The organism is Monoglobus pectinilyticus (genome assembly GCF_002874775.1).
Taxonomy (GTDB): domain Bacteria; phylum Bacillota; class Clostridia; order Monoglobales; family Monoglobaceae; genus Monoglobus; species Monoglobus pectinilyticus.
This window is the reverse complement of the sequence record NZ_CP020991.1, coordinates 2,668,849-2,726,519: the sequence shown is the minus strand read 5'-3', so window position 1 is coordinate 2,726,519 and position 57,671 is coordinate 2,668,849. Positions and strand designations below refer to the sequence as shown.

Sequence of the window (57,671 nt, the reverse complement as noted above, 5' to 3'; positions counted from 1 at the left end):
ACAAAAATAATATTAAATTGGGTCAAATAACCTCAAAACAAAAAATGCTCATCGACATGGAACGCGATTTAGAAGGATACAGCCGAGGCGTTAAGAATATTATAAAATCTTACCAACAGAAGAAATTATCAGGAATAACAATACACGGTCCGCTATCACAGCTTATAAAGGTTGATAAAAAATATATTACCGCAGTTGAAACGGCTCTCGGAAACACTGCTCAAAACATTGTTACCGATACCCCTGAAGATGCTAAAACTGCAATAAAATATTTAAAGCAGAATAATTTGGGCAGAGCGACTTTTCTTCCTATATCCACAATAAAAGCAAAAAATATAAACAACTCATCAGCCCAAAGTTATGATGGATACATTGGCACTGCTGACTCTCTTTGCAGCTGCTCCGATATATATAAGCCAATAATAAGCAGCGTACTTTCTTCCACAGTTGTAGTCGACACAATTGACAACGCAGTGAAAATGGGGAAGGGCTGTTCACACCGTTTCAGAATAGTAACTCTCGGCGGTGATATTATACAGGCAGGCGGTGCAATGACAGGCGGCAGCATAGCTAAGTCAATCGGTTCGCTCTCAAGAGCAAATGAAATTGAAAATTTAGCCGCCGAAATTTTAAAGGTAGAAAAAATAATAGAAACAAGCAGCTCAAAAATTAAAACGCTTTCTGTTGAAACAAATGATTTGATGGATGATATAAAAAACAACAATGAAAAGTTAATGGCATATAATGAAACATTGATAAAACTTGTATCAGATAAACATCATTTAAATGATGTATTAAATACTATGAGCAGTGATAAAAGTAAACTTTCAGAAGAATTAAGTGATTTGACCAATAAAATTAATAACATATCAAACGAAATATCTGAAAATAAAACTAAAATTCTTTCTATTAATAAAATTGTTGATGAATTAAAAATAAAGGCTGATAAAGAAGAAAAAACGTTTGCGGAACTGTCGGGCAAAAACGAAAAGCTCACTCGTACAATGCTCGACCTAAGCATTAAGAAAAACACAATTTTAAAAGACATTGAACAAACAAATGAAAAGATCCAGAGAGTTATCTCGGAGAAGGAACAAATATTGTCATCAATTTCAAACAGACAATCTGAAATTGAGAAGCTAAAAAATACAATTGAGGATTTGCGTAAAAATAAACTTGATTTTGAAAAAAATATTGAGAAAAATAAAAAACTTTTGCTTGATACCAGAACATCACTGGAATCTTATATTAAAAAGAGACAGGAAATCGACGACAAAATAAAAAGCCGGCAGGCTTCTGTCAACAACATAAGAGAAACCTTGTTTAATCTATCCGGGCGTCTTGCAAAAGCACAAACGAAATACGAAAACTCTGAAACTGAGCTTGAATCAATAATTAATCATTTATGGGAAGAATATGAGTTAACCTACAGCGACGCGTCAAACAGAGATTTGACCGGGTTCGATTTAAACAGCTCAATAAAAAGGATAACAGAACTTAAAAAGGAAATAAAATCTCTCGGGAATATAAATATTGATTCTATAGAAGAGTATAAGACTGTTAGCGAAAGGGTAGATTTTCTGACTGAACAGACAAACGATTTAGAAAAATCTAAAAAAGAATTGGTTCGTATAATAGACGAAATGCTTTTAATTATGAAAGAAAGATTTTCAGAACAATTTAAAATTATTAACGAAAACTTCAGCCGGGTATTCTCTGAGCTGTTTGGCGGAGGACAAGCTAATCTAAGTCTGTCAGACCCGGATAACGTTTTAGAAAGCGGAATTGAAATTGAGGCTCAGCCCCCCGGGAAAAAACTTCAAAACCTAACGCTGCTGTCAGGAGGAGAAAGAGCATTCACTGCAATAGCTCTTCTGTTTTCTATTTTAAACGTACGTCCTACTCCATTTTGTATATTAGATGAAATAGAAGCGGCGCTGGATGATGTAAACGTTTACCGATTTGCCGAATACCTAAAACAATACAGCCAAAACACTCAATTTATTGTAGTTACACACAGAAGAGGCACAATGGAATCCGCCAATATTTTATACGGCGTAACCATGCAGGAAAAAGGCGTTTCAAAATTATTAACATTAAATATTGACGAGGTGAGTAAATAATGGGATTATTTGATAAATTAAAGAAAAGTCTTGCAAAAACAAAGGAAAGTATAAATGAAAAATTTAATACAGTCTTAAAAACATTTAAGAAGATTGACGACGACTTATTTGACGAGCTTGAAGAGGTTCTTATTACATCCGATTTGGGCGTAAACACATCGATGGATATAATTGAAAAACTGCGCCAAGCTGCAAAAGAGAAAAAACTTAGAGACAGTTATGAATTAAAAAGTGAACTAAATAAAATAATGAGTGATATTTTAACAGAAGGCAGCGGTTCAAAAATTGAACTTCAAGGCACGCCGGCTGTTATAATGGTGATTGGCGTTAACGGAGTTGGCAAAACAACATCCATAGGCAAAATTGCAAATATGTATAGAAATCAAGGGAAATCAGTTTTGATAGCCGCCGCAGACACTTTCCGCGCCGCAGCAATAGAACAGCTTGAAGTTTGGTCAGAACGCGCCGGGGTTGATATAATTAAACAGCAGGAAGGTTCAGACCCAGCTGCTGTTATATATGACGCTGTAAACGCAGCTAAATCAAGAAATATTGATATTCTCTTATGTGATACCGCAGGACGGCTGCACAATAAGAAAAACCTGATGGAAGAATTGAAAAAGATTTATAAGATTCTTAACCGTGAACTGCCAAACTCCAGCAAGGAAGTTCTTCTTGTGCTCGACGCAACAACAGGTCAGAACGCTGTTCAGCAAGCCATACAGTTTAAAGAGGCCGCAGATATAACAGGAATTATTTTAACAAAACTGGACGGAACAGCAAAGGGCGGTATTGTATTGGCAATCAAGAATGATTATGACATACCCGTTAAATTTATTGGCGTTGGAGAAAAAATTGACGATATAGAACCTTTTGACCCTGTTGAATTTGTAAACGCAATTATAGACCCTGAAAATGAAGAACCGGTTGATGAAATAGTTGAATAGATTTTATTTAAACATAATTTACTATCATTACTAACTATTAAAATAAATTATAAGATTTTTTTGGCGAATTTTCTCAAAAAATATAAATGTTTAAAAATTACTTGCAAATATGATATTTTTATGCTATTCTTATAAAGTTAATAATAGGTAGTCCTCTGCCTGATGTGTGGCAAGAATATCTTAAAAGGAAAGGATGTAAAAATGGATATTTTACAACAAATTACACAAGAACAAATCAGAAAAGATTTACCTGAAATTGCTATTGGTGACACTTTGAGAGTGTATGTCAAGGTAAAAGAAGGAAGCAGAGAAAGAGTTCAGATGTTTGAGGGAACTGTTATCAAGAAGAATCATGGCGGTATTCAGGAAACATTTACTGTAAGACGTCTTTCTTATGGAGTTGGCGTGGAAAGAACTTTCCCTGTTAATTCTCCTAAAATCGACCGCATTGAGGTTGTTAGACATGGTAAGGTAAGACGCGCTAAGCTTTATTATCTACGTGATAGAGTTGGTAAAGCAGCAAAGGTTAAAGAGAAACTTTAATAGTTAAAAAATGCAGTGGTGGTTAATCTTTAATCACCACTCTTTAGCATTTTGTAGTTATTTTAGGAGTGTTTATTATGAATAATAAAAATCAAAAGCCGAACAATCAGAACAATGGAAATATTGATGAAACTGTTGAAAAAGCTAAATCTGAAATAAATGCTCAAACTGACTCTATGCTTCGTGAAATCGAAGAAAGACGCCAGCGGCGTTTAGCAAGACAAAGAGAAATGGAACAGCAAATACAAGCTGAAGAAGAGGCTAAGGCAAGACGGTTAGCAAGACTAAAAGCCCAGGAAGCTGCCAACGCTGATTTAAAAATGGCTTCATCCCGCAGAAATACTGCCGATGTTCAAAAGCCTGTACCGACTGTATCTTCATCAGACAGTGTTTTCAGCAACGCCCACAGACAGCAGCCTGACGCGATAGAGAATTTTTCATCAGCTCCGTCTGCTTCTAAAAATACACAGTCTCGTCCCCAGCGCAATGAAAGCGTTTTAAACGCCTCTTCCTCTTCTGCAAATACACGCAGACGAACAATAATGTCTTCAGGAGAAACGCAGGTTATGCCTAAAATTTCTGAAGCTGTACCTCCGTCTCAGAAGAGACAAAATACTGCTCCATCAAGTCAAAAAAGAGCTTCAGAGCAGAATTCTTCTAAACCAAGTGATTCTGCACATGTATCCAGAACTTCTAAGAGTAATGAACAAGCATTTAAAAGAAGACAAGTTCAGAATACCGTGTCTGCAAACTCACAGGCGGTCGGACGCGCACCTGTAAAAAGCGGAAATATCTCAGCGGCAAAACCAAAAAATTCACATAAGGAAGTAAACATGATGAAAGAAATCAGAGATTGGGTTATTGCGATAGTTATTGCTGTTGCCGTTGCCCTGCTTATAAGAAATTTTGTATTCACTTTGGTTAAAGTTCAAGGTGAGTCTATGCAGCCAACACTGCAGGAAAATGATAGATTATATGTTAACAGATTATTCTATACACCAAAAAAGGGCGATGTTGTTATCTTTAAACCATCATCTGACCCTAAAAGACCATATGTTAAGAGAGTTATTGCAACCGAGGGCGACACTGTTTATATTGATTTCGAGACAGGCGATGTATATGTTAATGACCAGGTTATTGACGAGCCTTATATCAAAGCTAAAACAACACGCTCCGGCAGTTATATAGCTGAACAAATTGCATCAGGAAATTATAGCAAAGATAATCCAATTGTTATAGAAAAGGGTAAAATCTTTGTAATGGGGGATAATAGGAATAACAGCAGAGACAGCCGTGAAATTGGTCAGGTTCCGAAAAGTGAATTAATAGGCGGAGCAGTATTTAGATTTTGGCCATTAAATAAATTTGGTTCTGTCTCTTATAAAGCTACTACCTCTTATTTAATCGAAGATGAAAACATGAATTTCAAATTTGTTGCATAATAAGTGTGAATATATCGGTATTGCCATCGGCAATACCGTTTACTTTATAGAGATTTAAAAAGGAGATATATATGAACAATAAATATCAGCTTCAATGGTTCCCCGGTCATATGGCAAAAACCCGCCGTATGATACAAGATAACCTTAAACTAGTAGATGTAGTAATCGAACTCGTAGACGCACGCCTTCCTCTTTCTTCACGCAATCCTGACGTTGATAAAATTATTGGTTCAAAACCGCGTATTGTTGTTTTAAATAAAGCCGATATAGCCGATAACTCATTGACTATGAAATGGTTGAATTATTTTAAAGATAAAAATATAGAAGCGATTTCAGCAAACAGCCAAACCGGCAAAGGATTGAAAAAAGAGCTTGATAACGCTATAGAAATTGTTCTGGCTGACAAATTTAAAAGAGATGAGACAAAAGGTATACAAAGGCACGCTGTTAAAATGATGGTAATAGGCATTCCAAATGTCGGAAAATCTTCATTTATAAACCGTCTGTCAGGGCGTGCAGCGGCAAAGACCGGTGATAGACCTGGAATAACACAAACCAAACAGTGGATAAGAATAGCAGGGAAATATGAACTCTTAGATACACCCGGAATCCTTTGGCCAAAATTTGAGAATGAGGACGACGCTAAAAAAATTGCCTTTACAGGCGGAATTAAAGATGAAATTTTGGATGTTGAGGATTTAGCATATGAACTTTTAGGATATTTAAAACAATCTTATATGGACAGCCTTTTAAAAACATATAACTTAAATGATTCAGACAGCGAACTTAATAAGTATGAACTCTTAGAAAGTATCGGCCGCAAAAGGGGCTGTGTTATATCCGGCGGAGAAGTGGATACATTTAGAACAGCAAACATTATTATATCTGATTTTCGCTCTGCCAAACTAGGCAGGATAACTCTTGAAGAACCCAAAAGAAATGAGGAAAACTGATATGGAAATTGATTTATTGCAATATGAAAAAGATTTAATATCCCGCGGATACGAATATATATGCGGAATAGATGAAGCCGGCAGAGGTCCTCTTGCCGGACCGGTATGCGCCGCCGCAGTAATACTGCCCAACAGACTTGTTATTGACGGCGTTAATGACTCAAAAAAATTATCTGAGAAAAAACGTGAAAAGTTATATAATGAAATAATAGAATCAGCTTTAGCATATTCTGTTCAATTTGTCTTTCAAGATGTCATTGATGAAATAAATATTCGTCAAGCTACCCATGCTGCAATGCAAAATGCAGTTAATGGTTTAAAAATACATCCCGATATTTTAATCGTTGACGGAAATGATAATATTGATTTTAATAACATTGAAACTCTATATATTAAAAAAGGCGATTCCTTATCCCAAAGTATTGCCGCCGCGTCTATTCTGGCAAAAGTCACAAGGGACAGATATATCGTTGAGCTATCAAAGGATTATCCTGAATACGGTCTTGAAAAGCATAAAGGTTATGCTACTAAAGCTCATATGGAGGCAATAAGAAAATATGGCGTTCAGCCTATACATAGAAAAACTTTTATGACTGATAAAGTTCTTGGAATAAATAAAACAAATTAAAACGGTGATACTTTTATGTCTAATACTAAAGAAACCGGTAATTATGGAGAAATACAGGCATCTAATTACCTAGTTAAAAAAGGATATACAATTATTGCTAGAAACTACTATGGCAAGCATGGAGAGATAGACATCATAGCTGTGACACCGGATAACACTACTTTGGTGTTTGTTGAAGTCAAAACAAGAAAATCAAAGTTATTTGGTTATGCTGCTGAATCTATAGATAAAAAGAAAATTCAAAGTATTATAAGAACTGCAGAAAATTTTATGTTTGAAAACCCATCTGAACACCAAATTAGATTTGATGTTATTGAAGTTTATTATAAAATAATAAATAACGATGAACTCATATTGGATGAAATTAATCATATTAAAAACGCATTTTATGATATAAGCAATTATATATAGCGATATTAATTTTTACTCAATACCAATTAAGTATACTTATATGAACTGACTTGCAATAATGCTCTATTTGTCTGCAAATATTATTATATTGTTTGTGCATAACAAATTAACGTCACTATAATATATAACATATCTGCTCTAGCATATTAATTTTATAATTTTTCAAACAGCATAAATCATAAAAATAAAATTATTAAAGTGATAAAACACAACGATTATACATTGCGTGATGCGGAATTTATATTATATAAAAATACATTAAAACTATAACATTAGTTAACTGGTCCAAAATTTGCTAAGTTTAATGAAATTAAGAAAGCACTTTATACGAAAGTATATTTTGCGGTTCCTCACTCTCCCTGTAAGAAATAATCTAATTAAAATACAAATGGATTTTAGGATTATTTTTAAAACAGATTTTATTTTAGAATTCTAAAAGATAGAGAGTCAAACAAAATCGTTAAACTATTTGCATACACACCTATGTTTAAACCTGATTTTACCTGATGAGATTTTTGCTACACTTGTCAATCTACCGGAATCCGCAAATTTATATTAAATTATTAAAACAAATGATTATTTTACAGACTTTATAAAATTAATATTTAATTTTTATATATGAATATCTATGATAGTGACTTAAAAATTTGTCAAATTCAATATTGCAATTTGTTCTGTCTTATATTACAATATTATACAATAGTTCTAATCCATAAATATCTTATTGTAGATTATATAGCTGAAATTTATTATTTATTTTTCAAACAAATTAAATTATTGTTTATACAAATAATTTATAAGATTTTGGAAATTTATCTATATTATTTAAGATAATAAAAATTTTAGTCAAATAGAAATTTTAAATAAATCTGAAAGGAACAATACTATGAATAAAGATGTATATGAAAGCCCGCTAAACTCCCGTTATGCGAGTAAAGAAATGAAATATATTTTCTCTCCCGATAAAAAATTTAAAACTTGGAGAAAATTATGGGTCGCACTGGCTGAATCCGAAATGGAGCTTGGTCTTAATGTAACAAAGGAACAAGTTGAAGAATTACGTGCAAACGTGGACAACATAAACTATGACGTTGCCGAAGCCCGTGAAAAAGAGGTACGTCACGACGTTATGTCTCATGTATACGCATATGGGCAGCAATGTCCGAATGCTAAAGGAATTATTCATCTCGGCGCCACTTCATGTTATGTTGGCGATAACACTGACCTAATAATTATGAATGAAGCTTTGGAACTTATAAAAACAAAGCTTCTCAAAGTAATTGCTTTATTAAAAGATTTTGCTCTTAAATACAAAGACTTGCCGACATTAGGATTTACCCATTTTCAGGCAGCTCAGCTAACTACTGTCGGAAAGAGAGCAACGCTTTGGATATGGGAACTGTTGATGGACCTTGAAAACATAGACTTCCAGCTAAGCCGCGCGGCTCTGCTTGGGTGCAAAGGCACAACAGGAACGCAGGCAAGCTTTATGGAACTTTTTGATAATGATATTGAAAAAGTTAAAGCTCTTGATAAAAAAATCTGTGAAAAGATGGGATATTCAAAATTTTATCCTGTTTCCGGACAAACATATTCAAGAAAAATTGATTATCAAATGCTGTCAGTATTGAGTGATGTTGCTCAAAGTGCGTATAAGTTTGCAAATGACATACGCTTGCTTCAGCATCTTAAAGAAATAGAAGAACCGTTTGAAAAATCTCAGATTGGTTCCTCTGCTATGGCTTACAAACGTAATCCTATGAGAAGCGAACGTATTTGTTCATTGGCAAGATATGTTATTGTCGACGCAGTCAATCCAGCCATAACCTCTTCTACTCAATGGTTTGAAAGAACACTTGACGACTCGGCAAACAAAAGAATCAGCGTAGCTGAAGCATTTTTAACCGTTGACGCTATACTGAATATTTATATGAATGTTGCTTCCGGATTGGTTGTATACCCGAAAGTTATTAATAAACGTATTATGTCTGAGCTTCCATTTATGGCCACTGAAAATATCATGATGGACGCTGTTAAAAACGGCGGCGACCGCCAGGAACTTCACGAGCGTATACGCAAGCATTCTATGGACGCCGGAAAAGTAGTTAAAGAGCAAGGCGGAGAGAATGACTTAATTGAAAGAATAGTTGCTGATGATTCGTTTAATTTGAGTCACGAAGAAATAGACAAAATATTAAAACCTGAAAACTTTATAGGAAGAAGCGTAAGTCAAGTTGAAGAATTCATAGACGAATACGTAAATCCTGTTTTAGATAATAATGATTTAGCTGAAGAAGTGGAACTTACTGTTTAATTAACCAAAAGATTGGAGCGCAGAATTATGACTATAGGATTTATTGGCGGAGGAAATATGGCCACTGCATTGATTTCCGGACTTATTTCATCCCAAAAATTTAAACCGGCGGAAATAACTGTTTATGATATTGACGCAGTAAAATTAAAAGAACTTTCAAACAAATTAGGAATTGTTCCGTCAAATTCAATAACTGAGCTTGAGGAGCGGGTTGATATAATCGTTTTATCTGTCAAGCCAAATATAATGCCGCAAATTTTAAATAACTTAAACGGCTATAATGAAAAAATTTATATTTCTATCGCCGCCGGAATAACACTTGACGCCCTGGCAAACGGTCTTGGCTCAGATAAAAAGATTATAAGAACCATGCCAAATACTCCTGCTCTCGTTAAATGCGGTATGACCGTTATAACCCCTAATGAAAATGTCGATGAAGGCGAAATCAGGTTAGTCGAGGATTTATTGTCCGGAGTTGGAGAAACCGTAAGACTTGAAGAAAAATATATGAACGCAGCTATCGCGCTGCATAGCAGCAGCCCTGCATATATATATATGCTTATAGACGCAATGGCAGACAGCGGTGTTAAGTATGGAATCCCCAAAGCGCTATCACAAAAATTAGCCGCTAAGGCTGTCGAAGGAAGTGCTAAAATGGTATTGGAAAGCAGCGAACATCCGATGAGGTTAAAAGATAATGTTTGTTCCCCCGGAGGAACAACTATTGCAGCCGTATGTGATTTAGAAAAAACCGGATTCAGAAGTTCAATCCAGAGTGCTATTGATTCATGCGTGAATAAAGCGGAAGAAATGTCTAAATAGATAAAAAATTAACGCCTGATAATCAATATCAGGCGTTAATTTTATTTTATAACGGCTGTTATTTCATCTTCCTTCATATCAATTAGAACAGTTTTGCCATGTATTAGTTCACCTTTTATCAGCATCTGCGCTAACTTATCTTCAATATTCTTTTCAATAAATCTCCGCATTGGTCTTGCGCCATATTGTCTGTTATAGGATTTATCCAGAATAAATTCTTTTGCTTTCTTTGAAACTTCAAGAGTTATATCCTTTTCTTTCAATCCGTCAGACAAATCATGCAGCATCAAATCTATTATTTTAATTAACTCTTCTTTTTCAAGTTCCTTAAATATAATAATCTCATCAACGCGATTAAGAAATTCAGGTCTGAATAACTCTTTAAGCGCTCTGTCAATTTTAATATGAGTGGCTTCTTCGTCTTCATTAAAACCTACAACGTTTGATTTTTTATCACTTCCGGCATTTGAAGTCATAATTATAATAGTATTTTCAAATGACACTACTTTACCGTGACTGTCAGTTATTCTTCCGTCATCTAAAATTTGAAGCAGCATATTAAATACATCAGCATGTGCTTTCTCAATCTCATCAAGAAGAATTACGCTGTATGGTTTTCTTCTTATTTTTTCGGTCAGTTGACCGGCTTCATCATATCCAACATAACCCGGAGGCGAACCAATCAATTTTGAAACCGAATGTTTTTCCATATATTCAGACATATCAAGCCTAATCAATGCGTCTTCACCGTCAAAAACTTCTCTGGCAATTTGCTTTGCAAGTTCCGTTTTACCAACTCCTGTTGGACCCACAAAAATAAATGACACCGGTCTTCTTTTTAAGCTAATACCTGCTCTTTTTCTCCTTATAGCACTCGCTACGCCATTTACAGCCTCATTTTGACCGATTACTCCCTTATGGAGTCTGTCTTCTAACCCTACTAAACGTTCAGACTCGTATTCACTAATATGTTTAACAGGTATTTTAGTCCAATTTTCAATTACTGAAGCTACATCCTCTGCTTCCAAATATTTTATCGACGCTTTCTCAACTTCAGAAATTTTTGATTGCAGCTGTATTTCCTGAACTTTTAAATCAGCTGCTTTTTTATAGTCATCTTCCGCAGCGGCTTTATCTTTTGCATCCTGGGTTTCTTTAAGTTCTTGCTGTAGTTTAACCAGTTCAATTAATTCGTTATTATTTAAATTAACTTTTGAAGCAGCTTCATCAATAACATCTATCGCTTTGTCAGGCAGAAATCTATCCTGAATATATCTTTCAGCAAGAACTGTTGCTGTTCTTATAATATCATCAGTAATTTTTACATTATGATAATCTTCATAATAGCCTTTGATACCTTTTAAAATCTCTATTGTTTCCTCAACCGTTGGCTCTTCAACCATAACCATCTGAAAACGGCGCTCCAAAGCAGAATCCTTCTCAATATATTTTCTGTATTCATCAATGGTAGTCGCCCCAATAACCTGAATCTCACCCTTAGAAAGAGCCGGTTTCAAAATATTGCCGGCATTCATCCCTCCCTCAGCATCTCCGGCTGAAGCAATGGTGTGAATTTCATCAATAACAAGAATGATATTGCCCGCTTTTTTAACCTCTTCTATTATATTACGAAGTCTGGATTCAAACTGTCCTCTAAACTGAGTTCCAGCTATAACCGACGTCATATCTAAAAGATAAATCTCATAATTAAGCAATTTCTGAGGTACTTCCCCCTCAACAATTTTAAGAGCTAAACCTTCAGCAATTGCAGTTTTACCAACACCGGGCTCACCAATCAAACAAGGGTTATTCTTTGTGCGCCTATTAAGTATCTGTATTGTCCTCTCTATTTCACGCTCTCTGCCAATTACAGCGTCAATTTCACCTTTTTTCGCTTTTTCAGTCAAATTAACCCCATAAGTATCAAGCATTTTCTTTTTTGAATTCTTTTTTTCTTTAGTTCTTCTAGGTCCAGCTTTTCCTGGTTCACCGCTCTGACTCTCACTGTTTGAATTCATAAATCTGCTCATAAACTCAAACGGATTACGCTGAATACTGCGGCTCATTTTTTCCTCGCTGTCAGGAGTATTATTTTCTTCCTTAGTGTTATCGGAATCATCAGAAACTTCCTGATCATCTTCCTGAGCTTCCTCACTATCATCTGCTTCAGTTAGTGAAATTATATCTGCGTCGCCACCAAGTTCTTGTCTAAGCAAATCTATACTCTCGCCAAGGTCAAAATCATCACCCATTTCATCAAACATACTCTTCATTTCTGTATTTAAGCGGTCCATTTCTTCAGGGTCAACCCCCATTTTGTCTAAGATGGACTCAACAGGGCCTAAATTCAATTCCTTAGCGCAAGATAGACAATAACCTTCATTATTCTGCGTACCGTCCGGATTCAATTTTGAAATATATACAACTGCTAAGTTTTTTTTACATCTGCAACATAGCATATTATCCCCTCCTAGTTCGGAACATGTCTTAATATTATACCACATAAATATTAATTTAGCAACACTTTGACACAAAAATGAACCAACAAATTGAAAGACCGTCCGATATCGGACGGTCTCTCATTGGGAAGAAATCTATAAATTAATTTTACTACCTAAATAAATTTTGAATACAGATTATTCAAATTCTGTATATTCAACTGTTATATCCTTAATTATGAACTTATTTGGATCAGCTGAACCAGGATAAACAGCAAGGCAAAGATTATCTCTGTCTATATTAGAGGCTTCCGGGAATCCAGTAAACATATTATACTCATTCCAGCTATCCGCTCCAGCAACCTTAGCCTTAGCAGTCAAAACTCCTGTTTTGAAGTTAGCAGTTATACTAACAATTTGATCTGCATAATTTGTAGCCGGGAATTTTCCTCCCGCACAGTTAAGCCACTGATGTTCAGTATTTGAAGAACCGCTTCGTCTTCCAACCCCAACGTCAAGCATATTCATTTGATCCCAACGTCCATAACTTGTTCTAGCGATACGTATTTTATTTTCATCGCTATTATATGTTCCAGGAATTCCGCTTAAGAGATCTACCGTAGCACAATCATCAGATGTACTATAGCCCTTTTCCATTGTTACTGTAAATGTTACAGTAACTGCGTCTGTAGATTTTATTCCATCAGATAATGATGATAAATTCCAATATGCACCGTCTGAGGTTTTTGAGCTGCTAGAAACTGTATATTCACCATTGTTATTTGCAACTGTTGCACCGCTTCCCAAATTCGTTGGGATACCGGTTACCGAGTAAGTCTTATTAACAAGTTTAGCAACTGATGCATCCGATGTTACAGATTCACCTTTAGCTCCAGTAATAGTAGTTTTTCCATTTTCAGGATTAAGAATCTTATATCCGTCTGTTAAAGTATCAAAAACCACATCGTACTCACCTACCGGAATACCCTCGGCAGTATATACAGCGCTGGTGGTTCCCTTAGCAATCTGTGCAGATGTTTGCTTGATTACAGCATTTCCTTTATAGAAATTAACCGTGAAGTCAACATCAACATCAGGAGCTGCACCGTTTAGTGAAATGGTTCCTGTAGCTGTAAACACATTTTCAGTATCCGTTGTCGGATTAATTGTTACAGGAATAACCGCCTTTGTACCTATAGCTTTATCTGATGATTCCCTAATATAGAGTACAAGTGTTGTTTCAATTGGCGTCTCGCCATTAGCCGGTCTTATTACAGTTACCTTTGTGCCATCATTGTTTACTATGGCATATTCTGATGCTGATTCCCACTTAAATTCGTAACCGGCAGGAGCCTGAGGCAGATCAACTTCTGTACTTGTTCCTTCCGGAATAACAAATGTTGTCTCACTTGCAACTTTATTAACTCCAGCATATTTTTCTGTCATGTTCATAGGATCCCAATTATCTGTCCACTTATATCTAGCTTTAAAATAATTTATAGGATTAAACTCTAAAATCTGCCAATCATCAAGAACAGAACCAAAACCATTGGTGCATTTTACTCTCTTAGAAAAATCTACTGCTTCTCCACTCTTATTTCTGGTCCCGTATTCATAGAAACGAGCGTCTTCCTTCATATTGCCTGACATATCTCTCCAGCCTTCTGCTGTTATTCCTGCCGGGCTTGCTCCTGTAGTTGCATTGTCGTCTATAACTGTATTATAGAATGTAATCTGCGCGTCCTGTCTCCATGGTCTTCCATACATTGAATTTGTTATATTATTTCGGGTATTATAGAGTTCGCAGTTATAGAACAGATATCCATAATCATTATTACCATCAGTATTTGCCGCAGTTATTGTTGCGCCGTAATCCTTATCAGTCATTCCAGCTGCTCCAAGCTTACAGTTATCAAACACTGCTGTTGCATTACCATAGATATAGTCTGTTCCGCCTATTAAATCACAATTTTTAAAATATATTCTTCCTTCACTAATATATACTGAATCCTGATTACCTCTTGCGCGAATGTTTTCAAGTATACATCTGTCGCCATTTATTGAAACTGCATGACCTCTTTCATTGAATCCTGATGAACGAGCTAAATACGCGCTTTCTTCAGGGGTAAATGTATAGTTTCCATCTTTTGTTTTTTCTATATATTTTGCTTTACTTACGGTTTTATCAGAATTCAACACTGATTCAGGTGCAACTTCGGCTGTGTCTTCATAACAAATGCTCAAACTATCACGCTCCGGAAGCATATCTTTTAACTCATTATCCGTTTTGCCGGGAATAAGTTTTCTATCTGCCTGAGGCTTTACTCCTGCTTCCTTTTCACCTTTTGTTACCATAACAGGTATACTATTTATTATATTAAAATCTTTAACTGTTATGTCGCTTGCAGACTTTCTTACTACAAGCGGAGCCATATCACTAAAGTTTCCTAAATGAGAAACTCTAACTGATACATCCTTATGAGCAACTCCGTCTAAATCATAATATGAAATAGTTGAAACACCATTTAACACCTGACCTACTTCATATTTGGTAAACTTTTCATCAGTATCTTTATAACCGTTCCAGGTTTCTTCTTTTGACCAGTTAATTTTAGGATCATAGTTTCCGTTTAAATCTGCTGTGCCTGCGCAATAACCAGTACAATAATACCATGAAAGATTTACTTTACCATTAGTACCAGGAGTCTGCTGAAGAGTTATATACTTTACATTATCAAATAATACCTGCTCTTCATAGAATCCTGGATCTACATTAATTACAACACGCTCAGCCTCAGACTGTGGATTTAATTCAGTCGCTTTAGCTACAGCGTCTCTTATTGTAGAAAACTCAAAGTTAGCTCCGCTGCTTTCCTGCGTCAGTGTTGCTTTATTAACGGTCGGTTCACTTGTTGGTCCAGGCGTTGCTGACGGTAATTCAGTAGGTCTTAAAACGTCTTTAACCTCAAAAGTTTTTGACAAAGGATTTAAGGTATCAACACCGTTCCAAATATAAAGTTTAACAATTCCTTTATCAGGCTTGCTGTAATCAAGTCCTTCAACCGTTGTTCCCTTTATGTCATAGCTCTTTGCATCCAGCATTATCTCGCTGTCTGCTTCGTCATATGCTGCTGCAAGAAGTTTTCCTGTTGGGTTTTCTTCTGTTCCGTTGTACTTTAACTCAACGTTCAGCTTTCCATCATCACCATAATATGCTTCTGTTATTTCATAAGCATATCCTAACGGCTCGGTCGTTGGTACAACTTCAGGTGTTGGTACAACATCGGGTGTTGCTGACGGTTCAGTTTCTCCTCCGCTTGTAAAACTTACATCTATCGTTACATTTTCCTCCGGCATCACAAAAGTTCCTTGATTTGCTCCGGCCATCGTTACATCTACCGCGCTTCCTGCTGCTCCTGTTACGCTCATTCCCTTTGTTGTCATTCCTGCTTCCGGAACTGCGTCTATCTGCACGGTCTCTCCCGGTCTTGCTTTTACAGATACCACCGGCGCTCCCGACATATACGATATTCCGACAAATCTCCCCTTAGATCCCAGTACTCCCATATAATAGGTCTTTCCTGCTTCTACCGGTATGCTTGCGCATACATTCTCTTTTGCCGTTGCTATATGGTAATACGCAGAGTCTGTCTTCGTTGCCGTTCCTTCTTCTGTAATTGCTACTTCCTTACCGCTTCCTACATCTACTACGTATAACGAAAGCACTCCTGAGGCCGGTGCTACGAATTTCATTGCCGCACCAGTTATCATTCCGTTTTCAAATTTTCCGTTTATTTTACCATGTGAAACATATTTCGTAAACGACTCTCCTTCTATTGTCGCTTTTGTGCTCCCTGTTACGTCCAAGGTTATTATCGGCGTCAAGCTTCCGCCTACAGCTGTAAGTTCAGGCATAAGTTCCTGTCCTTCATTTACAGCTCCGTTTGCTCTCCACCATACTTCTCCTGCACTGCTCAACTCTGCTGATTCCAGTTCTGCTGTTTCAGCTGAAATTTCTCCTAAGTTTGTCAGAGCTACTGTTCCGCCTTGAATTCCGGCTGCTGTTTCTGCCGTATACTTCTTTGCCGGTATTACTACATTTGTGCATTCTGCGGTTCTTTCAACACTCAGCTTTGTTGAATCAGCGTCACTTGTTACCACATACATGTTAACTGATTCGCCGAACTCAAGCTTCATATCAAGTCCGCTTACTTTTCCGCTGCCGCTTACATCATACTTCTTTGTCTCTGTTACCGTTCCCTCTGATGATTTTCTCTCAACCACCAGTTTGTTTGACGGTGTTCCTTCTCCATTATACTTCAGCTCTACACTCAGCATTCCGTCATAGTCTATATCCACTGCGCTGAACTCATAATCCATTGCTGTATAGTTTACTGCCTTATACACTACCGGATTTTTGTCCGTTCCGCCATAGTTGGTCGGTACTGTCGGCTCCTGATTTTCTGTCTTTATGTTCTGCTGTAATCCGAACAGGAAAAACAGTTCTTTTGCAGCCTTAGCTCTCGTCACTTCTGCCTTTGGCTCCAACTCTGTTCCGTTCATCATCTTTGTTCTGCTAAGTCCTTTTTCACTTCTCATTAAGCCCAAATTATATACTTCATAGAACTTTTCTAAGTACTCTCTTGATATATCTTTAGTATCTGTAAGATTTCCCCAGCCTACCAACGGATAATACTGTGCGCTCTCTCCTGTTAAATTCGGATCATACTCCGGATCATCAGGAGATACACTCGAACCATTGTAATCCGTCATATACTTCGGCTTGTTCCATTCTCCTGTTTCAACGTTTCTGCCGAATTTTAATGAATATGCGTCATATACTATCCCCGCCATTGTTTCACGGTTCAGCGTTCCGCTGTTCATATACTTTGCAAAATCTGCTGTTTCTAAATTCCAAATTGTGCATATTCCTGCTATAAAGTCATTTGTGCTTATTGACTTCTCAGGATTAAACAGATTATTATTATCTGTATCCATAGCTCCTATTTGAAGCATTTTTTCTATTTGATTTCTATACTTTGAATTTGAAGCTGAATATCCGTTTACTTTTGCTTCGGTTACATCCTTTGCTCTGTTTTCGGGATATACTTCGCTCCAATTTCCGCTTGTGCATGCTGCCTTTACTTTGTCGTTCAGGTATCCTGCTAATTCTTTTATCTTTGCACTACCAGCCGCGCTCTGAGCATAAATATCCTCTGCAATCAGTTTGCTGAACATCTTTCCTGCCGCTTCTTTATAGTGCGTTCCATCTATTTTGTTATCAGGATGTCCGTTTGCATATGAGCCGCTGTTTGTTTTTCCCGGTGACTCTCCGGCTTCAAGACTTTGGTATATATCCATTGTCTCTGCTGAGCCTATCTTTTCAAAATATGCCTTTGCCTTTGCAAACAAATCTACAAACTCTACTTTATTATCAGCCTTTGCCTTATCTTCCATAAACTGCGGTGAGTTTGGATTAAAGCCCCTTGGTTTCTCACTGCTTACCGATGCAACACCATTACTTGTTCTCGGCATTCCTGACACCAATATCGGAGTTACTCCTCTCTCTTCCATTGCAGCACAATACATATCCAGCCATTTTGGATACGTCACTTTACTTGAACCTCTTCCAAATCTCATAGCTGAATCATCAGTTTCATCATTATGTGCAGAATGAATCAGTACAAAATCTCCTTCTTTTGCATTATACAGAACATTGTTAAATCTTCCTTCTGTATAGTTCGCTCTCATTGAACGTCCACCCATTGAATAATTTACAACGTTTACCTTGTCCAAATCAAACATTTTAAAAATATTCTGCCCCCATGAACTCATGCTGTCTTCCTCAAATGTATAAGTCTTCTGTGTTGAGTCTCCCAGCACAAACACTGTCGGCTTTCCTGACGCAGTATTATTTTCTATTCTGCTCAGCGAAATTGATTCTATTCCTATAGTAGTTCCTGCTGCCGTTGGCTGTTTGTTTGGCTCAATTTCTATCTCTATGTACGGCCAGCCTGTCACATAGTCATACTTCCACGTTGAACCTTCCCATGACGCATAATTATTATGTGCCACAAGTCCAGCAGTATCCCAAGCACTTGAACTCGTTATTCTGCTTGCCTGCATTCCTGTCGGAGCTATCCATGTATTACTTGATGTTGTTTCACTTGTACAGTTAACTGTTATTCCATAACCTCCAAGTTTATCTACATCAACACGGAATATTAATCCACCGAAATTATCATTATTTCCATCCTTGCTTTTTACCGTTGTTGCGTCTGTCTCAGTTATGCTACAGCCGTTTTCATCCTGCTTTATTTTACTGGGATCTACGGTTCTTGCAGGCATAGCACTGTTTGTTTTCACAAATCCATATCCCTTTGACGCGTCATACATGTCTGTATTTTTAACATTTATGGCTCCGTCTACTTCTGCCGATTTAAAGTTAAATGTCTTGTATGCTTCTCCCATCAGTTCAGATGTTCCCTCTTGTCCGGCACCTTGCTCAGCCGCTGTCGCCAATGTCATACCCGACAACATCGTGAGCAGCATCATTATCGCCACTGCCAAACTTATACATCTTTTTCTCATCCTTTTTCCTCCTTAAACTTTTAGTTATTTTTTAATGTATTTTTAATCTTTTCTCTTTAATTATATATAAAATAACCAAAAGAAACAATAGCCAGAAAAAAATATTTTAAATACCAAAAGACAAAAAGTATTGAATTACTACTGATATTATGTTATAATGTTACAATAATTAGGAGGAGTTTATTATGTCTATATATAGTTTTATAAAAAAGAATAATGGTATACCCCTTTATGTGCAAGTTAAACAAGCCTTTATAAATGACATAAATACCGGAAAGCTCGAAAATATGCAAAAACTTCCATCAAGAAGAAACCTTGCAAAAGATTTAAATTTAAGTACCACAACAATTAATAACGCATACCAGGCATTAGTAGATGAAGGTTATGTAATAACAATTGACCGAAGCGGTTTTTATGTAAAGTCTAATGATATACAATACGGTGAATATGATGATGTTCCATGGGAAAGCAACACAGACTATACTTATAATTTTAGTTATAATAATTGTGAAATATCCAACTTAGATGACACATATTCAAAAATGCTCACAAAATATATTCAAGCAAATGATTTTTCCAGCTTTTACATGCATGGAAATAAACGAGGGGAATTAGAATTTAGGTCTGCAATTTCAAGATTTTTATATAATAGGCGGAATATAGATTGCTCCGTAAGTGATATATTTTTAGGTGCGGGTATTCAATATCTTCTTACTGTTGTAGTGATGATACTTGGAACTGATAAAGTTTATGGATTTGAAAATCCTACTGATTATAAAATGTTTATATGGTTAAAAAATCTTGGTTTAGATATAAGACTGGTTGATATAGACTTAGACAACGGATTTAAATGTGACAAACTGGATGAGCTCGGTATTGACGTTATGTTTGTCATGCCGGAAAATCAACTTCCAACCGGACATTGCATGTCTAAAAAGCAGCGCAGAGAACTTGCCCAGTGGTGCAGCGGAAAAAACAGCAGCAAATACGTAATAGAAGTTGCAACTGACGGAAATTTAAATTATACCAATAATACTCCTAATCCAATTTATTCAATATATAAAGGAGAAAATGTAATTTTTATTGATTCATTCGACTTAACTATTTCTCCCAACGTAAAGACTTCGTTTATGGTTCTTCCACACGGTTTGGTAGAATCAGTAATAAAAAAAATTGAAACATATTCGCCTCTCATAACAATTCTTGAACAAAAAATATATCAAGACATGATTAACAGCGGCCAACTGGAACGTTTAATAAAACGTAACAATAAAACTATGAAAGACAAACGCAATTATCTTATTTCTTCTATACAAAAATCTAAACTTGGCCCACGATTTAAGTTTATTAATTATGATACGGGAATGAATTTGCTTGGAATATTTGACAGCCAAATGAATGGAACAGAATTAACAAAACTTGCATTTAATAATGGAGTAAAGATTTTTGAAATGACAAAATTTTTATTAAAACCAAATAATATTATGACCAAAAATGCTTTTGTATTTGGTTACGCCGGATTAACTATTCCTGAAATTGAAAGCGCCGTGCAAAATCTCGAAAATGTTTGGTACAAATTAAAATAATAAAAAATTTCAAGTCCATGGTATTAATTAAAGACATAAGTTAAATATGAATATAAAAGTAATTTTTAAACACATTTATGATTTTATAAACACCAACAAATTTATATAAAATACATCTTTATAGCTAAAATAAAAACTGGAAAACTTTAAGTTTTCCAGTTTTGGCAGACATGGTGGGAATTAATCATAACATTTTTACGTATTTACAATCCTGTCGTATTCCCCCATATAACCTACATAATTACGCTGTTTTTCAATTAAATTCATTGATTTTATAACAAGTCATTTTTTGCCGATTTCTAAAAAAACGTGTAAGATTCGTGTAAATAATAATTTACTTTTCATCCTTTTTAACTCTGTCTTTGGGCACATAACCTAACTTTTGAATATCAGAAATAAACTTATTTATATCTATCTCGCCATTTATTATGAAGTTAATCAGGCTAATAGAAGATGGAAACCTCTTCCCGCTTTCAATATCTGCAAATTGTCTTAATGACATACAGCATTTTTCAGCCATCTTTCCCTGACTGAGATTTAATTCTTTTCTTTTAAAATACAGAATATTACTAAAACACATTTTCAAAATGTCAACAGGTTCCATAATTCCACACCCTTTGATAAAATATGCAAACATTTTATCAATTTATATCACAAAGATATATGAGACTAGTCTCATATATTTACTTTTTGACAAATATTTTTGTGTTTAATTATGAAAATTAAATATTTTCAATAAAAAAAGATATATTTTCTAAACAAAAAAGCGGAGCATCTTATTCAGAACCAGTAAAAACAGATAATAACAAAAAAAGTACCATCTATTATAGAATACAATTATAGATAATACTTTTATAGATAATACTTTTTGTGCTGTCCAACTAAACTGGAGAAGTTAAGTCGGCTGCGCTTTTTTATATAAACAATTTTATAAACCAAGTTTTTCAAATAAAATTCTATTTCGCTTTTTTGAATCATTAATCATTTTATCAAATGGTAGAATTTCAACATAAGTATTGTAAGTCTCATTCATTTTATAATAACCTATTTTATTAGGCGTAAATATAAAATCAAATTGCTTTATAACCTTTTCAAGCGTTGTAGTTATATCGCACACGGCATATAAATAAAATCGTGTAGTATTTTTTGCATGAACAGGCCTTCCGCTAATATCTCTGACCTTACCATCTTTTATTTTATCTACATATTTATATAGTTGAGTAATTGGATTATATGCAGATGAATAATCATTGCACATTGGACGTTTTAATTCAAATATAGTTATAGTATCAAATTCTGTTCCATCATTCTGCTGGTCAGAAACAGCAATCGGATTATCCAATAACAATAAATCAGGTCTATCATCATTTTTTTAGTATTAAGTGAAACATCAGATGCTACATAAGAACTGTAAGCTAATCTTTCATCTATTAGCCATAGATTATGAGATTCATAGTCTATATCATCCGATGAACATTTCATAGGAAATATTAAATTATGTATAAATTCTTCCTTACTAAATTTTTCATTATCTATTTTCCTAATACCTGTTGAAAGTAAATCGATAATAATTTTCCTGTGTGCAACGTAATCAGACAAAGCGGCTTTATTAACGTCACTTATTTCCTTGCTATACTTTCTAAAACAAAAAGACCGTTGCACAAATTTGTCATCATACTCTTTATAAACACTTTGAATTTCTACTTCTTCAAAAGCCTTCAACCATGAAAATCTGCCAACACCTTTGCCACCTATTTTAGCTTTATAAGTTGAATCTGATTCCAAAAATGATTTAAAATTATTTTCATCAAATCCAATACCATTGTCACATATTTCAAAACCAGTAATATTATCTAAATCGTTTTCATCAATTTCAATTTGATCTCCCGAATTATTTTAATACTAATCTCACCTGCAGTGAAATTTTTATCTTTATCACGGCTTTCTTCAATAGCATGAAATGAATTAACAATAGCTTCAAACAATGGTAATAACGGTTGATTCTTTGGTAAATTAAAATTATTTATTCGCCCAGTAATATTTATCAAAAATTCGCTCACTATAATAACCACCATAAATATATTAATTATAATTATATCATATTTTTATAAAATGACAACCGAATTTGATGAATTATTCAAAATAATTATAGGGCAATCATAGCTCCCTATTTGCTAAATTAACACCTCTAATATCCAATTTTAAATTTATTGCAACCTATTTACCACCATACACTCCAGCTATATCATTAACTATAAACATTCGCATTAAATTTTCTGTAAGTACCAGGTTATCATACTCATAGTCTTCAAGAAAACCATTAATTTTTGCGAAAAATTTGCTAATGACCTTAAAAAATTAAGGTCAAAATAATCACATCACAATCGTCCCATAAATTTTCTATTATATGTAATTGACTTTCAAATTAGTTCAAATAAAAATATTAATAATATACATACAAGACACCTAACTGATGTGACCACCAAAAGTTAGACCAAAATCTAACAATTGAGAGTCGATTCAAATTAGGTGTCTTTTTTTAACTCACCTAAACGATTACGCGAGTTTAACTCTGACACAGAATTAGGAACACAAACCAATAACTCGCTTAAATCACAATTTAAAGCTTCACATATTAAGTCAATCTGTTCTAAACTTACTCGATCTGCCATTTCATGATAAAGGTCATTTATAGTATTAGGTCTTATCCCTGTTTTCCGTGCAAGGTCAGCTTGTGTCCATCGAAGTTCGCCTAACTTCCTAGACAATAAAACTCTAATCATTATATTGCTCCTCTTGATATATTATATCAAGTAGTGAAGCGATTTATCTGTTTTTATTATTTTATATCTATATTTGTTATTAATATGTTTTGATTTTAGTTTATAAGACTTTCGTAACACATTTATTGACATTCAATCACGGATTTTGAAGCTGTATTTTTTTATTAATGATAATTTTTAATATAAATCATTTTTCACATTTTATAAGAATATCTGAAAACAGAGTTTATACGCAATATGTAACATATAGTTTAAAATATATTATTGATAGAATATTCATATATTTTAAAGAGTGGGAGTGAAATGATGAACATATTAAAAATGTGCTTTGGAAAAACATTATACTTTAGAAGAATTGAACTAAAATTAAATCAAGAGAAAATGGCAGAGAGATGTTGTCTGTCACCACGTCAATACATAGACTTAGAAAATGGAAAAAGACTACCATCATTTAAGAGTTTAATTAATATAATTATAAATGGCGGCATAGACTTAAATTTGTTTATTGAAGAAATTATCAAAGTTGGATACGTGCCTGAGGATTCAGTCGGTAAATAGATATTATATTTTTAAATAAATATAAATAGGCTCCTTAAAATATTTAAGAAGCCTATTTAACATTTTTATAATTACGTGATTAGCTTTTTATTTATCACTATTGGTATTATATATGAATAATTATGTTTCATTATATATAATTGATAATATTTTTAAATTATACAAAATATTTAAATCTTTTACTATAATATACTAACTCTAATAAAAATATTATAACATCACAAACAAACATTAAAATATTTTTTTGTAACAAACAATCATTTAATACTAAAGAAACTATTCTTATAATAAAATACATTACTATCCCATATTTCCTATAGTTTTTAAATCCGTACATCACAACTCCAACTGATAATAAATATATCAATATAAACAAAGTAAGTAACAAAATTTCTAAAGAGAATGCAGAAAAAAGTTGCAATATTAAAACAAATAAAATTATTACAAGAACCAATAAAGAAACAGGTAAAATTACAAAATTTGTAAAATCAAACCATTTCCATTTATTTTCAAAAAACTTATCATGTTTATTCATAACGAGTTTACTCCTATCTAATAAATAGAATAATATCCCTGCTGTAAATAATACTCTTTATATTCTAAGTTATCTCTCGTTTGTCCTGAATCCCACGCCTTATTTGTCCAGCTGTTAACAGAATAATCACCACTTACCTTAACCCATACCTCGGTAACATAACTTTCACCATTAATTGTTGCTTTATACTGCTGGTTTATATAATTATCATAACCAGCTGAAGGGAATTCAAGTTTTAAAATTGTATTTAAGAATCCTGCTAATATAGTTGCAACATTATATAAATCAGCACTATTTACATCTGGATTATAGTCTTTTTCCACTGCAACAAAGTCTACATCAAACAATTTAAGAAAATCAGTTCTATCCATTAAAACATATGTATTTTCACCAATATTTAATTTAGTACTATCAAAATACCAATTATTTTCACTGTCCCAATATATTGGCTGAGTTGTACCATTCATTGTTACCCAGGTGCATCTATTATCGTTATCAACATATATTTTTGCATCATACTCTGCTATAAATGTTGCTACATAATTTAATTCAAGACCTGTAGGATCAATACCATTCACAGGGTCATTAGCGCAGTACACATATAAATTAGCACTTTGAACTATAGCATGGTAATCCGGTATCTTTACTTCTCCATCTTCAAATTGTTGGTCTCCATAAATCATATTCGTTGGATTCCAATATGGGTCTTCCTGAGTAAATCCACCTATACTTGGGTCATAGTAACGATTAAGCAAATATATCAATCCAGTCTCTTCATCGGTATATTGTCCGTTGTATCTGAATCCGTTGCTGTCTGCTTCTCCTCCGCCTGTTCCTGATACTAAACCGCCGAATGCGTCATATTCATATGCTGCCGTTACTGCAAATGATGTGCTTTCTGCGTTCTTCTCTATTATGTTTGTTGTGTCTCCGTGGGCGTTATATGAGAAATATCTACTGTTGCTTGCGCTGTCTTTTGTCTTTACTATTTCTCCTCCGGCTCCTCGGATATACATCTTTGTTCCTTTTGTTCCGTATTCGGCTATTACGTTTCCGTTGTTCCATATTTGTCCTGTGCTTACTCCGTTTACTGTCTTTCCTATTCTCGTTCCTGTTCCATATTTGTTATTAATATTTCTAAATTTTAATTTATAGGATTCATAATGTATTTATTGACATTGATATATAGTATTATTAGTTACTATCTTTGCTCATAATAATACCAACCATTATTTTTTTCATCAAGTGCTCGAATAGCAGTTATTAATTCATGTGTTGGTTCATTTGTAGCAAAATAATATTTAAAATAAGCTATCCCATATGCTCTAATACCTACATAATTTTTATTTAAATTGCCTCGATAAAATAAAATAGAATTTCCTCTTTTAGTAATTGATTTAAATTTATTTTTAAAAATTATGTTAATTTTTTCAATTGATAAATTTATTCCATATTTATCATTTAACACTTTTCCTACATCACTTACATTATCTTTGTCTATATAAATATCCTCAGTATAATTCATTAGTTCATTTGCTACACTTTCAAAATTGTCACGATTTGTTTCATATGCTTTTGCAATATTTTTATAATTATCCAAATTACTATGTAAAAATAACAATAACACTAAAACCAAAAGTGCACCAAAAATAAACGAGATAACATTTTATAATAATTACCCTTTCTTCTTGTTATATAAATTAAATCCTTTTTGTATAGCAGCTTTATCTTCTGGAGTATCAGCAGAGTTTTTAATACCGTTCCATCCTCCTGCAGCATAGTCTCCACCCCAATATAAAACAGTTTCACTAAATCCAATACATCTTCCTAAATATGCATACATAATATTGCCCATCTCCTCCGGGCTTGAATATTCTCCATATAATATTACTGTAGAATTAAATGAGCCAGGATATGATCCTCCAAAAGTTCGATCCCATGATTCTTGACGTTTTATATCCCAATCTCCTTTATGATTCACTTTATTATAAAATGTAATTTGTTTATCTCCTTGCCATTTTTCATCTAGCATTTGTTCAGAATACCACAACTGATCATTAAACATTTTAGTAACATCAAAATATTGTGCTCCTGTTGCTTCAGTAAAAATGGTTACTCCCCTGTCTATATCTCCCTGTGTTCTATATATTAATCCTAAACTTTGCCATGTAGTTAACCCAACCACTCCGCTAAAAGCTCCATCATTCCATAAACCCCTATCATTTTTATATGCATTTACTGCATTTAAAGTTTTTTGTCCAAAATATCCATCTCTATCATTGGTATTTAAATATCCTAAATATGCCAACTCATTTTGTAAAGCAATTACATCTTCACTATATCCCATGCCATAATATAAAGATGTATTATAATCAAATAATCCCAATGGATCAATTAAATTAACAGGATCATTTCCACAATATACATACCAATTCATACCATCTTGAACGGGGTCTTCCTGAGTAAATCTACCTATACTTAGGTCATAATATCTGTTTCTTAGATATATTAATCCAGTCTCTTCATCGGTATATTGTCCGTTGTATCTGAATGCGTTGCTTTCTGCTTCTCCTCCGCCTGTTCCTGTTACCAAGCCTCCGAATGCATCGTATTCATATGCTGCCGTTACTGCAAATGATGTACTTTCCGCATTCTTTTCTATTATGTTTGTTATGTCTCCGTGGGCGTTATATGATAAGTATCTGTTGTTATTTGCTCTATCCTTTGTCTTTACTATTTCTCCTCCGGCTCCTCGTATATACGACTTTGTTCCTCTTGTTACGTATTCGGCTATTACGTTTCCGTTGCTCCATATTTGCCCTGTGCTTACTCCGTTTACTGTTCGTTCCTGTTCCTAATTCTAAACTACTGACAGCATCATACTAAAATGATGCTGTCTTAACAAACTCTGTATATTATAACTTATAATATTTCATCAACAATACCTTTAGTGGCTTTTTCCCACTCATCTCGCCATTCTTTTAAATAAATCTTATAATTCCGTTGATTAAACTCCTTTGGAGGAATATTGTTCCAATCGAAATTCCATAATTGAGACAATTCCTCAGGTTTTAAAATCCACATAGTCATACACAAATCCAACACATTAGGGTTTGTTTTTTCTGCCGTACTTTGAGGTTCCCAATTTGAATACTTAAATATGTGATTACTAATATCATATTTAGAACCAAATATATACATATCAGAATAATAACATATGTCATTTATTTTAACACACATACTAACTCCCCCACCGTTTACTTCTTTCTCTTTATCTTTTGTATCATTTCCTATTATTTTTTTAACACATTTGTTAATATCATATTTTTGTTTTAAAGTCAATTTCTTTTTCATATGTATATTTTCTTTTGCTAAGTCAGCATTTTCAGAACCTTTAGTCATAATATTATAATAACCTATATAATAATCCACATCACCATTAGAATGAATATCAAAGTAAAATATTTCTTGACATTTTATATAACCTGATATTTCTGATACTGGATATAACCAGGATACACCTATGACGCTAATAATAATTATTAATAACAATAACCCAATAAAAATTTTTCTCATAAATTATACCTCACTCTACGTCTACACCCCGGTTCACCTCTATACCGATGTTCGCGCCTTAACGCATTTTCAGATATATGCCATTGTCCACAATCTACAAAATTACCATTTGAATCATAATATGATATTCCTGAAGTTTCATATTCTTCATAAGCAGTTTGATTAGAATAATCATAATAATAATCAGGATCTTTAAAGTTTCCCCCCATTATTCTTAACGCATGTATCATTTCATGTCCAATCGCTATATACAACGGCATCTTCTCCTGTTCCATGTATTCACCGCTTTCTACCCAAGGACTTGGTGTATCATATCCTAATTGTATCACGGCTCCACAACCTTCATTAGAATGTGCAACATTATTATCATCGTACCACATATAGGCATAATTATTTTCAGGATCAGTTCCTGAATTATTTCCCATAGCATAATTAAATAATATTTTACAATCATATGCATTATTATCAATTATACGACCAACTAATTCAGTGCCTATTGATAAATCACCATATCCATGCTCTAAACGATGCACCTCATATACATTTTGTACCTTCAACTTGTTGCAACACAAGTTTATCATTAGTTAATCTTTCTATATTACTATAAATTAACGCCACTTCTTCACCCGAGCCTATTAATGTTAAAGTTAAACCATTAATATCATCATAATTAATAGGGTCATTTGTACAATACACATACAAATTTGCACTTTGTACAATAGATTCATAGGAAGGCATATTATTTCCACTATCTCCATATATCATATTACCTGGATTCCAATATGTATCTTCCTGAGTAAATCTACCTATACTTGGATCATAATATCTGTTTCTTAGATATATTAATCCAGTCTCTTCATCGGTATATTGTCCGTTGTATCTGAATGCGTTGCTTTCTGCTTCTCCGCCTGTTCCTGATACCAAACCGCCGAATGCGTCATATTCATATGCTGCCGTTACTGCAAATGATGTACTTTCTGCATTCTTCTCTATTATGTTTGTTGTGTCTCCGTGGGCGTTATATGAGAAATATCTGTTGTTATTTGTGCTATCCTTTGCCTTTACTATTTCTCCTCCGGCTCCTCGGATATACGACTTTATTCCTTTTGTTCCGTATTCGGCTATTACATTTCCATTGTTCCAGATTTGTCCTGTGCTTACTCCGTTTACTGTCTTTCCTATTCTCGTTCCTGTTCCGTCATATGCGTATGATACTGTTATTTCTTCTCCACTTACTATATTCTGAATATTATATTCATATTCTATTAGCATAATTAGAGAAGTCACAATTATAGCGACTTCTCTAATTTAAACACTAAACAATTGAATACACAAAATTTAATATATTAATTACTCCATTTTAATTCATAAAAGTATTTTTTACCATTTTCATCTATTTGTTCAAAATCTTTTATTATTAGTAATTCTCCATTTTCTTCTAGAATTTGTGCATACATAAAAGTTGGATAAACTTCATTCGAACTATAATACTTTATTTGATTAGTTTTAATATCTATAATTATATATATTCTATTCTCTTCTTTATCAGTTCCTTTCAAATATACCATTTCATTATCTTTTTTGTAATCTGATATATCGTGCATTACTGTAGTCTTATATTTTAAATTATATAGATGATATTTTTTGTCTGTTAAAATTCTATTATCAGAATATATTCCTGTAGATAATATCTGATATGTACCATCTCCATATAAGCAATGGGTATCTTTACCACGCTTATATATAACATTATATTTTGGACTACATGAACTTAAAAAAATTATAATTAATAGTATATACATCGAACAAGATTTCATAACAATCCTCCATTAATACGTTTGTTTATAATTGATAGTTACATCCACTGGTTGAATCACACTAATGGCTTGACTTATTGCAGCTGCATCATTCACTATCCATAAAAATGTCTCTTGAGCCGTATATTCACCACCAATTGGAATTACAAATTCAGTAAAATCGAATGTATCATATACGCTAACATATACTTCCCAACGTCCTTCAGCATTCATACTTCCTCTAACATTATAACTTACATTATGCAAAGCGGCTCCCAAATCACTATTTAAATCAAATTCATAATACCCCCAAATATCTACTGAAGTATATCCTGCATTGGCCATATTCCACAAATCGTTATTAACTTGCGCATTAAATCCATCATCATTTCTAACTAATTCCGCTGCATAATCGCCACCATTTGCCACAAAACTTTGATTGGGTATACCACTTGTAGATCTTTCTAATAATGTAGCTGTTAAATACCATCCCTTTTGTTGGTCAAGATAAAAATATGCCCCAGCTTGCCATATTAATCTAGCAACATTTACAGTAACTCCATACATTTGATATAAACTTTGTAAATACAACAAATTTACATATTCTCCAGAAGGATCAGCTCCATTAACAGGATCACTTGCACAGTACACATACAAATTTGCGCTTTGTGATATGGATTCATATGAAGGAATGTTATTATTTCCACTATCTCCATATATCATATTACCTGGATTCCAATATGGATCTTCCTGAGTAAATCTTCCTATACTTGGGTCATAGTAACGATTACGCAAATATATCAATCCAGTCTCTTCATCGGTATATTGTCCGTTGTATCTGAATGCGTTGCTGTCTGCTTCTCCTCCGCCTGTTCCTGTTACTAAACATCCGAATGCGTCATATTCATACGCTGCCGTTACTGCAAATGATGTACTTTCCGCTTTCTTTTCTATTATGTTCGTTGTGTCTCCGTGGGCGTTATATGAGAAATATCTACTGTTGCTTGTGCTGTCTTTTGTCTTTACTATTTCTCCTCCGACTCCCAGGATATACGACTTTGTTCCTCTTGTTCCGTACTCGGCTATTACGTTTCCGTTGTTCCATATTTGTCCTGTGCTTACTCCGTTTACTGTTTTTCCTATTCTCGTTCCTGTTCCATCATATACGTACGTTGCCGTTTGACCTTTTCCGTCATAACTCTCCATCTTATTCTGCAGGTTATATCCGTAATCTCTTGTTGTGTTTTCATATTCTGTATGGAAATGTTCATCAGGTGAATAATCATCATAATATATGTGGGTATTTTTACTTGTCATGTTTCCGTTACAATCGTAACTATATGTTTGCTCGTTACTCATACAATACCCATATTCACAATTTTGGTATGTCAGCCTGTTGTTATCATCATGTTTGATAATACTTATTCAGACGAACTTAACCATACGCGTTTAACACTTCCATCATCTTTATTTATCGCCGCGCTTATACATAAATTATTAGATGAATTTTTTACATTTCTAGTTACAATATAATATCTTTCTGTCTTGCCATTTTCATCTAAATCCTCACATAAAATTATACTTGTTTTATTCTCAAAACTATAATTCTTAAAGGAAGTATTTATTGCTATATTTCCTATTTTACACGCATAATTTTCATCAATAAACAAATTCTTATCTGTTGAAAATTCACTTGCTCTACGAAATTCAAATTGCTGATAATAATTACTACCATTAATTGTATTATCATAAACATAATTACCTTGTCCAGTATAACTATAATTATTATAAATAAAAAATATTACTATCAAAAATAATATTATTATAATAACGTTAAATGTAAGACTAATAAAAAAAACTTTTTTCATTACCAATCCTCTCCTCTCGTTCTAGGCCAAACTTTGAGTTCACATGCTAAATCACAATAATTTGCAATATGCCACTCCCATTTATCATGAAACTTATTATATAATTCCCACTTACGTTGAGAGGATAAATAATTATATGTATTCGTTCCAACTCTATAATAATCAAAATCATCACCAGATAAATAATCTTTATCTAAATTATATTTATTGTCTCCAGCATAAGTTACAGTATAAAATGCTTTTAAATTGTTATCACGCACTAAGCTATAATCATAATTTGAAGGATATGATATATTTGCTTGTGCATGAACAAATGCAATAGGCGTGGCACTATATCCATCTGGTATTTCAACTCCGTTTGCTAATACATCTTCATAGTAAACAAAATGTGGACTTGCATCTCTTTGATTATATGAAGCATAACCATAAGTATAGTATTTATCTGATCCATTACTAACTTCATAAATAATAGACATTTGTTCATATAATGTATAATCTACAATAGCAAAATAATTCCATGACCAATCTTCAGCAGCATAATCTGCGCTTGAAAACCGCTCTCCTGCAACCATACCTGTAGGATCAACTCCATTAACGGAGTCATTAGCGCAGTACACATATAAATTAGCACTTTGAACTATAGCATGGTAATCCGGTATTTTTACTTCGCCCTCTTCAAATTGTTGATCTCCATATATCATATTACCCAGATTCCAATATGGGCCTTCCTGAGTGAATTTTCCTAAAACCAAATTTTAAATGTTAAAATAATATATTATTTTAGTAACTCTAATAAATCCAAAATAAATTTCTCTTCTTTTTTTGTCATTATTATCTCGCCTAAAGATATAACAAAAAATAATATAGCAATCGCAATATTAACACATAATCCAATAAATATATTATTTATAATAGTAAAATAACAAGTTGACAATATAAATAAAATAATCCACACTGAATAATATATATTAGAAAATCTAAAATGTCCAATAATATATGTTTTATTATTTTGTTTTAATAATGAACCATAAAAGTTTCTACCTAATATTCGAGGATAAAATATATTCGTTTTCTTTAACCAAAATTTTTCTTTTTTTAATTCTCCTATTGCATTTCTTTTTCCAATCTCTGATAATACATTACTTAAATTATAATTTTTATAGCAATTGATTTTTTTCATTAAAATCAATTCACATTCTTGTATTGATTTTTCAGTATAAAATTTCATTACCACATCCTCCAACTACATAACATCCATCCATAATTTACAGCACCATAAAAACCAAGTCCTGTAACTAAAGCAAATCCACTTGCACCATTTGACCCCTGATATTCAAAACCAAATTCAGCAGCCACACCAGCTGATACTGACTGTCCACATAGCTGATATATATTATCTAAGTTGTTGTATTGACCAACTAGCCCACCAATTCCTGGAACAAGTGCTCCTCCACCAATCGAACAGCCTATCATTATACCCATATTTCCTTCATCATCCCATACCAACATGGCATCAGCTGCAATATAAATTCCAATTCCTGCCGTAATATTTGCTCCAATGAAATACACACTTAATCCTATTCGATCGTCATATTTTAAAGGATTATTACAACAATAACAATATAGATTAATTGATTGTTTTATTATATCATTTTTCGGAATTAATATAACACTATATACTGAGTATCCTTCAGAAACATCATTGATAAAATAATCGTTTTCCTCTTTTATAGTACCAAGAAGTTTTTCGTATTTCAAATTATTTTCAATATATTCATTATAATATTTACTAGAAATAAATTCAACTTTTCCATAATTTTTAATCAATATTGAATTTATTTCATTTGCATAACACGACATATCGGTTGTATTATCATTATTATACTTTACTATTACAGTACTCTTTTTTCCATCTCCATAAATCATATTCGTTGGATTCCAATATGGATCTTCCTGAGTAAATCTACCTATACTTGGGTCATAGTAACGATTACGCAAATATATCAATCCAGTTTCTTCATCGGTATATTGTCCGTTGTATCTGAATCCGTTGCTGTCTGCTTCCCCGCCTGTTCCTGTTGCTAAACCGCCGAATGCGTCATATTCATATGCTGCCGTTACTGCAAATGATGTACTTTCCGCGTTCTTCTCTATTATGTTTGTTGTGTCTCCATGGGCGTTATATGAGAAGTATCTGCTGTTGCTTGCGCTGTCTTTTGTCTTTACTATTTCTCCTCCGGCTCCTCGGATATACGTCTTTGTTCCTTTTTTACATGTTTAGTATTATATTCATATCCGTTATCATAACTAGAGAAGCCACGGTTACAATGACTTCTCTAACTTAATAATTTCATTTTAAATACCAAAAATGTTTTTTTAATTGTTTTTAATAAAATTAATTTAGATGTCTTCTTCTAATTTACTAAAATAATTAATTTCAGGTTTTGAAAACTCATTAAAAGATTTTAAAATATAAACTAATGATGGAATTTCAAATTCTTGTCTATTCTCATATATATCATTCTTTTTTCCATAAAACACTTTACAAAAATTTTCCTTTAAATATATAACTGCATATCCGTTTTCTCCAATTACATATAAATTTCCATTATTCTTTTTATATTTGATAACATTTGCTAAAACATTTATATATGTATTTTTCGATTTTTCTAAAACCAAAAATTTGTTTGTTGTTTTAATAATACTAAAATCACATCCTTTTTCACTAAACACAGTATCATCACCAAAGCCAGATAAATTGAAAAAATTACTATTAAAAACTATGAGCCAGGATATAACTAGTGAAAAAGTAATTGCTCCTATCAATATAATTAACTCAAATCTCTTCATATTATCACACCTCAATTACTATAGAAAATTCTACAGTGATATTATATGGATTTATTGCACCACTCCATTGTGATACAGTAGCCACATCATTTGCAATAGTTCCTAAACCCGCTTTCATGTCATTTCCCATAAGAGTTGTAATCTCAGTATAATCACATGTATCTGTTAAACTACAATTCAATACCCATACACCATAACCCATATCATAAGCTGAAATTGAAACATTAGACTTATGTAATGAATAATATAAATCACCTGTTTGAAAAGCAACAAATCCATCACAATAAAAGTCTCCCTGATATCCATATGCATCAATACAATTATACGCAAGATTCAAAAATTCAGGGTCATTTTTGATTAAACTTGCTATTCTTGAATCATCTCCACGCCACTGATCTTCAGGATTATCTTGCAATGAATTTTCTAACATCCATGCAGAAGTCAAATATCCATTCGGTTTTAAATACCATTCTGCACCACACCACCAAAAGTCTCTTTGTGCCTGTTTTTGTGCCCAATATCCCCACTTTAAAGCATAATTTGCTATTTCACCAAGTTTATCTACTACCCAGTTTTCACCTGTAGGGTCGACACTATTAATAGGATCACTTGCACAGTACACATATAAATTTGCGCTTTGTGATATGGATTCATAGGAAGGAATGTTATTATTTCCACTATCTCCGTATATCATATTACCTGGATTCCAATATGGGTCTTCCTGAGTGAATCTTCCTATTTCAGGATCATAGTATCTGTTTCTTAGATATATTAATCCCGTCTCTTCATCGGTATATTGTCCGTTATATCTGAATGCGTTGCTGTCTGCTTCTCCGCCTGTTCCTGTTGCTAAACCTCCGAATGCGTCATATTCATATGCTGCCGTTACTGCAAATGATGTACTTTCTGCATTCTTTTCTATTATGTTTGTTGTGTCTCCATGGGCGTTATATGAGAAATATCTGCTGTTATTTGCGCTATCCTTTGTCTTTACTATTTCTCCTCCGGCTCCTCGTATATACGTCTTTGTTCCTTTTGTTCCATATTCGGCTATTACGTTTCCGTTGTTCCAGATTTGCCCTGTGCTTACTCCGTTTACTGTCTTTCCTATTCTCGTTCCTGTTCCGTCATATGCGTATATAAAATGTACTCTAGGGCAAGTAATTACTTGCCCTAGGTTAATTTATTAATCAAAATCCTCCATATATAAAATGCCACCAATATGGCCATATTACATCAGATGCACTTCCTCCTGTATTTGACCATACTGTTTTCCAACTTTTAAATTGCCAAATATTATTTTCTTTAACAAAAGACACAATATCACCGCCGGCTCTATGTTTTGATACATAGTATACCTCTGCATATTCATCTGAATAATTCAATACCTTTAAATAATCCAGTTCTCCTATCATCGTCTTTTCTTTATATATTTCTCCAAACTCTGAACCATGCATTATTGTTAATACTTCGCATCTTATTAATGCACTTCCCCAATTTATCAGAAAATATATAATTGGTAATAATATAATTATTGTCACTGCTATTTTAACATACTTTTTCATAGTTTCTCCTTTTTTATATTCCTAATAAATCACGCATATAATAATATTCATTTCTTGCATTTATTCCAAAAGGATTAGGAGATGGATCTGAATGTGGAGGATTTATTTCTCCTTGATTATAGTGTGTAGCCAACATTGCTGTGTCTCCATATATAACCGAATTCAGAGTAACTATTTAGAAAATAAATATTTTTATATATTTATAACAACTTTATTAGCATTACCAATATATAAGTTCAGATATCTATAAAATATATATTTACCTCTAATTAACTACGTTTTAATAATTTTTTATGTATTGATATTCCAATTAAAATAATCAAAATAGGTATTATAAATTCCATCAAATATATAATTATTGGGACATCACCTAAAAATTTACCATAATTTATTTTATGAAATATCAGACCTACACCAATTATTAAAATTAGTATCAACGGCATATTTATATAACTAATTAAATATTTAATTTTCTTTATTTTACAATAATGCAGATTAACAAATAATAAATATATTGGTAAACCAAATAATATCCAAACAAAATGAATAACAAACAAAGCAAAATTATAATTTGGAGAAACACATATATTTATGAATATTTGCAATAATATTGGTAAAAGACTTAATAAGTAATACATTAAAATTCCTCCTAACGCTACCGTGTAACAACTGAACTTGCATAATTTGCTTTTACTCCAACTTGAGCCCATGGACTCCCCGGCATATATAATATTGTATAATTTAATAATCTTGCAAATGCTACTTGACGAATAAACGAGCTATTCATAAACATCTAACTAAACTTTTCAGAAACGTTATTTGGAATAATTCCCCAGGTGTATCCACATGATTCCATGTAATCCGAGTCCAACATATTGTTTGCCAAGGTTCCCTCACCAAATAAATCAATAGTGAATAGTAGCCGATTATTCATATAAAACAAATACTATAACTACTTATCCTTCTTGTGGTCTTATTGCTACAATCTCGCCATTCTTCTTATTTATAACTACTATAATACTAGGTCTCAATAAATATTTTGAATTATCATAATTATTTTTTTCATATCTCGAGACAAGATAATACTCTCTTAGTGTTCCGTTTTCATCTTGATCATGGTAATATTCTACCTCTGCATATGTATCTTTAATTTTATCTCCAAATACCGATTTGTATGCAATTGCAGCAATACTAACAGCATCCTCTTCTGTAATATTATATTTTATATTCATACTATTTTCAATTTCATAAGATTTTAAAATATAATCAACATCACTTTTATCTCCTAAACTTTCCCATTTACCAATATAAATACTGTTTTTTTCATAATTGTTTGTTTTATTGCTACAAATTAAAATAGTTAATATATTTATAAAAAGTAAAAATACAATAAGTATTACAACTGCTAATGTTTTTCTATTCATTTTTACCACCTTTCATTCGGCCAATTAAGAATTGGACAATCAAAACCATTTTCACAATAATTATTATAAGAACGCATTATATGTAAACTCCAAGCATGCTTATATCTATTCCTTAACGATTCCCTCTTTTCCTCAGTTAAATAACTTCTATCATAACTCATACCGTATACAACACCTTCTACACTATAACCATTACTTCTCGTATCATGATACTTAAATATATCAACCACAGAATTATTATATTCATTAGGAACTACGGCATAAACTATCGAAAAGTCTGCATTTAGTACACTTTTTTTATCATCTAAAGAAAGCTCCGTAGTACTTGCATGAGAATGTACAAATCCATATTCACTAACTTCCCATCCGATTATTCCCGTTGGTGCATATTGTCTTGCAGCGTTCGGATCAGAATAATGCGGATTAGCAACACTCGAACTTTCCAATATATCTACAGCATATCCATAAGTATAATAAACCTTGTCTCCACTTTTTATTTTATATATAATAGATAGTTGCTCAAAACGACTATAATCTGTTTTAGCATAGTAATTCCATGCCCAATCCATAGCCGCTTCATCTGAAGAATTAAACCATTCATATGCAACCATACCTGTAGGATCAACTCCATTAACAGGGTCATTAGAACAATAGACATATAAATTAGCACTTTGGACTATCGCATAATAATCCGGTATCTTTACTTCTCCTTCTTCAAATTGTTGATCTCCATAAATCATATTACCTGGATTCCAATATGGATCTTCCTGAGTAAATCTACCTATACTTGGGTCATAGTAACGATTACGCAAATATATTAATCCAGTTTCTTCATCGGTATATTGTCCATTATATCTAAATCCATTGCTGTCTGCTTCCCCGCCTGTTCCTGTTACTAAACCTCCGAATGCGTCATATTCATATGCTGCCGTTACTGCAAATGATGTACTTTCCGCGTTCTTCTCTATTATGTTTGTTGTGTCTCCATGGGCGTTATATGAGAAGTATCTGTTGTTATTTGCGCTGTCTTTTGTCTTTACTATTTCTCCTCCGGCTCCCCGTATATACGTCTTTGTTCCTTTTGTTCCGTACTCGGCTATTACGTTTCCGTTGTTCCAGATTTGTCCTGTGCTTACTCCGTTTACTGTCTTTCCTATTCTCGTTCCTGTTCCGTCATATGCGTATGTTGCTGTTTGACCTTTTCCGTCATAACTCTCCATCTTATTCTGCAGGTTATATCCGTAATCTCTTGTTGTGTTTTCATATTCTGTATGTAGATGTTCATCAGGTGAATAATCATCATAATATATGTGGGTATTTTTGCTTGTCATGTTTCCGTTGCAATCAAAGCTATATTTTTGCTCGTTACTCATACAATACCCATATTCACAATTTTGGTATGTCAGCCTGTTGTTATCATCATATACATAGCTTGTTTCTCCTTCTCCCTCTTCATAATTCCATGGAATATGATAATCCATTAGTGATATTTCATTCTCATTTATTATTCCGTTTTTGTCTTTTTTGAACGCTCTGTTTCCTCTTTCGTCATACGTATATAATGTTGAATGTTCTAACTGATTGTTACGGTTTATTGTCTCAAGTTTCAACCTGCCGGCGCTGTCGTAGGTATAGCCTTTTGTCTTTCCGAATATGTCCGTCACTGACGACTGGTTCCCGTCCAGGTAGTAGCTGTAGTTGTACTCCGAGTATGTTCCCTTTATGTTCTGCAGCGGGTCTGCCACTGTTTGGTTGCTCACCTTTTTCGGCAGGTTGCTTTCGTTGTACTCATAGCTCGTTACCATTGTGTTTCCGTTGGTTTTCTTTTCTGTCAGGTTCCCGTTTTCATCATAACTATACACTGCCACCAGCTCGTTTTCCAGGTTATCCCTTACCTCTTTCATCTTTCCCAGATAGTCATAGCTATAGCTTATGTTCTGACTTACTCCGTTGGTTGAGTTCAGTATTAGTCCTGTTTGGTTTCCGTCTTTATCGTATGAATAGCTCAGCGTTTCTCCTGTTGTTCGGCTTTCTCCCGTCACTTGTCCTTTTCTGTCATAGCTGTAGGTTATTGTGGCCGCTTCGTTTGCTATGCTCAGCAGCGCTGTGCTTGTGTCTGCGTATGTGTAGGTTGTTGTCTCCGTTTCTCCGTCTCTTTCGCTTGTTGCTGACAGAGGGTTGTTTATTCCGTTATACACATTTGTTGTCACTGTTCCGTTTTTGTCTGTTTTGCTTACAATATTTCCGTTATTATCGTATGTATAACTTTCACTGTATCCCATTGGGTCTGTGCTCGAAATCAGTCTGTTTTGGCTGTCATACTCATATGTTGTGCTTACTCCTCCTTCTCCGTTCACTACACCTGTTGTCATCTTTGTTATGTTTCCGTTTCCGTCATACTCATACAATGTCTCTCCCGGCTCGTCTGTGTATGTTTTTACCAGCCTGTTCATATTGTCGTACTCATAATACACATTTCTGTATGTTGCTGCTTCTCCCGGCTTATTGCTTGTTATGCTTTCTTTTATTACGTTTCCGTTATTGTCATAAATGTAGCTTTTTATGCTGTCTCCGCCGTCTATTCTGCTCTTTACTTCTGTCTGTCTTCCAAAGTCATCATACTTTGCCGAACTCTCATTTTTCTTTGGATCTATTGTCTTTACTTCCTGTCCCAGCATGTTCTTTTCTACTCTGGTAGAATTATTGTCTATATCCGTTGTTGTCACATACGTCCCGCCGTCTTTGGTCCCGTACTCTGTTCTGTATGTATAACCTTTTCCTTCGCTTTTGGCTTTCGGCGTTTTGGTGTTCAGCTTGTTTCCTATATAGTCGTATGTATATTCTGTCTCGCTTATGTCCGTTCCATCTCCTGTTGTTTCTTTGACAGTGTTTCCATACTTGTCTGTGTATGCTGCGCTTACTGTCTTCCCGGCTCCGCTTCCTTTTATCGTTTCCGCCTTGGACAGGTCTCCATCCACATCGTCATATACATAGCTCTCCTCATATGCCAAGCTTCCCGCTGCGTCTTTTACTTCCATTTTCGTCTTGCGGCTCTTCTTGTCATACTGATAGTTATAGTTGTTTCCGTTTCCGTCTATTATTTTGCTTATTCTTCCTACAGTATCATACTCATAGGCCGTCTGTGTTTGATTCGTTTCACAGTTGAACACAGTTGTTATCTTTCCCAAACCGTCATATATATACTTTGTTTTGTTTCCTCTTCCGTCTTTAGTTATTACGGAATTCTCCAATATCTGTCCGGCTGATGAGGCTTTCGGATATTCAACCGTTACTGTTGTTCCGTCAGGATTCCTTGTGGATATCTGTCTGCCCAAATTGTCATATTCCGCATATGTCACATTTCCTTTTCCATCCGTTGTGCTTACTGCTCTTCCCAGCTCATCATACGTATAACTGGTGGTTACCCCTGCGACCGTTTTCGTCAGTGGCAGCGACTTATTCAGATACGTTATATTCTGCTCCGTATACTCCGTTCCGGTCTTATAGCTTCTGACCGTACTTGGGTTGGCTGAGTTATTGTCCTCATACAAATATGTCTCTTTTGCAACCAAATTTCCGTTCTCATAAGTCAGACTCTGAGCCGGAACTTTTGAATCCGCTGACAGCACTGTTTCCTCTTTAACCGTTGTGCTTCCGTCTCTTTTGTATTCCTTTGTCAGCTGAGTATGATACACATCATCGTATGTATACGAAGTCATATGCTCTGTATTGGTTTTATCGCCGTTTGCATATGCGTCCCAGCTTTTCACTAAATCCCTGTATTCATTATACTCCGAAATCGTTGTACTTTCAATACTATTTTGTTCTTTATCATATATTATGCTTGTTACTATTTCCGGGTATGTTCTTTTGTAGTATCTTACCGTGTCTCCGCCATAAATTGTTTTGGACAAATACACCGGATTCTCTCCATCCATATAATATACTTCGTCTGATTCTTTTAACGTAAACTTTCCACTGGCATTACTGCTTTTATAACTGTAATACTTGTCATTAGGATAATATGAAGATGTCGATTCATAACATGGTGCATAATTATGCTTTGTTATTACACCGTCTGCTGTTGTTTCAGTTGTGGAGTAAGCGTTGTTATACATAAAAGACCCTGAATAATCATATGCAATAACATTTTCTTCTATCCCGTTAACAACATCATAACGTTTAATGAGCCTTGCTGATTCCTGTCTTAAGCTATTATAACTATACATAGTTTTTGAATATTCATAATGTGTTGACGCACCTGTTGGATGGATAACATCGGTCAAAATATAAAAATTTCTATTTATAAAATTTGTTACGCTATATATTTCATCTTCATTATTTCCTTCCTGATATTTAAATGTTGTTTGTAATCCCTCCTGATTTGTGTAACTATCCAGTATTTGGGCATATGTGTCCATATTGGCTGTATTCATAGTTGACCTAATATTATATTTTTGAGTGGTTCCCTCTATTTCGGAACCATCGCTTCCTAACACTTTTACTGTTATTTCTTGAATATAATTTTCTTTTGTTTTTCTCTCTACAATTACCTGTCTGCCGCATGTATCTGTAATCACACATTTATTATATTCCTGTCCCAGCTTTGTAAAATCATCATTTATTTCATCACCGTTTGTATAATATCTATAATATATAGCGTCACCAAAACGATTTTGGGTTTTCATAACTTTGCCGTCTGCATCGAAGTATTCTATTCTTCCATCTTTGTAATACAATTTAAAGGCAGAGACAACTCCCCCGTCAGAATCAATATATTCTGTATTTTTTTCGAACTTTAAATCTGCATAGCTATATCTTCCATCCAATGTTAACTCAATTACAGAAGAATCTCTGAGACTTTTGTATGAGATCGTATGCGTACTGCCGTCTGAAGCAGTCAATATCGAATCTGTTCTATATGACGAACCATACTTTCTGTTTATTAGGTTTATAGAGCTAATACCGTTAAAACTCCATCCTGCCGCAAAGTTTACTAATGGAGTTTCATATTTATACCACCCTACAGTTGTCGCCGGAAGGCTGCCTATATCTGTGGGAGATGAGTTTGCAGTGTTATAGCTTGCGCTTAAGTTTAAATCAAGTCCGTTTTTACCCTGCAATGACAGTCCGCTTAAGTTATATCCCAATGCTCCTGAGGATTCATTAAAGGTTTCATTGTTGTTTCTGTCAAACGTAAACGGTGCGTCAGGGTATTTAGATGTATCATATATTGTTTCATCTTCATCTTCCATAGGCATCACTTCACTTAAGCAAGACATGATTGAACTATATTCCAAGAACTGTTCTTCTGTGAGTTTAGTTTCTATCTCCTCATAACTCATATCAGCATATGAAGCTATGCCGGCTATTCCAAGCATAGCGGATAATGCTGCCGTCTGCAAAACTTTTTCAGATGTCAGTCCGTTTATGAAAAGACTTCTATATTCAGCATTTTCCTGGATTTTTAAAGCCGGAACAGAATATTTGAAATTTGCAAATGATTCAAGCTCATCAAACACTTGTTCTTTACTTTCGAAGTTATTGAGCATTATCTTATATTCACTTGCAGTTATGCCGGCATTCTGAATAAGCACACCGAATTCCAAAGTGTTTTGCAGGTCAAAACCTTCATTTTCACAATCTGCGAACACATCATCACGTATTCCGTATTGTTTCTGTGCTTCTGCCTTTTCATCATCGCTCAGTTCAGAATATTTAACCCCGTTATTTATTGTTTCTTCCAAATTTATTTCAGGCATAGGAGTTTCTGTTGCTTCAGGTATAACTGTTGTTTCCGGCTCCTCTGTTTCCTCGGCTTCAGGCAACACACCTTCATCCTTCTCGGTCGACGGCGTTTCGACAGCTTCCTGTTCCGATGCTGATTCATCATTTTTGTCTTCTATTTCTTCGTTTTTATCTAGCGTTTCATTCTTAATATCTTCATCCTTTTCATCAGCATTTTCTTCTATTAAATTATTCTCTGTTTCTTCATTTATTACTTGTTCTTCTGATACTGATGATTCATTGGTTTTTTCAACATCAGCAAACACCATTGGTATTGATGTAAACATTATTGATATTATTATTAATTCAGATATTATTCTTTTTAGTCTACTCATTTGTTTTCTCCCTCCTCTGTATTTTCTACGCTTTTGGCGGTCATAAGCGGTTTAATTTTTGGCTCCTCTCCGATTCCTCCATATATATTCTCAGGCACGTTTCGGTATAGTCCCAAAGATGAACGTTCATTTGTGCCAAATGTGTATACGTTTCCATCCACATCTACCGCTACAGTATATCCTCGTCCTGCTGCTGCTTTTTTTATTGCCGGGATTCCCAAAACTTGTCCCGGAACACGGTTATTTCCCAGCGCTCTGCCAAGTTGTCCGTCATTTTGGTATCCCCAGGTCCATAACGTTCCGTCTTTTTTTATTGCCAGTGCGTGGTTATATCCTGCTACTACTTCTCTTACATTTGTAAGTCCGCGGATTCTTGTCGGTTTTAACATATTTTGTTTATGTCCAAGCCCCAGCTGTCCTGCACTGTTTCTTCCCCAGGTATACACATTTCCGGCCTCTGTTACTCCAACACAAAAATCCGGGCCTGCCGATACTTGCTTAAATACTCCCCAGTCTTCCTCATCCTGCGGATTTTCTAATCTGGTCGGCGTATATACTGTGTCTGTATGGCCAAGTCCCAACTGTCCATATTCATTTGCTCCCCATACATAAGTATCTCTTTCATATTCCCCATCCTCAGTTGTTGCTACCGCAAAACTATCTCCTGCTGAAACAGTCTCTATATCTTTCTGCAAAATTACAACCGGTTCACTTTCACTAACACTGCTTTCTCCTGTTCCAAGCTGACCCAAGTAATTTCTGCCTATTCCTACAAGCTGCTTTTCAAATATAGCATTATATCCTTCAAATCCAATACAATGTCTTCTAACTACTAAAGTAAAGTCATTTCCTGCCGCTATTTTGAGCGGTTCGTTCTCAAGATAATCTGACGCGTTATAATTATCTCCCTCTTCTGTATAACCGCTTAATTCTATAACTCTGCTGTTTTCTATTACGTTCTTCGGCAAGAACTTTCCAAGTTGGTTGTTAGAATTACTCCCCCATCCTTCAACAACTTCCGCTGAAATGATAACATTATGATTTTTACCTCTTGCTATCTCGTCAGCACTGCTATATTTATCACTCTTTTTCGGATATCCGTATACTTCCTCTCCGCTCTTGCCTGTTCCAAACCAGCCTCTTCCCCACACAAACAAATTTCTGTCACTATTAACCGCCAATACCTGATCCTGATTCGCATCTACTTTTTCAATATTTTTTAGTCCTCCGATTCTAACAGGCTCCAGTGCAGTATTTGTTTCCATATATTTCTGGTCATATGTTGAAATTCCCCACTGCCATAAATTATTGTCACTGTCCATACCAATACATAATTCATCAGCATCAAACTCTTTTACACCGGTGACTGACATAACTTTTTTAGGAAGATAATTTTTACTCCATCCCATATAACCGCACTGATACAAATATCCGCCGTTAAGGAAGCTTGTCAGATTACCTCCTGCCTTTATACTTTCTGTGCCGACTAAATTATTTGACTGTACAGGCGCTATGGCATTTTCAACTGTCAATTCAAGTCCCAGCTGTCCATAACTGTTACTTCCCCAGCTATATACAGTTCCGTTTTCTTTTACTGCAACAGCATGATTTGCACCTGCCGTTACTTTTGTCACTCCGTCCATAACATATGTGTATATTTTTTTCATACTTTCTGTTGAATTGATTCCCAGTTGTCCTGATGTGTTCTTTCCGCACGAATACAATTTTCTCTCACTGTCTATTATATAACTCTGATAATCTCCTGCGGCTATGGCTAACGCTCCTTCATACACTTTTGCAAAACGTCTCTTCGTACTTGTTGAATTGTTGCCGAGCTGGCCATAAGTATTATTTCCGCTCACCCAAACTGTTGCGTCTCTCTTTAAGATAATTGTATGCGCTTCACCTGCGTCAACATCAACCACGTTTTCTGCCAACAATTCAGGCGTCAGAACATTTTCCATACTTCCGTTTCCTAGCTGGCTGTTTGCATTCTGTCCCCAGCCATAAAGATTATATTTGTCCGTTATTACGTAACTCATATTTCCCGATGCGGTTAAGCTCATTACCGCCTCGCCCTTTTCTGTCCACGGCGTATTGACTGCCACAAAATCATCAGACTCCGCAGTGCTTCCGTTTCCTAACTGACCATAATCATTGTTGCCCTTAGACATCAATACCCCGTCTTTATACACAAGTATATGTCTTTGTCCCACTGCTACGTTATTTCTGTTTGTATATATTTTTTGATTACTGTATATGTATGTTATTTCCAGTCTTCCCTGCATTACCCCATCATGCATACTATCTTTTATTGTATATATCCTGTCTCCTATTATCGTTGTTCTTCTTGCCGGCAAATCCATTTCCGGCAATGTATCCGGCAGCACCACCCATATATCTTTATCCGGCATATATGCGTATCTCACCTTGCTGCCGCTGTCTGAGCCATAATTAATAAAGATTAAAAATTCGCCCAGTTTCATCAGTTTACCTTCTTGATTCGAAACAGAACCGTAACTATAGCTTGGGCGTATCTGCCGCTCTGACCATACATTATTACTTGTATCATATACGTATGTATAATTGCCATCTCCACTGTATTTTGCAGTGCAGTATATTTTGCTTCCCACAGCAACTCCCGTATACACTCCTCCATTAGGAAGATAACCATCATAAGACCAGGTTTGATTTACTGTATCATATATATATGTATCTCTTGATTTTACACTATGATTAACATCATCATATCCACCAAAACAATATATATTATCACCTATAGACACCGCTTCACCATCAACAAATCCAAACGGAATCTCTTGTCCCACAGACCAAGTACCGGTCTCTGTGTCAAATATATCTACTTTATCAGTTACTTCGTTTCCAATAATACCGCCGACTAAATATATCTTTCCTCCATTTTCAACTGCTGAATATTCTGATCTCAATGAAAGCATAACCGGCGCGCTTGTCCAGGTATTTGCTGCAGTATCATATATTTGAGTAGAATTCCATCCAAAACAATATACCTTGTTTCCGCACTCCACCATGCTCACATTTTCTCCCACTGCTGTATCAGAATATTTACTCCTAATTACCATTGGGTCATCTGAGAAATATTCTGCAATCTGATCTGCATAACTTTCTTCCGCCAATCCAACAAATACAAAACCACAGCACAGCATAACTGCTGCAAGAATCGACGCTGTCACTTTTTTTAACATAACTTTTCCTCCTTATTTTTTATTTATTTTTATATATTTTATTTACTATCGTGATATATACACTAACACGCAGTACAAACATACACTAAATACCGTATAGGTAAAATTTACCATAACGCATTTCACTTGTCAACAAGATTTTGCATATTTTTTATTTTTTTAGGAAATTAATTACAAGTGATTTTTACTTATATACAATAACAAAACAATATATCGTGGCAAGTGAAACAACGATATAATGCAAAAAATCATAAGTGAATATCTGTTGATTTAGATAAAAATTTAGTTGAACAGTTTGAACTAAAATTTAAAGGTGATAATATTATTTCTAAAGCTGAATTTATTTGGAGATCAATAAAAAAGTATTTAGATGATAAGTGAATAAAAAAAGAGGGTAGACACTTTTTGTGTCTACCCTCTTTCTGCCAATACCATTAAAACCCATCTTTTATATTATTTAATTTTCTAATATTATTAACAATAAAATTACTACGCAATCAAAACACCTATTACCATAGCAGCGATACCCAAAATACTTGCAATTGCAATACCAATAATTCATTTTTGACTTGCATCCATTTTTTCAATTAAATCATCCTTAAGCTTGTCAGTAACATCATTTTGTTTAAACATCATATCTTCAATTGCCGGTTAAGTTTGCGCAGTTCTATTATTTCCTGCTCTTCTGCAAAATGGTTATCTTTTTCGTGAAAAAGCCGCTAGCTGCTGACTGCTTCAACCATTTATCCAGCAATGAAGTGGCTATATCATATTCACGGCAGATATCACATTTTCGTTTTCCATTATGGTATAGCTGAACTAACTGTTGTTTGAATTCATCCGTATAGAATCGGGGCTTTCTTCTTTTGGTCATCATAGTTTCTCCTTTTATATTTTCTATTTTACATGACCTTATTTTTTATCCAGTTTTTTGTAGCCTATCCAAACATCTTATATTATTACGTTTAGCAGGATTTGAAGATATAGACTTAGACAAATATTTTAGACTTGTAGTAAATAAAGATGGTGCTGATTGGACCTTTGTATGTCCAAGTAATTATGAAAATATGTCCAACAAATTAAAACGTATCCAAAGATTTTACAAAGACGGATTTTCTATCATACCATTAGCGTTAAACGAAATCGGTTATATGGTTGGTATTGATATACCAAGACGTTATCGCCGCCATATTGATATGATGTAATGGTGTGTCCGCCTGGATGCGTTGAATTACTCTGCAGGACAAGTTAAAACAATGGGTTGTTGCAATTTTTGCAACAACCAGGTCTCACCATCCACATAAGCGCATGGATAAAAAAGTATCACGAATGTAAGAAAGGTGAAAAATGCCAATATACAAAATGAAGGAGTCGAAAAACGGAAAACAAAAAAGGAAATGGACTTTTACACGGCGGACGAATATAAACTATACACCAAATCTGCACTTGAACACGCTGAAACTTGTTCAAATTTGAATGGCTGAGATTTTTATGTGTTCTTCTATCGCATTTTATACCGGACTTAAAAAAGGCAAAATTCACGCTTTAAAATGGACTGATATTGACGGAAAATATCTGAACGTAACACGCAGCATATCGCAAAAACTAAGGGGCGAAGACAGAAAAACTGCTCCTAAGAATAAAAGCTCGATTCGCACACTTCAACTTCCTATACCATTAATTAAAATCTTAGAAGAGCATAAAAAACGCTGGTCTGAGTACAAAGGATTCAACGACAATTTCAGGATTTGCGGGGGAACACGTCCGCTCAGAGATACCAGCTTAGCAAAAATGAACGAACAGCTTGCCAAATCAACAGGACTAAAAACCATAAGGATTCATAATTTCCGGCATAGCACGCCTCGCTGTTAGCAAACGAAGGCATAAATATACAGGAGATTGCCCGGCGCTTAGACCATACAGATGTCAAAATGACATGGAATACATATTCCCACCTATACCCCAAGGAAGAAGAGCGAGCAGTAGATATTTTAAACAAAATCGTGTAAAAATCATGTAAGATAAAACAAAACCGCCGTAAATACGGCGGTTTTTGTGCATTTGGCGGACAGGGTGGGATTCGAACCCACGTGCCGGAGTTACCGACAAACTGATTTCGAGTCAGCCCCGTTATGACCACTTCGATACCTGTCCATATGCTGTATATTTAACTTACTGCATAAACAAAATAATTTTAGCTTATGTCCATTAGAACATATTTATTATTATCTCAGTCATGCACAACAAAAAATATTATAGCATATTTAATTTATATTTGCAATAGTTTTTAATTATTTTTTATTTTCTAAGCAGAACTTATAATGATATCACTTACATATTAATAAAATATTTATCACGTACATTTATTTTACCAACTATAAAAAATATAACTATTTTTATTAATTGGCGTCATATAATCTTTTTTTATATCTCATTTTATAAACGTTTAAATATATTGTCAAAATCAAAAAATAAATAATATTGACCGCTTTAAACTTTGATTTAAATATTTAATTAAACAGAACAATAAAAGCGGCGTGCAGTAAGAAAGAATCCTCAAAAGAAAAAATATAACTAAAGTTTTAGTCAAAAAATTATTTATAAATAATTGTATCGCAAAAACCACAAAACCAGGACAAGGTATGTAAACAGTTCGGATATAATAAAAATCACATAACACGATTTACAAATGTTATTAATTCTCGACAGGTTATTTTATTGACAATCAAAAAATTATAATATAACAATATCAAAAAATTCTTCACGGTATTAAAAACAAATTTTATTATAAAATTAACACCATAGAAATTATTGATGAGTATAACTATTTTATATCCAAAAACATACAGTTAAAATAAAACTGACACCGATGTAATACCGATGTCAGTATATTATTAAAAATTATGGTTTACCATTGTCACTTTTTTACACTGCGCATACATTTTTGACAACTTTATAATTCATATTATACTTCTTGTAACACAAATTATATTATCGTCTTACTTATTAGCACCTGCAAACGGCAATAAGTCCTCAATAGTCATAACGTGTATTGAACGCTTGCCTGTCAGCGGATGACCTATCGTTTCAATCTCGTCACACCACCATTGTGATATCATCTGCGCACCGTAATATTGAATATGTGTGTTATCTGAACCTCCGGATTTATACTGTGAATTTGCAAAATCACCAATCTGATCAATTGTACTCTTTCCCAGTGAATTCTTAAATGATTCCGGAAGTGAAGCTCCTTTTAAAAATCTAGAATCATTATTATTTATAAATGCAAATATATCTTTTGATTTCTCAGTTCCAACATCATTTATATATTTATTTGTTTTGGCATATAAATCAATGTATGGCAATCCCAGTTCCTGAGCTAAATCTTTTGCAGCATTTACATATGCCTCATGCCCTGCATCACTTAGTTTATTTCGGCTTATTGATGTGGTTATAAGCGGATAGGCGCCTTTTTCAAGTGCAGGCTTTACATAATATTCATATAGAGAATTTTTGTATGAGCCATCGGTAAATCTATCTCCTTTATAATCGGTATGTCTATCTGCCTCAGACTTTTCATCATTATGACCAAACTGAATTATGAAATAATCACCCGGCTTCATACCATTAATTATTGTTTTATAATTAGCTTCACTTCTGAAACTTAAAGAACTTCTGCCGCTGAGCGCTAAATTGTTTACTGAAACTCCATCTGTGAAAAAGTTACCTAAAACCTGAGCCCATCCGGTTCTTGGAAAATCATTTTTTTCGCCGGATGTTTTATAATTACATGCTGTAGAATCACCGGCAACAAATATAGTAGCATTATTAGCAACTGTCTGACCATATGTATAAGGCGATTTCATTAAAGGTTCAACAGAATTTGTGCTTTCAAAAGCAAACACTTTTATTTCCGAATTACTGTCGACCGGCACATCTTCCGGATTCAGATAGAGTATTGTCTCTTCGCCTGCTTTCTCAGTCGTTTCCTTTAAGTTAAACAACTTACATGCTGTAAGCGCTCCATCATTACTCTTATCATATACCGCAACAACCAGTGTTTCTTCACCGGTTCTGTCTGCTTCAGAAATACTGTCAGTATATACAATATGACTTACATATCCACCGTCCATAGGAGACATAACAACTCGGCCCTCAGCATTTGAAATGGCAACCCTGCTAATTTCTACAGCAGTATAACCCGGTACAAACACTTCTATTTCCTTTGTATCTTTTGCCTCTCCTCTTGAAATTGTTGCTGTCAATACGACTTTACTGTCAGTTCCTTTTTGACGATTTACGACACCATCTGCTGAAACGACGTTAGGATTGCTGCTTATCCAAGTAATTGTTGTTCCGCGTCTGCCTTTAGCAGGTAATTCAATATTTGACTTAACCATACTAGTATCGCCTATATTGAGAGCTTCTTTCGCAACAGCTACTGCGCCCTCATCATCTGTATCAGCAGGAACTTTTAAATTAAAATCTTTAGTAATCCTCAAGTTTGGATAATCCTGAAATGTACAAACAGCTATCATTTTGACATCATGATTATCCTTATCAGTATTAACATCACCACTAATCGATATTACATCGGGATTTGATGACTCCCACGCTACATCTGCGTATCCAATTGAAAAACCAAAACCTGAAATCAAATCCAAATCATCAGTAATATTATTTTCAGTTGTATTAACGCCTTTAATCATATTAAAAGTGATTCCGTCGGTTTCATTCTGAACTGACTTATTTATAAAATCAACGCTTACATCAACATTCTTCTCCGGCATTACAAAACTGCACTCTGTGTAATCACTATTTATATTTAGTGAAATATCAGAATCATCAAGTGAAATATTCCCAATCCATGCATTATTGTTTGGAGTTGACTTAACAGTTACCATATCACCTGGTTTTGCATTATATATTTGCTTCTCGCTAAAATTCATACCACATAGCGTGCCGGTTGTACCTACCGCCCACATAATATATTCATCACCTGCTGTGAGCTCTATAGATTGATTACACAATCCAAAACTGCCGTCATCACTGAACACGGTTATTTTACCAGTCATCGGAGTATAAGTTCCATCAGCATTTTTCTTAGAAATTTTAAGATCCTTACCATCGCCTGAATTATATTCACCATTTGCAATCTGACGTCTGTAAGCATATGTTAGCGTACCGCTTTTATTTGCCTTTATCACTAATGCAGTAGAACCGGCTTTTTCAGCCAAATCGCTGCCGGCCGGAGCACTGTCAAGCCTAATCTGAATATAATGTGTATAATTTACTCCGTTTATATTATACTTTGCAGACTTCAAAGTAGTATTAAACACGGATGACACATTTAAATTATTGTCATCAATATACACAGAACCGGCCTTTGTGGGTGTTGACGAATTAACAGACCAATCGGTAACCGCCTCAAGATTTGCATTCGACTGACCGGTTGAAACTTCTACCGCACCTAAATCCGAATCATAAAGAACACCAACCTCATATTCACCCTCTGCCGCAAATACTCCTGCCATTGGTAATATACAAAATACCATAACGCAAGCAACTGCAAAACTTACAGTCCTTTTTAATAAATTTTCCATAGTCAACTCTCCTTATTAATTAATTTTCATTATTACCACATATATGCTTTTATTATAATACTAATTTGTATATTTTGCAATAATAAAATTATAATTTTTTACATCTCAAGCATATAAAATAATATATTGTTATAAATTCAGGATATAATTCTATCAAAAGTTTATAAAATTCTTATCCAACTTAAATCATTACGTTTATGTTATAATTTTGTGTTTTGATAAATCTGCTGTTTAAAATAATGTAGGATTTTAATTATATTTTTTGTTAAAACAAAGTCAGAATTTAAACCATGAAGGTTCAATTCTGACTTTTTATAATTATCTGAAGTAATTAATTTTTATATTTTTTAATTTATAAATTTAATAATATATTTTTTTCAAGACGAATACCATACAAATTAACTTCAAAATCACCATATATTTATTGTTTTTGCATTTCCTGCGTATGTACTTTACACTCATCTTTTCATTTAACTCATATTTGTTTTCTTTTCCATCATTCATAACCGCGCTTCTTACGCCGTCTGAACTCTGAATTCACCGTAAACTATAAAAAATGCTGTAATGTTTGCTCATAATTTAAAGATAATTCTGATATATAATCAATACAATAATATGTTATAGTATTAATTTATTCGCAGTTCACCACACAATGGGACTTGACTTTCATTCCAAAGAAGCGCTTTGGATTTCTCGCCGCTTGGAATATCATATTCCTTAGTCTCACCTTTATTTATGCTATAATTTGTGCTGTTTTTTAGTGATCCGTCAAGATTGTATTCCGCAATCCATAATTCTGCGTCTTCAAACGGTCTATCGACAATGAGTTTGCCGCTGTCTAAATACATTAGTTCTCTCATAGATACGCTGACATTGTCGATATATGTTCTATATCCACCAAGACGCTGAAAGCTTATGCTTGAAAGCTTTATTGTTGTATCAAATTCAAATTCATATTCAAATACGGCTGAGGACCAATTCATAAGAATAATGCCATAGTTAAAAATTTCCCACCGCGCCGACAATAAGTCTATTGAGAAGAGAATCTATCACTGCAAATCTTTCTTTGTCTTTTAATACTTTTGCAAGTCTTTTTGCCTGCTTTAAAGTATATATAAAACTGCCTGCGCTCCAGCCTGTTTATTCAGTTCATCAGTCCAATCTATAAAGTGCCACCAAAGGTCACAGCATATTTTTTATTCGATTTTTCACAATCCAATACAAAAAATTTTCTCCTCATCCGATATTCTGTTTTATAGTCTGAATTATATCGCTGTTTACTGTAAAAGATTTATTATATTCAGTAATTAATAAAATATTATAACTCAGTTTTAACTCCTAAAAATATTATTTAAAGTTACATAGCCGAATTCTAATAATAAACACCAAAAAATATAAATCCAACGTATAATGAATTACAAAAAAATAAGACCGTATGCTAAACACCACATACGGTCTTGCTTATATTTAGAAATTAAAAATTAGCTTATACACCAGCTTTTCGCTTTTTCATCGTATCCAAATAAACCGCAAATACAATTACTACACCTTTCAGCAAAAGCTGATAATAAAATGGGATTTGAAGTAAATTCATTCCATTGTTCAAAACACCAATTATCAAAACACCAATCATTGTACCGCCAATGCTGCCGCTGCCTCCGGTAAACGAAGTGCCTCCCAGCACAACGGCGGCAATAGCGTCCATTTCAAACCCCTGACCTACTGTTGGCAGTGCTGAATACATTCTGGCTGAAAGCATTATACCCGTTACGGAAGCCAACAATCCGCTTATAACATAAGCGAGCACCTCTGCTTTAAAAATCTTGATGCCAGAAAATTGAGCCGCATTACGGTTTCCGCCGATTGCATATATGTGTCTGCCAAATCTGCTTTTTGAAAGCAACAAACCATTAAATATCATCAGCACCAGCATTATAAAAACAGGAACCGGAAAAAAGCCGCCAATATAACCATTTCCTATAAAGCTATATAAAGGATCATTAAAGTTTATCGGCAAACCTCCTGTATAGATATACGCTATTCCACGCGCAATATTCATCATTGCAAGGGTCACGATGAAAGCAGGCATATGAGTTTTTGCGATTACCAAACCATTTATAAGTCCAAGAGCTGTACCGGCGACAATTCCTATAAAAATAGAAATAATAACCGGTAGTCCTGAAACACTCAAACCAATTGCAAATGTACCCGATACTGCAACTATTGAGCCAATAGATAAGTCAATTCCTCCCGAAATCATTACAAGCGTCATACCAAAAGCCAGCAATGCGTTGGTTGATACCTGCCTTAAAATGTTCATTCCATTACTGACTGTAAAAAACTTATCTGTTAAAAGCGTTACAATAATACAAATAGCAATCAAACCAATAAAAATATACATATTCCTTTTAAAAAAGGAATAAATACTATGCCCGATATACCTAAAAAAATCTTTTATCCGGCTGTTATTTTCCGCTAAAGACTTACTATTTGTCATCATTTCACACCTCCAACTGCATAATGCATAATATTAATTTGATTTATCTGCTCTTTTTCCTTTATATCCGCAGTTATTCTGCCCTCATACATGACTAAAACCCGAGTGCATAAATTAACAATTTCCGGCAGTTCTGACGATATCATCAGAATAGCGATTCCTTCATCAGCCAAACTTTGAATCATACGGTACAGCTCAGCCTTTGTTGCCACATCTATTCCTCTGGTTGGTTCATCTAAAATGAGTATTCTTGGATTGGTTGCAAGCCATTTTCCTAATACTACTTTTTGCTGATTTCCGCCGCTCATATTAACACAGATAGTATCCTCACCTGAATATTTGATTGCAAGATCATTTATCAATCGGTTAATTATCTGCCGCTCCACTTTTTTATTTATCTTAAACCTTTTTATATACTGTTTTAAAATAGTAAGCGTCATATTGAATCTTACCGTATTAATCAAAATCAACCCTTGTTCCTTCCTGTCTTCAGGAACCAACGCAATCCCTTCAGCAATTGCCTGAGATGGATTTTTTATCTCTGTTTTTTTACCATAAAGAAAAAGCTCTCCGCAGCTGATACGGTCAATACCAAAAATTGCCCTCACAAGCTCCGTACGGCCTGCACCCACTAATCCTGACAGTCCTAAAATTTCTCCCTTATGCAGCTGAAAGCTAATATCTTGAAATGCGTTTTTTCTGCTGAATCCCTTTACCTCCAGCACCACTTCTTTTGAAATATTATGTTTATCTGCTTTATAGAATTCAGAAACCGGACGCCCTGCCATTAATGTAATAAGTTCATCCCTTTCAGTACTTTTCACATCTTTTGTAGTGATATATCCTCCGTCTCTAAAAACTGTTACTCGGTCTCCGATTTCAAATATTTCCTCCAATCTGTGTGAGATATAGATAATAGATATTCCTTTTCCTTTTAGTTCACTAATAAACTCAAATAAATTTTCAACTTCATTGTCAGTTAAAGAAGATGTCGGTTCATCCATAATGATAATACGCGCTTCCATTGAAAGTGCCTTTGCAATTTCAACCATCTGCCGGCTTGATGTTTTTAACTCAGAAATCAATGTCTGAGGCTTGATATGCTCGATTTTCAGCCGTTTAAAAAGCTCGGCGGTATCACGGTTCATTTTCTCATCATTCATTATATGTATGCCGGAATAAACCGGTTCTCTTCCCAAGTAAACATTTTGGGCAACACTTAAATTATCCGCTAAACACAATTCCTGATGTATAATACTAATTCCCAATTTCTTAGAATCCGTAACATCGCGAATCATAACCTCTTTATTATCAATTGTAATTTTTCCACTATCCGCATGATAGATACCGCCCAAAATTTTTATAAAAGAAGATTTTCCAGCTCCATTTTCACCCAAAAGACAATGTACTTCTCCCTCTGCTAGATCAAAATGGATATCATGCAATATCTTAACACCTGAAAAGGATAAATTAACTCCTTCCGCTTCTAAAACTGTTTTTTTTAAGCGCATACTATTCACCTCTATTTCCAGTCGCAGCCTAAAAAACAAAACTCTACTTTAAAAACTCATCCACATTAGATAAATCTACAAAATCCACATCCAATAATATCTCCTTAGGGTATTCTTCTCCGTTAAGAACGCCAAAGCCTACCTCAGCTGCCTTCACTCCCATTTTTTCAGGGAACTGTGCGGCGCTTCCAAGATACTCATTGTTTTTAATCAGTTCACAAACACGCTCCGATCCATCAACTGAAACGATTTTCACATCTCCAATCTTATTTGCACTTTTTGCAGCCGCATATATTCCAAGACCAATAGCATCATTTGTTCCAAAGGCGCCGTTTATATCAGGATGTGCCTGCAGCATATTTTCCATCAATCCAAGTGCATCCTCCGTGCTGCAAGTTTGCGCATCCTGATATTGTACAATATTGATACCGGGATAATTTTTCATAACCTCTTTAAATCCGGTAGATCTGTCACGGGCCGGACGAATCACATCCGTTGTAATAACAATTATATTTCCTGAACCGTTTAAAGCTTTTGCCATCGCCTCTCCGCAAAGTTTTCCTAACTTAATACAATCAGAAGCTACCTGGGTAACTACAAGATCAGGGTCATCGACCATAGTATCCACATCCACCACAGGAATACCTGCCGCTTTACACGATTCCAAAGCCGGTTTAATCCCTTTTGAATCAACAGGAACAACAAAAATAAGATCCACTTGCTGCTGAATTAAATCCTCAATATCTGAATTTTGTTTGTTCTGATCAAATTTTGCATCCAGTTCTATTAGTTCTCCGCCCAGTTCTTCAATCTTTGGCTTAATTCCATTACTCATTGATACATAGAAAGGATCGTTCATCGTCATATATGTAATCCCAAAAGTTTTCTTTTTTGTCTCATTCCTGCCGCCAAAGCAGGAACTCAGTGAAACAACGCTTGCAAACATAAACAAACAAGCGAT

General features: G+C 34.3%; 47 protein-coding genes, 1 tRNA gene and 1 pseudogene (2 of these 49 only partly in view). 15 read left to right on the top strand and 34 right to left on the bottom strand.

Annotated elements, in window-relative coordinates; genetic code table 11:
- From smc to proC, 9 genes are all read left to right on the top strand, one after another.
- On the top strand, positions 1 to 2,123 hold the 3' portion of the coding sequence (gene smc, locus B9O19_RS11410) for a chromosome segregation protein SMC (protein ID WP_102366531.1). Its footprint begins 1,438 nt before the window's first position; 2,123 of the gene's 3,561 nt are visible here — the last part of the coding sequence; its start codon lies off the left edge, out of view; the stop codon is at positions 2,121 to 2,123.
- Entirely contained in the window at positions 2,123 to 3,070 is a 948-nt protein-coding gene (gene ftsY, locus B9O19_RS11405) for a signal recognition particle-docking protein FtsY (RefSeq protein WP_102366530.1), read from the top strand. The genes smc and ftsY overlap by 1 nt, the downstream gene beginning before the upstream one ends.
- Positions 3,071 to 3,271: 201 nt before the next feature.
- A complete protein-coding gene (rplS, locus tag B9O19_RS11400; RefSeq protein ID WP_102366679.1) occupies positions 3,272 to 3,613 on the top strand; it encodes a 50S ribosomal protein L19 in 342 nt (113 codons plus the stop codon).
- Positions 3,614 to 3,690: 77 nt separating this feature from the next.
- A complete protein-coding gene (gene lepB, locus B9O19_RS11940) occupies positions 3,691 to 5,055 on the top strand; it encodes a signal peptidase I (protein WP_207655128.1) in 1,365 nt (454 codons plus the stop codon).
- Positions 5,056 to 5,126: 71 nt separating this feature from the next.
- Positions 5,127 to 6,008 (top strand): ribosome biogenesis GTPase YlqF, encoded by an 882-nt coding sequence (gene ylqF / locus B9O19_RS11390; protein ID WP_102366529.1) that lies wholly within the window; start codon positions 5,127 to 5,129, stop codon positions 6,006 to 6,008.
- A gap of 1 nt (position 6,009) precedes the next feature.
- Positions 6,010 to 6,636 carry a ribonuclease HII gene (locus B9O19_RS11385; RefSeq protein WP_245862947.1) on the top strand — a complete coding sequence of 209 codons (627 nt, stop codon included), beginning with the start codon at positions 6,010 to 6,012 and terminating at the stop codon, positions 6,634 to 6,636.
- Between the two features lie 15 nt (positions 6,637 to 6,651).
- Complete coding sequence (locus B9O19_RS11380; RefSeq protein WP_102366528.1) at positions 6,652 to 7,047, top strand: YraN family protein; 396 nt, start codon at positions 6,652 to 6,654, stop codon at positions 7,045 to 7,047.
- Positions 7,048 to 7,933: 886 nt separating this feature from the next.
- Entirely contained in the window at positions 7,934 to 9,361 is a 1,428-nt protein-coding gene (purB, locus tag B9O19_RS11375; protein ID WP_102366527.1) for an adenylosuccinate lyase, read from the top strand.
- 27 nt (positions 9,362 to 9,388) lie between these two features.
- On the top strand, positions 9,389 to 10,183 hold the full coding sequence (gene proC / locus B9O19_RS11370) for a pyrroline-5-carboxylate reductase (protein WP_102366526.1): 795 nt from the start codon (positions 9,389 to 9,391) through the stop codon (positions 10,181 to 10,183).
- 41 nt (positions 10,184 to 10,224) lie between these two features.
- Here proC and B9O19_RS11365 read toward each other — a convergent pair whose 3' ends face one another.
- Together B9O19_RS11365 and B9O19_RS11360 are read right to left on the bottom strand one after the other, a co-directional pair.
- Positions 10,225 to 12,642: an ATP-dependent Clp protease ATP-binding subunit gene (locus B9O19_RS11365; protein WP_102366525.1), complete on the bottom strand. Its 2,418-nt coding sequence runs from the start codon at positions 12,640 to 12,642 to the stop codon at positions 10,225 to 10,227.
- A gap of 177 nt (positions 12,643 to 12,819) precedes the next feature.
- Complete coding sequence (locus B9O19_RS11360; RefSeq protein ID WP_102366524.1) at positions 12,820 to 19,212, bottom strand: pectinesterase family protein; 6,393 nt, start codon at positions 19,210 to 19,212, stop codon at positions 12,820 to 12,822.
- Between the two features lie 185 nt (positions 19,213 to 19,397).
- On the opposite strand from B9O19_RS11360, the gene B9O19_RS11355 reads away from it, so the two are divergent.
- Positions 19,398 to 20,798: an aminotransferase-like domain-containing protein gene (locus tag B9O19_RS11355; protein ID WP_102366523.1), complete on the top strand. Its 1,401-nt coding sequence runs from the start codon at positions 19,398 to 19,400 to the stop codon at positions 20,796 to 20,798.
- Between the two features lie 334 nt (positions 20,799 to 21,132).
- Here B9O19_RS11355 and B9O19_RS11350 read toward each other — a convergent pair whose 3' ends face one another.
- The 5 genes from B9O19_RS11350 to B9O19_RS11340 all read right to left on the bottom strand — a co-directional run bounded on the left by B9O19_RS11350 (position 21,133) and on the right by B9O19_RS11340 (position 23,581).
- Positions 21,133 to 21,402, bottom strand: coding sequence for a helix-turn-helix domain-containing protein (locus tag B9O19_RS11350; RefSeq protein ID WP_102366522.1), 270 nt, complete (start codon positions 21,400 to 21,402; stop codon positions 21,133 to 21,135).
- 324 nt (positions 21,403 to 21,726) lie between these two features.
- Positions 21,727 to 22,140, bottom strand: coding sequence for a hypothetical protein (locus tag B9O19_RS12090; RefSeq protein WP_245862945.1), 414 nt, complete (start codon positions 22,138 to 22,140; stop codon positions 21,727 to 21,729).
- Entirely contained in the window at positions 22,080 to 22,460 is a 381-nt protein-coding gene (locus B9O19_RS12085; RefSeq protein WP_245862943.1) for a hypothetical protein, read from the bottom strand. The genes B9O19_RS12090 and B9O19_RS12085 overlap by 61 nt, the downstream gene beginning before the upstream one ends.
- 191 nt (positions 22,461 to 22,651) lie before the next feature.
- Positions 22,652 to 22,858 (bottom strand): hypothetical protein, encoded by a 207-nt coding sequence (locus B9O19_RS12080; protein WP_245862941.1) that lies wholly within the window; start codon positions 22,856 to 22,858, stop codon positions 22,652 to 22,654.
- Between the two features lie 465 nt (positions 22,859 to 23,323).
- Positions 23,324 to 23,581: a helix-turn-helix domain-containing protein gene (locus B9O19_RS11340; protein WP_102366521.1), complete on the bottom strand. Its 258-nt coding sequence runs from the start codon at positions 23,579 to 23,581 to the stop codon at positions 23,324 to 23,326.
- A gap of 303 nt (positions 23,582 to 23,884) precedes the next feature.
- Here B9O19_RS11340 and B9O19_RS11335 point away from each other — a divergent pair, with 303 nt between their 5' ends.
- Complete coding sequence (locus B9O19_RS11335; RefSeq protein WP_102366520.1) at positions 23,885 to 24,139, top strand: helix-turn-helix domain-containing protein; 255 nt, start codon at positions 23,885 to 23,887, stop codon at positions 24,137 to 24,139.
- 157 nt (positions 24,140 to 24,296) lie between these two features.
- Here the strand turns inward: B9O19_RS11335 and B9O19_RS11330 are convergent, their stop codons facing one another.
- The 13 genes from B9O19_RS11330 to B9O19_RS11270 all read right to left on the bottom strand — a co-directional run bounded on the left by B9O19_RS11330 (position 24,297) and on the right by B9O19_RS11270 (position 34,068).
- Positions 24,297 to 24,674, bottom strand: a complete 378-nt coding sequence (locus B9O19_RS11330) for a hypothetical protein (protein WP_102366519.1) — start codon at positions 24,672 to 24,674, stop codon at positions 24,297 to 24,299.
- Between the two features lie 17 nt (positions 24,675 to 24,691).
- Positions 24,692 to 25,690, bottom strand: coding sequence for an RHS repeat-associated core domain-containing protein (locus tag B9O19_RS11325; RefSeq protein WP_102366518.1), 999 nt, complete (start codon positions 25,688 to 25,690; stop codon positions 24,692 to 24,694).
- Between the two features lie 185 nt (positions 25,691 to 25,875).
- A complete protein-coding gene (locus B9O19_RS11320; RefSeq protein ID WP_154058666.1) occupies positions 25,876 to 26,310 on the bottom strand; it encodes a hypothetical protein in 435 nt (144 codons plus the stop codon).
- Between the two features lie 39 nt (positions 26,311 to 26,349).
- Positions 26,350 to 27,336 (bottom strand): RHS repeat-associated core domain-containing protein, encoded by a 987-nt coding sequence (locus tag B9O19_RS11315; RefSeq protein ID WP_281254355.1) that lies wholly within the window; start codon positions 27,334 to 27,336, stop codon positions 26,350 to 26,352.
- Positions 27,337 to 27,596: 260 nt separating this feature from the next.
- Positions 27,597 to 28,250 (bottom strand): hypothetical protein, encoded by a 654-nt coding sequence (locus B9O19_RS11310; RefSeq protein ID WP_102366515.1) that lies wholly within the window; start codon positions 28,248 to 28,250, stop codon positions 27,597 to 27,599.
- Positions 28,247 to 28,807, bottom strand: a complete 561-nt coding sequence (locus tag B9O19_RS11305) for a M91 family zinc metallopeptidase (RefSeq protein WP_158648999.1) — start codon at positions 28,805 to 28,807, stop codon at positions 28,247 to 28,249. The genes B9O19_RS11310 and B9O19_RS11305 overlap by 4 nt, the downstream gene beginning before the upstream one ends.
- The gene (locus B9O19_RS11300) at positions 28,785 to 29,522 is read right to left on the bottom strand and encodes an RHS repeat-associated core domain-containing protein (RefSeq protein ID WP_102366513.1); all 738 of its coding nucleotides are present in this window, start codon (positions 29,520 to 29,522) and stop codon (positions 28,785 to 28,787) included. Before B9O19_RS11300 ends, B9O19_RS11305 begins: the two co-directional genes overlap by 23 nt.
- A 74-nt stretch (positions 29,523 to 29,596) precedes the next feature.
- Complete coding sequence (locus B9O19_RS11295) at positions 29,597 to 30,067, bottom strand: hypothetical protein (protein ID WP_102366512.1); 471 nt, start codon at positions 30,065 to 30,067, stop codon at positions 29,597 to 29,599.
- 12 nt (positions 30,068 to 30,079) lie between these two features.
- A complete protein-coding gene (locus B9O19_RS11290) occupies positions 30,080 to 31,405 on the bottom strand; it encodes an RHS repeat-associated core domain-containing protein (RefSeq protein WP_102366511.1) in 1,326 nt (441 codons plus the stop codon).
- Positions 31,406 to 31,467: 62 nt separating this feature from the next.
- Positions 31,468 to 31,914 carry a hypothetical protein gene (locus B9O19_RS11285; RefSeq protein ID WP_102366510.1) on the bottom strand — a complete coding sequence of 149 codons (447 nt, stop codon included), beginning with the start codon at positions 31,912 to 31,914 and terminating at the stop codon, positions 31,468 to 31,470.
- Entirely contained in the window at positions 31,914 to 32,615 is a 702-nt protein-coding gene (locus B9O19_RS11280; protein ID WP_102366509.1) for a hypothetical protein, read from the bottom strand. The genes B9O19_RS11285 and B9O19_RS11280 overlap by 1 nt, the downstream gene beginning before the upstream one ends.
- A 74-nt stretch (positions 32,616 to 32,689) precedes the next feature.
- Positions 32,690 to 33,142 carry a hypothetical protein gene (locus B9O19_RS11275; RefSeq protein ID WP_102366508.1) on the bottom strand — a complete coding sequence of 151 codons (453 nt, stop codon included), beginning with the start codon at positions 33,140 to 33,142 and terminating at the stop codon, positions 32,690 to 32,692.
- On the bottom strand, positions 33,142 to 34,068 hold the full coding sequence (locus B9O19_RS11270; protein WP_353964141.1) for an RHS repeat-associated core domain-containing protein: 927 nt from the start codon (positions 34,066 to 34,068) through the stop codon (positions 33,142 to 33,144). Before B9O19_RS11270 ends, B9O19_RS11275 begins: the two co-directional genes overlap by 1 nt.
- On the opposite strand from B9O19_RS11270, the gene B9O19_RS12075 reads away from it, so the two are divergent.
- Complete coding sequence (locus B9O19_RS12075; RefSeq protein WP_245862938.1) at positions 33,950 to 34,195, top strand: hypothetical protein; 246 nt, start codon at positions 33,950 to 33,952, stop codon at positions 34,193 to 34,195. The two genes, B9O19_RS11270 and B9O19_RS12075, sit on opposite strands and share 119 nt — an antisense overlap.
- A 119-nt stretch (positions 34,196 to 34,314) precedes the next feature.
- Here B9O19_RS12075 and B9O19_RS11265 read toward each other — a convergent pair whose 3' ends face one another.
- Positions 34,315 to 34,764: a hypothetical protein gene (locus tag B9O19_RS11265; protein WP_102366506.1), complete on the bottom strand. Its 450-nt coding sequence runs from the start codon at positions 34,762 to 34,764 to the stop codon at positions 34,315 to 34,317.
- A 4-nt stretch (positions 34,765 to 34,768) separates the two neighbouring features.
- Entirely contained in the window at positions 34,769 to 35,686 is a 918-nt protein-coding gene (locus B9O19_RS11260; RefSeq protein ID WP_245863052.1) for an RHS repeat-associated core domain-containing protein, read from the bottom strand.
- Here B9O19_RS11260 and B9O19_RS12070 point away from each other — a divergent pair.
- Entirely contained in the window at positions 35,583 to 35,954 is a 372-nt protein-coding gene (locus tag B9O19_RS12070; RefSeq protein WP_245862936.1) for a hypothetical protein, read from the top strand. The genes B9O19_RS11260 and B9O19_RS12070 overlap by 104 nt on opposite strands.
- On the opposite strand, the gene B9O19_RS11255 is transcribed toward B9O19_RS12070, so the two are convergent.
- The 6 genes and pseudogenes from B9O19_RS11255 to B9O19_RS11230 form a co-directional block, all read right to left on the bottom strand.
- The gene (locus B9O19_RS11255) at positions 35,955 to 36,329 is read right to left on the bottom strand and encodes a hypothetical protein (protein ID WP_102366504.1); all 375 of its coding nucleotides are present in this window, start codon (positions 36,327 to 36,329) and stop codon (positions 35,955 to 35,957) included. It lies immediately after the preceding gene.
- A 269-nt stretch (positions 36,330 to 36,598) separates the two neighbouring features.
- Positions 36,599 to 36,967: a hypothetical protein gene (locus tag B9O19_RS11250; RefSeq protein ID WP_102366503.1), complete on the bottom strand. Its 369-nt coding sequence runs from the start codon at positions 36,965 to 36,967 to the stop codon at positions 36,599 to 36,601.
- A 318-nt stretch (positions 36,968 to 37,285) separates the two neighbouring features.
- A complete protein-coding gene (locus B9O19_RS11245) occupies positions 37,286 to 37,753 on the bottom strand; it encodes a hypothetical protein (protein ID WP_102366502.1) in 468 nt (155 codons plus the stop codon).
- 2 nt (positions 37,754 to 37,755) lie between these two features.
- Positions 37,756 to 43,875, bottom strand: coding sequence for an RHS repeat domain-containing protein (locus B9O19_RS11240; RefSeq protein WP_102366501.1), 6,120 nt, complete (start codon positions 43,873 to 43,875; stop codon positions 37,756 to 37,758).
- On the bottom strand, positions 43,872 to 47,099 hold the full coding sequence (locus B9O19_RS11235; protein WP_102366500.1) for an RCC1 domain-containing protein: 3,228 nt from the start codon (positions 47,097 to 47,099) through the stop codon (positions 43,872 to 43,874). Before B9O19_RS11235 ends, B9O19_RS11240 begins: the two co-directional genes overlap by 4 nt.
- A 635-nt stretch (positions 47,100 to 47,734) precedes the next feature.
- A pseudogene (locus B9O19_RS11230) lies at positions 47,735 to 47,973 on the bottom strand (transposase); the annotation flags it as partial.
- Here B9O19_RS11230 and B9O19_RS11225 point away from each other — a divergent pair.
- Complete coding sequence (locus B9O19_RS11225) at positions 47,966 to 48,304, top strand: hypothetical protein (RefSeq protein ID WP_102366498.1); 339 nt, start codon at positions 47,966 to 47,968, stop codon at positions 48,302 to 48,304. The pseudogene B9O19_RS11230 and the gene B9O19_RS11225 overlap by 8 nt on opposite strands.
- A 271-nt stretch (positions 48,305 to 48,575) precedes the next feature.
- The gene (locus B9O19_RS11220; protein ID WP_154058664.1) at positions 48,576 to 48,971 is read left to right on the top strand and encodes a site-specific integrase; all 396 of its coding nucleotides are present in this window, start codon (positions 48,576 to 48,578) and stop codon (positions 48,969 to 48,971) included.
- 190 nt (positions 48,972 to 49,161) lie between these two features.
- Here the strand turns inward: B9O19_RS11220 and B9O19_RS11215 are convergent.
- From B9O19_RS11215 to B9O19_RS11190, 6 genes are all read right to left on the bottom strand, one after another.
- A tRNA-Ser gene (locus B9O19_RS11215) sits at positions 49,162 to 49,253 on the bottom strand.
- A gap of 845 nt (positions 49,254 to 50,098) precedes the next feature.
- Positions 50,099 to 52,702 (bottom strand): immunoglobulin-like domain-containing protein, encoded by a 2,604-nt coding sequence (locus B9O19_RS11210; RefSeq protein WP_102366496.1) that lies wholly within the window; start codon positions 52,700 to 52,702, stop codon positions 50,099 to 50,101.
- A gap of 626 nt (positions 52,703 to 53,328) precedes the next feature.
- Complete coding sequence (locus B9O19_RS11205) at positions 53,329 to 53,685, bottom strand: hypothetical protein (RefSeq protein WP_102366495.1); 357 nt, start codon at positions 53,683 to 53,685, stop codon at positions 53,329 to 53,331.
- A 503-nt stretch (positions 53,686 to 54,188) separates the two neighbouring features.
- Positions 54,189 to 55,103 (bottom strand): ABC transporter permease, encoded by a 915-nt coding sequence (locus tag B9O19_RS11200; protein ID WP_407937706.1) that lies wholly within the window; start codon positions 55,101 to 55,103, stop codon positions 54,189 to 54,191.
- 95 nt (positions 55,104 to 55,198) lie between these two features.
- Positions 55,199 to 56,710: a sugar ABC transporter ATP-binding protein gene (locus B9O19_RS11195; protein ID WP_102366494.1), complete on the bottom strand. Its 1,512-nt coding sequence runs from the start codon at positions 56,708 to 56,710 to the stop codon at positions 55,199 to 55,201.
- A gap of 43 nt (positions 56,711 to 56,753) precedes the next feature.
- Positions 56,754 to 57,671 carry the 3' portion of a substrate-binding domain-containing protein gene (locus tag B9O19_RS11190; RefSeq protein WP_102366493.1) on the bottom strand. 42 nt of this gene lie beyond the right edge of the window, so the window shows 918 of its 960 coding nt (coding positions 43-960); its start codon lies off the right edge, out of view; the stop codon is at positions 56,754 to 56,756.

Excerpts from the sequence above, each read along its gene's own strand:
- B9O19_RS11385 (WP_245862947.1), top strand. The coding sequence starts at position 6,010 with ATGGAAATTGATTTATTGCAATATGAAAAAGATTTAATATCCCGCGGA.
- purB (WP_102366527.1), top strand. The coding sequence starts at position 7,934 with ATGAATAAAGATGTATATGAAAGCCCGCTAAACTCCCGTTATGCGAGT.
- B9O19_RS11280 (WP_102366509.1), bottom strand. The coding sequence starts at position 32,615 with ATGATATATGGAGATCAACAATTTGAAGAGGGCGAAGTAAAAATACCG.
- B9O19_RS11195 (WP_102366494.1), bottom strand. The coding sequence starts at position 56,710 with ATGCGCTTAAAAAAAACAGTTTTAGAAGCGGAAGGAGTTAATTTATCC.
- B9O19_RS11300 (WP_102366513.1), bottom strand. The coding sequence starts at position 29,522 with ATGCTAATAGAATATGAATATAATATTCAGAATATAGTAAGTGGAGAA.
- B9O19_RS11330 (WP_102366519.1), bottom strand. The coding sequence starts at position 24,674 with ATGAATAAACATGATAAGTTTTTTGAAAATAAATGGAAATGGTTTGAT.
- B9O19_RS11365 (WP_102366525.1), bottom strand. The coding sequence starts at position 12,642 with ATGCTATGTTGCAGATGTAAAAAAAACTTAGCAGTTGTATATATTTCA.
- B9O19_RS11310 (WP_102366515.1), bottom strand. The coding sequence starts at position 28,250 with ATGAGAAAAATTTTTATTGGGTTATTGTTATTAATAATTATTATTAGC.
- B9O19_RS11335 (WP_102366520.1), top strand. The coding sequence starts at position 23,885 with ATGATGAACATATTAAAAATGTGCTTTGGAAAAACATTATACTTTAGA.
- B9O19_RS11235 (WP_102366500.1), bottom strand. The coding sequence starts at position 47,099 with ATGTTAAAAAAAGTGACAGCGTCGATTCTTGCAGCAGTTATGCTGTGC.
- B9O19_RS11200 (WP_407937706.1), bottom strand. The coding sequence starts at position 55,103 with ATGTATATTTTTATTGGTTTGATTGCTATTTGTATTATTGTAACGCTT.
- B9O19_RS11285 (WP_102366510.1), bottom strand. The coding sequence starts at position 31,914 with ATGAAAAAAGTTTTTTTTATTAGTCTTACATTTAACGTTATTATAATA.
- rplS (WP_102366679.1), top strand. The coding sequence starts at position 3,272 with ATGGATATTTTACAACAAATTACACAAGAACAAATCAGAAAAGATTTA.
- B9O19_RS11275 (WP_102366508.1), bottom strand. The coding sequence starts at position 33,142 with ATGAAATTTTATACTGAAAAATCAATACAAGAATGTGAATTGATTTTA.
- B9O19_RS11380 (WP_102366528.1), top strand. The coding sequence starts at position 6,652 with ATGTCTAATACTAAAGAAACCGGTAATTATGGAGAAATACAGGCATCT.
- B9O19_RS11255 (WP_102366504.1), bottom strand. The coding sequence starts at position 36,329 with ATGAAAAAGTATGTTAAAATAGCAGTGACAATAATTATATTATTACCA.
- B9O19_RS11340 (WP_102366521.1), bottom strand. The coding sequence starts at position 23,581 with ATGATTAGAGTTTTATTGTCTAGGAAGTTAGGCGAACTTCGATGGACA.
- B9O19_RS11355 (WP_102366523.1), top strand. The coding sequence starts at position 19,398 with ATGTCTATATATAGTTTTATAAAAAAGAATAATGGTATACCCCTTTAT.
- B9O19_RS11250 (WP_102366503.1), bottom strand. The coding sequence starts at position 36,967 with ATGTATTACTTATTAAGTCTTTTACCAATATTATTGCAAATATTCATA.
- B9O19_RS11295 (WP_102366512.1), bottom strand. The coding sequence starts at position 30,067 with ATGAAATCTTGTTCGATGTATATACTATTAATTATAATTTTTTTAAGT.
- ylqF (WP_102366529.1), top strand. The coding sequence starts at position 5,127 with ATGAACAATAAATATCAGCTTCAATGGTTCCCCGGTCATATGGCAAAA.
- ftsY (WP_102366530.1), top strand. The coding sequence starts at position 2,123 with ATGGGATTATTTGATAAATTAAAGAAAAGTCTTGCAAAAACAAAGGAA.
- B9O19_RS11350 (WP_102366522.1), bottom strand. The coding sequence starts at position 21,402 with ATGGAACCTGTTGACATTTTGAAAATGTGTTTTAGTAATATTCTGTAT.
- B9O19_RS11205 (WP_102366495.1), bottom strand. The coding sequence starts at position 53,685 with ATGAATTGGTCCTCAGCCGTATTTGAATATGAATTTGAATTTGATACA.
- B9O19_RS11240 (WP_102366501.1), bottom strand. The coding sequence starts at position 43,875 with ATGAGTAGACTAAAAAGAATAATATCTGAATTAATAATAATATCAATA.
- lepB (WP_207655128.1), top strand. The coding sequence starts at position 3,691 with ATGAATAATAAAAATCAAAAGCCGAACAATCAGAACAATGGAAATATT.
- B9O19_RS11360 (WP_102366524.1), bottom strand. The coding sequence starts at position 19,212 with ATGAGAAAAAGATGTATAAGTTTGGCAGTGGCGATAATGATGCTGCTC.
- B9O19_RS11290 (WP_102366511.1), bottom strand. The coding sequence starts at position 31,405 with ATGAGTAACGAGCAAACATATAGTTACGATTGTAACGGAAACATGACA.
- B9O19_RS11245 (WP_102366502.1), bottom strand. The coding sequence starts at position 37,753 with ATGAATAGAAAAACATTAGCAGTTGTAATACTTATTGTATTTTTACTT.
- B9O19_RS11325 (WP_102366518.1), bottom strand. The coding sequence starts at position 25,690 with ATGTATATCCGAGGAGCCGGAGGAGAAATAGTAAAGACAAAAGACAGC.
- proC (WP_102366526.1), top strand. The coding sequence starts at position 9,389 with ATGACTATAGGATTTATTGGCGGAGGAAATATGGCCACTGCATTGATT.
- B9O19_RS11220 (WP_154058664.1), top strand. The coding sequence starts at position 48,576 with ATGGCTGAGATTTTTATGTGTTCTTCTATCGCATTTTATACCGGACTT.
- B9O19_RS11265 (WP_102366506.1), bottom strand. The coding sequence starts at position 34,764 with ATGAAGAGATTTGAGTTAATTATATTGATAGGAGCAATTACTTTTTCA.
- B9O19_RS11210 (WP_102366496.1), bottom strand. The coding sequence starts at position 52,702 with ATGGAAAATTTATTAAAAAGGACTGTAAGTTTTGCAGTTGCTTGCGTT.